Below are 57,671 nucleotides of genomic sequence, written 5' to 3'. Positions count from 1 at the left end.
TTACCCACAACTGCTCGCTGTACTTTACCAGCTTCCACCTGAGCAATAAATTCACTATAAGGAACTTGTGGCGATCGCGGGGCAAAAACACTGGGGACGATCAAGTTAAGCATCAATAGCAGAGTTAACCAAATCAGTAAACCGCCCCCAAATTGCCGTCCTTTTGGCGGTTTGACTTGCCTTTTATTGTTAGTATCAACAGGCATTTTGATGTACCCTCAAATGAGTTATGAGTTGAGAGTTATGAATTAGGAATTATTGAATTTTTATAGCAGTTACCAGGTAGCTTAGGACATACACTGCTCATAAAACCTCCACACCAAGAGACTTTCAAGCCTGTTTCCTGCTCCCTTGCTCTTTGCATGGTTTGGTCAAGGCATGTCTCTGTAGATCTATTCTAGAAAATGTAGGCAACAGCCCGAATTAGTACATACCCCACAGGAAAATACGTATTGCCGTACTTTTATATGGAAAATCAACTAGGATTTGTGATCAAATTGTTTGTGCTTTCTGCTTTGATATCACTATTGATTAAGTATGTAGCTCCAAGTTTCTCGATTCCAGCTACAGCAACCAATGGATTGATTTTTGTTTTTTTGCCAATTGTAATTCTAGCGATCGCTTTATTATGGCGATTCCAAACACAAAAACAAAATTAACTCCAAAATAAAAAATTCCACGCCACTTGCGCTTTGAGAGTTTTTGTTAGTGGTCAGTTGTCAGTGGTCAGTTGTCAGTTGTTATTCCTCCTCTGCTCCCCTGCACTTATCATTTTCGGGCTGGTCGAGTAGTTGGGGTAACATTTGGTGATGCTGGTTGATTAGCTGCTGTTAATTCCTCTGCCAACATTTTCTGATAAATCTTCGGTAATGAGCTACTTATAGAATTAGTTTCTATGCCGTATCCCAAACTTGTCCAAGTGGGGGATAGCCGCCGTAACACTTCATTTAATTTTCCTTGATTGAGCAGTTGAGAAATATTAGTTCCCCAAACTTGCGAATCATTCAACCAACGATAAACTACTAAGTCTTGATACTCTGGTTCAAAACTATAAGAAGTCCAAAGCATCAATCGTGCCGGACTTGGGTGATAGCGTGGCGCAATTTGAAACCAAGTAGTATTGATAATTTGATATCTGCCAGCCGCTGTAGAACAATTACCCGTGTTTGGCCCAGTAACGATGGTGACACATATCTCAGGATGGCGGTTGAGATCATTGACCTGCTGTCCGCCATACAACAGAGAATAGGGACGGTTGCCATTTGCTTCACTGGCTGAGATGGTTCGCATTAAAGCGCGGATGTGAGGATCACCACCTTTCATGACTAAAGGTGGCTGTTTGACGTTAAAGACAGGATCGGAATGCGATCGCAATTCTCCATATATGTACCACTGCAACAAACATATAAAGCCAAGAAGTGCGGCTATGGGGCCAATTAATTTTTCAACTCCTTTGAGTTCAAAGCCTTTCAGAGTCACACTCCTCCAAATTCACTTGCTTAATCAACAATAATTATTGACGCACTTTTTTTCAGCAAAGTTCACTACTCCAAATCTAGCAAATTATCTGTTTAAGCAATACTGCCTCGCTTTCTAGCTTCTTTGTAAGAAGTTCCCACATTTCTCAAACCAGCTTTAATCATTTGTCTTTCTAAAAGGGCAAAAAAACGTGCTTTATCACCACCACGTACTACAGCCTGATTATGGGCTTCAGCGATCGCCACAGGGTAGCCATAGCCTTTTTGTACTTGTGCCAACATTAATCCTAGTGCTTGGTCAAACATAGCTGTGTTCTCAGCTACCCAGGCGGGAATTTCGATTCTGGCAATTTCAGTACCAACATGAACGTAGCAGAAGTAAATAATTTGGTCGCCATAGAGTTCTAAAATGCGGTTATTGCTGCGCCACAGAGGGCCGCGTTGTCCCGGTTTAAGTTGAGTTACCCAAAGGGCAGTATCTCGCAAAGGTTCAAAAACTTTACAAGGTACTTTTTCTAACTGATTTGGGCAATAACTTAGACAGTCAGGTACGGGATGGGGACAAGCTAACAAACGTAGAAAGTTCATACCTTCGATGTTGCGAGAAGCGCTGAGATAGCCCATCAGGGGAATTTGAGCATCACGCATTTGCTGCCAAGCTTCCAAAATTGGAGGTAAGATGCGATCGCGGGCATCAATGGGCAACTGTTCTAAAAACCAGTAAATTAACGAACCATCCACCATTGCTAGGGTTGGTGCTTCTGTTTTGACTGCACAGGCGAGTTCTGCTAAAACTGTTGTTTCACTAGCAGTACGCCGAAAACCCATCCATTCTTCGGTTCTAATTCCCCACTGCCGAGACATATATAAATCTTCGGGGCGATAAAATACTTCTGGCAAACTATCTAATAGAGGCTGGCGATTTTGCCCGTAATGCAAAACGACTCTGCCAATATTTAATAGATAGCAATAAGCAATTTCGTGGTGGTTGGGGGCAATTTGAGAACCGTCAGTAGAAATAACAGTATGAATTTTTGGGGGAACTGGAATATCAATGCAGGTTTCTAGTGGTTCGGTGGGAGTGGCATTACCAAAAATAATGCGATCGCGCCATTTTTCTTGACGTTCAATTAAATCTTGTTGACAATCGTAAGCTTTTTTTAGATATTGTTGCGCTAATTCTAAACGCTGACGACTGGCAACAGCTTCTAAGGTAAGATGCTGGCTTAAACCTTGCATTTGCCGCGCTAATTTATTCAGATCAAGCATAGGTTTTTAAATTTTATTTATATAGTGTTTCCTAGTTTGCTGAGGTAGAAATTTCTCTGCGTAGCCTGCGGCAAGCCGTTTACGTGTCTACCTACACCTGCGTTCATCCTCTTCTATCGGCAGTTAATTATTTCTTGCTATACCTCACGAATGTGAAAATCGCTATATTAGACGAAGATTACAAATTTTACAGTTAATATTTCACGCAGAGGTTATCTTAGCGCCTCTGCATGAAATTATCTTACTTTTTTAACCCCAGTTTGAGAAATTTTTAGCAAATTGAGAAAGGGATAATAGCTGAATTTGCGGGTCATCTTGGGCGGCTTTTCTTTCTGGTTGGGTATTATAGCCCCAATCTGCCAGAAATAATTTCACATCCCCAAGGTCTGGTTGCTGTTGAACTAACTGCAATGTCTTGAGTCTGTCTTCTACAAACCATAAGCTGACTGGTTGTGCTTCTGCTAACTGAATTAATTCTCGCAAAATTTCGTATTTAGGGCGTTTCACCTCTTTACCAAAGATTGCTGATGGTGGTAAATTTACTCCTTCTCGTTGCAACAACTGCTGTACGAAACGCCCTTCTTTAGTAGTGACGATGTATAGCTTAACTGTACTGTCAACAATCACTTTTATTTTGTCTATGACACCCGAATAAAATCTATGTAAACTCAACCATTCATTCAAATCTATATTAATCCACTCATCTCGCACATGGTCTAGTTTCGCACCGATTTCTTTTGCTTGTAGATTGCTGTCTAACAAAATTTGTGGGGTAATATTTATCCATTCCTGAAGAATTTTTTCCTCAGTAATTTTATCTACCAATGCTTTGATTAAAACAGGCATTTCCCAGCCTGTTTCAATTACAGGCCGCAGGCGGTAGAATCTCAAAGCTAAATCATCTGGTGGTGTATCGTTAGCAGGCGACCAAATTTGACAGTAGGTACGCCATGCTACCTCAAAATATTCAATTAGTCCATCGCAAATTACTCCGTCAAAATCTAAAGCTAAAATTGTGGGACTACCTGCTGTCATTGTTTCGAGGGTTAAAACTGCTGTTGTCAGCTTACCTGACAAATTAAAATTATGCAGTAATTTTTGTTAGTGTTTTATAATTTATAGCTTGCTCAAAAATTATGGTTGTATTGTTACCTTTGTAGATATAGTGGCATGGCAAAGATAACGCACTATCAACAAGTTAAGGTGCGTTATGCTCAAGCGGTAACACACCCTACAATTTAATTTTATTAACATACCTAAGAGGGTGCTTGAAAACTAATCAGAGGTGAGATTTTATGCCAAACGCCTCACCATGATGCGAATCATAGCAAGATAGATAAAAGTCTCCGAGGTTTGGGCTTTGCCAATTGGGAAAGTCCCCTGGTAAATTTCGCCATGTACATCCCTGTGTCAATACATAAAAAATTGCGTTGATAACTTGCCACATCTCTACCACTCTAGGACGACCACCTGTTTTGGCTACTGGAATTAACGGTTCTAATAATTCCCACTGGGTTAAAGTCAGATTACTGGAGTATGCTTTACTCATCGCTCTCAATGGTGCTGTATGTACGTATTTACAGCTTATGCCCTGAGAGCTTTTTTTACTCAACTCCCTACTTTTCAAACATCCTCTAAGAATTTGTAATTAAAAATTAGATCATAGGTAATATATTTTAGTTAATCGATTAGAATATGCGATCGCAATATGAAACACAGGTTTTTTCTGCTGTCATTAAATATTCTCATATGCAGGGAGAATATCTAATTGAAACATCTAGTAGTATTTTTTCTCTAACTTTCCCTGAAGGTTCCTACAATCTCCAAAAAGATACTTATGATGATTGGGTTTTCATAAACAATCAACATAATTTATTAATTCCATTCATCGAAAATCATCAAGTTACTTTGATTTCTCAAAAAAAGTATAACCAACTTTGTGAGATTCCTGATCATCGGTGATGTGTTTTCTATGGGTTGACTCGATCAGATTTTTCTCACAATTTCTCTCAAGCATTGATTCAAATAACTGCTCGTTGCCTAGGCGGGCCACCCCAGTATGGAAGTTTACTATATTTAGAAAAAAATGATGAGCAATGGCTAGTAAATTCATCCTATGGTTTGTATAATCAATAGAAAATTTTGATTACTTCAGATTTATTTCTGATTCACAGTTGGTATCAAAACACCGTGTTTAGGACTAAATAATAATGCCAATAAAAATAATCCCGATACTACTAAAACGATCGCAGGGCCAGAAGGCAAATTATAAAAGTAACTGAGATACATCCCACTGATACTAGAAATTACTCCAATTACCGCACCTAAAATCATCACTTCATGCAAGCGTTTCACTAAAAGATAGGCGGTTGCTCCCGGTGTAATGAGAAGCGATAGTACGAGAATTACCCCCACAGCTTTCATGCTAGCGACAATAGTTAAAGCAATTAGCAGCATTAATCCAAAGTTTAGCCGATTAACTGGCAAACCTGCCGCTTGAGCGCCTAAAGGATCAAATGTGTAAAATAAGAGTTCTTTATATAGTAGAAAAACGACTATTAAAACAATAGCGGCGATAATAGCGGTGTCTCGCACTTCGTCAAGAGTTACGCCGAGAATGTTACCAAATAAAAAGTGATTGAGGTCGATTTTATTATCTTTTTGAATGACAGTGATTAGGGTAATTCCCAATGCAAAAAATGCCGAAAATACTATACCCATTGCTGCATCTTCTTTGATGGGCGATCGCGTCCTAATCCAGGCAATCACCATTGTACTTACAACCCCAGCGATAAATGCCCCTATATATATATTTGCTCCTAACATAAAGGCGATCGCTAGTCCTGGCAAAACTGAGTGACTAATAGCATCACCTAACAAAGCTAACCTTTGAACCATCAAGTAGCTGCCTACAACAGCACACAATAAGCCGACTAAAATGGCAATGACGAGTGATCGTTGCATAAAGCCATATTGCAACGGCTCAATTAATGCTTGGAACATAAGGATTTATTAGTAACTTCTCTAGCAGTTTTGATTTTGATCGAATACATCACTCTAGCCCCTAGTCCCTAGCCCCTAGTCTATGCCGCATCAGAATAGTACATGACTTTACCACTGTAAGCGCGATGTAGGTTCTGTTCTGTAAGGACTTGTTGCCGTGAACCTGTGGCAATTAATTCGCAATTTAATAATATTAAATCATCAAAATGAGTGATTGATTCTCCTAAGTCGTGATTGACTACCAACACGATTTTACCGGCAGCAGTCAGTTCTTGGAAGACTTCAAAAATTACTGCTTGGGTTTTCTGATCTATGCCTACTAAAGGTTCATCAAAGCAGAAAATATCTGCTTGCTGTACCAATGCACGAGCTAAAAATACCCGTTGCTGCTGTCCTCCTGAAAGTTGTCCAATGGGACGCTCAGCGTATTCAATCATACCAACACGCTCTAGGGCATTTTTTGTCAGCTGGCGACTCACTGCTGAGAAGCTACGCAACCAACCTGTTTTCTTTACCCGTCCCATCATTACTACATCCCAAACTGTGGCGGGATAAGTCCAATCTATTTGGCTGCGCTGGGGTACATAAGCAACTTTTGACCTTTGTTGCATTAAGGGTTTTCCCTGATAAAGCACTGTGCCACTATTTAGAGGAACCAAGCCTAGCATTGCCTTCATTAAAGTACTTTTACCAGCACCATTAGGGCCAAAAATTCCTGTTAACCTTCCTGGCTGGATAATGCAGTTAATGTCCCTCAAAGCCTCTTGTGTACGATAAACCACCCCTAAATGGGCAATGTTAATAGTTGCAGTGGTTTTCAGGGTGTCTTTCATAAAGTAGCTCGAATCATTGCTGTAACTGGCTTCTAAGGAAAAATCAATAGTTTTCATCGTGTTTTTTTCGAGAATAAAATTAAATAAAAATGAAAAGAATATGAGAATAATGTACCTTAAAAAATGAGAAGAATATGAAAACAAGTGTAACAAGTCTATGAGAGGAATCACTCACTCAAAAGCCAGATACTACTGCCAGACGATAGTTGGAGTGTTGTTAGGACTTTGGATAGGCGGATGTGTACAACCTACCTCTCCAGCGACAGATGATAAGCCGCGAGTGGTTGCAACTAGCACGATTATTGCTGATTTGACTCAAGAAGTTGGGGGAGATGAAATTCAGCTAACTGGAATTTTGAAACCGGGTACTGATCCCCATGTCTACGAACCCGTACCAGCAGACAGCAGAATTTTAGAAGAAGCCGAATTGATTTTATACAACGGTTACAACTTGGAACCAGGACTGATTAAGTTAATGAAAGCCTCTGGTGGTAAGGCGCGACAATTACCTGTGGGGGAAGTTGTCAAACCTTTGCGCTTAGAAAAAGCCAAAGGCGAAGTTGTGCCAGATCCTCACGTTTGGGGTAATGTAGAAAATGCGATCGCAATGGTAAATGCCATTCGGGATGCTTTAATCAAGTTATCGCCGGAAGATCAAGAACAATTTACCCAAAATGCATCACAACTTACTCAAGAATTACAGCAGTTGCATAGCTGGACGAAACAACAAATTCAAACTATCCCCTCAGATAAACGCCAACTTGTGACAACGCACGATGCATTTCAGTACTATGGAGATGCTTATGGCATAGCGATCGCAGGTACTTTAATTGGCATTAGCACCGAAGAACAACCAAGCGCTCAAACTGTGCAGCGATTGGTAGAGTCAATTAAAAAGATCGGTGTGCCTGCAATTTTTGCTGAAACTACAATTAACCCTGCTTTAATTAAAACCGTTGCCCAAGAAGCAGGTGTGAAATTAGCACCAAGTCAACTATATTCTGATTCCATTGGTGCAAAAGGTAGTGATGGAGATTCTTATATAAAAATGATTGAAGCAAACACCCGAACTATTGTAGAAGCGCTAGGCGGTAAATATACAGAGTTTCAACTAAATAAATAAATCTGGCATCATTTTAAAAATGCCAAATTAGTCTATGCCCTATGCCCTATGCCCCATGCCCTATTCCCATAAACAAAACATATAACCTCAGACGTGGAAATATTATTTTAATTACAAACTCCCTCCGAAGAAAGAACAAATTACAGCTTTAATTGTCTAAATTGAGGTATAGAAAACGCACATAATCTTAATTCCTGAAAGCACCATGAATAAAGAAGTAGAAAATCAAAATAATCAATCCGAGATTCATCAACCAGTTAGTGAAGATCGGCATTCTAGACAAGAGCCAACACCTAAAGAAAGAAATTTAACCGCCAATCCAGGAGATGTGATCGCCGAACAGCCGCAATCAGTTGAAGAGAAAGCAAAACAGGTTGCTGTAGATTCTCCAGATATTACAGGCGACCATATTACAGTACCGACTTACTTTGTGGTGGATGAACCCGACGGCGAGAAGAAAGCACTTCACCATGTGAAAGATGCTGAAGAAATTTCTGATGTAATTCGGGAAGCGCGAGTTGACGAAAATGGAAACCGAATTTGGTGGTAGGTTATTTGCTAATTAAGTAGAGGCGTGATTAATTAATTGTGTCTCTATTATTGATGCCCTCGATTCGATTACCAGGAAGTTCATTCTTTTGATCATAAATCCATTCCCGCAGCGAATTGAGGGCAGATATTTATGAAAAATATTATAGATATTGAACAATTAACTGATTGGAATACGCAGGAAATTAAAAATAAAATTTTAGAGCTAGTAGCAGGACGAGATATAGAACCTTTGAGAGATAAGGTAAAATTTTATCAAAATGAATTATCACCATATTTTGGCGAATTAAGCCGACGCAACCCCTTCCCAAATGTTGTCGAGCAATTGCCAATTGTGATTGGAGTTTGGATACCAATTTGGTCTACCATCCCATTTCAAGATATTTTGCCAGGTAGGTTACACGAGCAGTCTTACCAAATATTTCATGATAATGGCTACTATGCTAATATTGCTCGCTACGCACCAGGACAATCTACTTTTTGGAGAAGATTTACCTCAAAGTTGCCAGCTTACGATTTAATGGTGATGCAAAAGTATGCAATTGAAGATAATAATTGGTGTATTCAAAATGTGGGGCTATTCCAAGCTTTGAAAAATAGAGAAAAACCACTGACAATTGATGATGCAGACGAGTGGTTTACAGCGATCGCAAAATCTAAATTTCAGGAAATTGCAGCTGAGGTTGATTTACGGCAAGAACTCCAGTTAGAAAACATGGACAGAAGTACCGTCAAAAAATTTGAAAAAGCCTATCTAGCTACTCCTGTTTTGAAGCATTTATATATAGATCATGACTTTCGCCTAGTCAAAAGTCAACGCGAAGCTAAACAGCGACCGAGTTATACAATTACTGTCCGCAGCCGCTAAGTTAGCCCAAGTTGTAAATACTATGCATTCAAGACAACAACAAGTTAATTGCACTGATACATACAACTATTTGCTGTTTTTGCCCGATCGCCAAAAAACGCCAGAACAACTTATACCAACAATTATATTTTTACACGGTGCTGCGGAACGAGGCTTTAATTTAGAAAATGTGAAAAGGCAAGGCATTCCCCAGATTGTGGAAGAACACCCAAACTTTCCCTTCATTGTGATTTCTCCCCAATGTCTTCCAGGCCAATACTGGTCAGTACCTCCCTTGAGCATTCTTTTAGATCAGGCGATCGCTTCTTATCCCATTGATGGCGATCGCATTTACTTAACTGGTTTAAGCATGGGTGGTTATGGAACATGGCGTTGGGCTACTACTGAACCACAGCGCTTTGCCGCGATCGCGCCCGTCTGTGGTGGCGACAACCCATTAAAAGCACGGAATTTAAAAAACCTTCCTGTATGGGCATTTCACGGAGCGCAAGATCATGTTGTACCCTTAAGAGAGTCTGGAAATATGGTTTCTGTGCTGCAAGCTTGTGGTGGGAATGTGAAGTTTACAGTTTACCCAGAAGCTGATCATGATTCGTGGACGCAGACATATAATAATCCAGAGCTATACGAATGGTTTTTGCAGCATCGGCGACAACCGACTGTCGCTTAAGGCAGATGATCATCCCTAATCCCTCTCATTACTGGGGATAAATCAGTATTTTGTAAGTTTCTGGTGTAGGAGTGATCGCCTGTTCTACCGCCGCTGATAAATCTTGTAAGGGGTAGCGATCGCTAATTAACGCTTTTACATCTATGCGCCGATTAAACACAATATCAGCCGACAGATTCTGAAGGCGGTAAGACGAACTGTAACTACCCATCAAGTCAATCTCTCGGCGATAAAGAATATTAGGATTGATCGCAATTTCTAACTCATCGGGAAATTCAGCGAAAAATAGGATTTTGCCGCCTTTGCGGGTACAATCTAGTGCTTGAGTGAAAGCTTTCTCGCTAGGAACAGCCAGCAGTGTGACATCAACACCCATACCACCAGTGAGAGTATGAATTTTTACAGGTAAATCAGGATCGCGGGCATCAAAAGCCGCTTCTGCGCCGACATGCAAAGCTTTTTCAATTCTAGAGGGTAGTAAATCAGTCGCGATCGCTTTCGCTCCAAAATACTTTACCAACATCACAAACATTAACCCAATTGGCCCGGCTCCTGTCACCAAAACAGTTTGTCCAGGGGCAATTTGGGCTTTTTTGACTGCTTTGAGACAGCAATTAGTTGGTTCTACAAAACTGGCTTCTTCAAAACTTATATGATCTGGAATGGGAATTAACCCACCATTTTGCACAATATGATCGGGAACTTTGACATACTCAGCAAAACCGCCACCACTGGCGTTAAATCCTGCTGTGGTGGAGATATTTTTGTAAACATCGCACATCGAAAAATTATCATTTAGGCAGTAAGCGCAACGCATACAAGGAATGTGGTGCATCACCGCCACCCGTTGTCCGACTTGCCAACCTTTGACTTGATTACCTACCGCTGCGATCGTTCCAGCCGTTTCATGTCCAAATATCCGCGGTGGTTCATATAGGGGATAACGAATTTTTTTGATATCTGACTGACACAGTCCCACTACTCTTACCTGTACCAACACCTCACCCGGTTCCAGAGTCGGCACTGGAATCTCTTCGTAGGAAAGTTGATTAACGCCTCTAAATACCTGTGCTTTCACGTTAATTTTTTACCGTTCAACATTATTAGATGTAACACTAGCGGTCAACGTTCAGCTATAAACTTTGAAATTTTTGTGTTTTAACTTGTTCTAGGCTTTGTTCAAAAATTTGGAATGCTTCAACACCCACTAATAAAAGATATCCCTCGATTCTACTATTTTCAACTTCTAGTAGCTTACCTGTCTTCATGACATAAAACCTTTGTGGTAAATTCAGGTATCTGTTTACTTAGAAGCTCAAGTAGTTCAATAAAAGTACGGGGGCTTTTTTTATATTTTTGGGACTGCCCTCGCACGACTTGAACCATTTCTTCTGGATTTTTGTCGAATAAGCCACTGAGAAAATTATCTGGTGACTGTACTTTGATATTTAAAGGAGTTAAAGCTTTAGCGTTAAAGTCCTTAATATTGTTGGTAACAATAATATCTGCCTTGGCTATAATTGCAGCAGCAAGAACGTGACGATCTTTAGAATCATTTGTCATGGCTGCTTATAGCTGCCAAGGTACCTCTTGAACCATTGCTTCAGGAAAAGCCGCTTTTATTGTCTCTTCTATATTTTTAGCTACTTTGGCTGAAATTCTACCCTTAACAACAAGATTGCCCATTGCTTCATCTAAGATTTTCTGTGACCAATAAGGTAAGTACAGACCAGCCTCAGCAGTAGATAATAAGGTATCTCTTAGATACATTGGAAATAAAACACAGGCATCTAAGATAACACTAAACATAGCAATTTTTCTGAGTACTTACTCATCATACTCATATAAACCAGCTTCTTCACTCATCTCAATTAGCTGTTGCAAAAGTTGGCTACGCTTACTATCGCGCTGTTTCTTATATTTAACCAAATCCTCAAAACGAACGCGTCGATGTGTCCCTACCATAACGTAAGGAATTTCACCTTGTTCTAATAACTTAATCAAATAGGGGCGTGAAACATTGAGAAATTCAGCTGCTTGCTGTGTCGTCAATTCCCTTTCTTGAGGAACTATAGATATAGCTTTACCTAATGCCATTGCATGAACAGCTTGACGCAATACCTGATAAACCGAATCAGGTATAGTAATTTCTTCGCCATTTACTACTAATCTTGCTTGGGAACCTTCAAACTGGAGAATGCTTTCAAGCTGCTTGATAGATAACTTTTCCTGTTCTTGAGCCATCACTGACTCTACAGGCAAGTTTTGCCTAGATACGATAGCCATTGTGGTGAACTCTCACATGTCTTCATAATACACTAGTATACATTTAAATTTACACAAACGCAATATCCGAAACATGGCTCAAAAAATTATGGGAGAGTGCTAAAAAATGCTCACAACCGCTAATTTGATTGTGCAACCATTTGGCAGTATTGTAATCAGACTCGCTGTTGCGGGTGTAGTAGGTGTGACATTAGAATTCAATGGTTAATCAGACGTATACAGCTGATGTCTTAGTTGTCGGCGGGGGAACTGGAGGTACTGCTGCTGCAATCCAAGCAGCACGGCGAGGAGCTAAAACTATTTTGGTGAGTGAATTTTCTTGGTTGGGAGGAATGTTAACTGCTGCTGGAGTATCTGCACCTGATGGCAATGAGTTAGTTGCTTTTCAGACAGGGTTATGGGGTGCGTTTTTACAGGAATTACGACAACGACAGCCAGGAGGATTAGATAACAGTTGGGTAAGCTTTTTTAGTTATGATCCCCGCATTGGAGCAGAAATTTTTGCAGATTGGGTAAAAGAGTTGTCAAATCTGCACTGGATTTGTGGACGAGTACCTTTAGAGGTTGTGCAACAGAGAAATTGTGTGACTGGTGTTCGGTTTTTAGATTTTACCGTCAACGCTAAGATTATTCTCGATGGTACAGAATTAGGAGATTTATTAGCTCTGGGGGAAATACCTTACCGCTGGGGTTGGGAATTGCGATCGCAATGGCAAGAACTCAGCGCCCCAGATGTATTTAATTCCATCACCGATAAATATCCAGTGCAGTCGCCGACTTGGGTTGTGATTATGCAAGACTTCGGTGAAACTCTCGCACCAGAAATTCCTGCTGCTTCTAATTATGATCCTTCTAAATTTATTGGTGCTTGGGATAATTATGGTGCAGAAAAGTTTTTAAATTACGGACGTTTGCCAGGAGATCTATTTATGATCAATTGGCCTATTTGTGGTAATGACTATGGCGAAGGAGTGGGACGATTAATCGAGTCAGATACAGCCAAAGGTAAATTTTTTCAAGAAAGTCGCTGGCATAGTCAAAATTTTGCCCATTTTATCCAAAATCAGCTAGGCGATCACTATGGATTAGCAAAAGAAATTTTTCCTTGTACTGATCCTGCTTTTGCACTGCATCCCTACTACCGAGAAAGTCGCCGCTTAGTAGGACTAACTACTATCCAAGAACAGGATATTTTGCCAATGCCAGGGGGTAGGGTGGCATCTATTTACCCAGATGCGATCGCTATTGGTAACTACGCCAATGACCATCATTATCCTGGTTTCGATTTACCATTGCAACCCAAATCTATCCGTTGGGGCGGGCGTTGGACTGGGACACCGTTCACTATTCCCTACAATTGTCTAATTCCGGCTGCAACAGATGGTTTATTAGTCTGTGAAAAGAATATCTCTGTCTCTCATATTGCCAACGGCGCGACTAGATTACAACCCGTGGTGATGGGTATCGGCCAAGCTGCGGGAATGGCGGCGGCTATGTGCGTTGAGTTAAATATTCAGCCTAGAGATTTACCCGTAAGAACATTGCAAGAAGCTTTACTTCAAGACGAGCGATCGCCTGCGGCAATTATCCCTTTATTTAATTTAGATTTATCACCCAAACATCCGGAATGGCTGGATTGGCAACTGTATTATTTAAACGATCCTCAAACTTACCCACTGAGTGGCAATTATCCTGCTTCATCTTTAGATGCATGTAAAAAATCGGATTTTGACCAAGTATTAATACGGCAAAGTGACTGTTTTACAGGCATATTTCACCGTCTAAATCAGCAGGATTACAGATTCACTATCACCACCCCAGCCACCTATCAAGGGCAAACTTGGCAGCTTGTGACCTGGCGATCGCATCTAGATCAGCGTCTACAAGCCTATTTAGATGGGCAACTGCTCACTGTTTGGGGTCGCCTAAACCATTCTGGTCATTGGTTACTAGTTGAAGATACTGATATATTACTAAAGTAGTTTTATTTCAGTAAAAACCAATACTTTTTAGTAAACTTTCCGGACACATATCAAGAAACTCAGTAGCAGTAGATAAGAGAGTTCTGAAATAAACATCTGCTATGCGTGTTCCCATTTCACTTTTAGTTTCGAGTTTGGTAGTCGGTTCCTTAGCTTACAACTACCAAGAAACGGTAAACAGCTTATCTTTAGTACGACTTTCTTCTTCTGGTTCACAACAGTTGCTTTCAGCTAAACCTAAATCTAACGAGCCAGAAAGCCCAAAACCTTATCGAGGTAGTGGACGCAGAGATCTAATCCAATCTCGCGGATAAGCTTTTACTACTGAACCATTTCATTGTCACCCTCTTGTAATCACAGCTGTCTTCTGATATCTAGGACAGGACTGATACAAAGAATCTCTCAAATTTTAATTTCTCTGTTTTCTCTGCGTCCTCTGTGGTTAGTTTTTCTATGACTTCTGCGTAAGTTCTTAAGGAAACCAAATACTTCACATTGGTACACAAAAAACATCAACATTCACTCAGTCTTTCAATTCGTAGACTTTATTTACAGAGTCTGCTTTCATCCTTATCTTTGGCATTTACAGCCAATCCATTGCTTGTATCGACAGCATCACCAACTGCTACAAAACTCTACTCTCACTTCTACTTACAGGATGTCGCTACTCAAGCTATCACTTCAAATCAAGAGCATCTAAATTCAAATCCTGTTTGTAATAGTTTTATCATCCATCGAGCAGCTGACTATTCAAATTAGAAATATAGTTGATGTTCATTACGGCACTTGTTGGGTATCTTGTGCCAATTTATAGAATAAAAAACTTAAATAAAATTTTAGGTTTGATAAGTAAAATTTTGTTACTATAAATTGAATTTATAATTTAGCAGAAATTTGGCAATTTAAAAAAATCCATTAACGAGGAAAAAAGGCAAACAAAACAGTATACTCACAACTTCCTCATAAATTACAGCTAAATTTAATAAGAGAAGCAATTTATTAAATCTTCACTCTCTCAAAGAGGTGAACTTATGAAAAACAAAAATTTGATTTATGGTCTTATAGCGCTATTAAGCTATGGTGCTGTTGGAGGATTATTAATAATTAATAACACACAAGCTCAGTCTCCAAATTCACAACATAATATTCATCACCTATCTCCTCAGGTTACTCCTTCCCAACAAGGGATGATGGGTGAGGTTAATCAGCATTTCATCACAATGATGATTCCTCACCATCAGCAAGCTGTGGAGATGGCTAATCTAGCTTTAACGCGTGCGAAACATCCTGAAATCAAAAAACTAGCTCAAGTTATTAAAACAGACCAAGCCCGTGAAATTCAACAGATGCAAACTTGGTATAAAGCATGGTACGGCAAAGAAGTACCTGTAACAACCATGAATGATCAAGAAATGATGGCAATGCATCAGCGCATGAATCAACAGATGAACTCAGGCATGATGAAAATGCCGATGAACCGGAACATGAGAGGCATGAACATAGATTTGGCAGCATTGAAAAATGCACCAGATTTCGACAAAGAATTTATCCGTCAGATGATTCCTCATCATCGCATGGCTGTAATGATGTCGCAGATGGCTACAAATAAAGCTGCCAAACCAGAAATTCGTAACTTAGCTCAGTCCATTGTGAAAACTCAAACGGCTGAAATTAACCAGATGCAACAATGGTATCAAGCTTGGTATAGGACTAGTATTTGATTGGGTGAAAAAATTCAGGACAAAATGACCTATTTTTTCTTATTGCCTATCTGTAATGGAACTAGAGGACTTTTGTTAAGTCTGCGACTTACGCTGAATACCTTTGAGGAACATGGGTACAAACTTTTCCATAAACTCTTGTGGATTGCGCTGCCAAATTCTTTGGGCAACTTGAATCCTAGTAAACTGTAACTCAGGTGCTAGCAAAGTTTGCGGTAAGCGCTCCATTAGGTATTGAGGACGTTCCCAAGGTGACATAGTATTTGCCACTTCCACAAGGTTAGCAACCCGTCGCAGTTCTGCACCTAAAGTAATATCCATTCCCGATTCAAAGGCCGCCTGCTCGATTGCAGTATATTTGCGTTTGGCTTGCTCTACTTTTTGCCGATGCTCTGGACTCTTATCGGCTATTTGGGCTAACCAACGATTACCCCAACGGACATGTCCTGCTTCCTCTGGCAAAATTTTAGCGATCGTTTCCCGAATTTTGATGTTTTCTTCAGTTTGGGGCTGCTGTTTAAGCGTATAAATGTGAGCAGAAAAATACTCACAACCTCGTTTTTCGGTGATGTTAATTGCTGCTAAGGCAGAAATTACCACATCTTCCAGGTCTTTAGTTGCATCTTTTTGTTCACTATCAAGTAGGCGTTCAAATTCATCAATGTAAGATGAGCCTGGTGGCTTGCCAATGTCGGCCCCCAATTCCACCAACAAATCGGTCAGCCACATAGCATGACGAGCTTCATCGCTAATGTGGTGGGATAAATCCTGAATCAGTTCTCGTGGTTTGCCATTCAGTTGTTCAATTAGCTCAGTTAGGTCTTTACAACTGCGTTGTTCGCTGTAGCGATAGCGATTGAGAGTTATAAGATGGAGTTCGCGATCGCTCACTGTCCGCTTTAAAATATCCCTTGCACTCAAAGCATTCTGAAATTTACGCGGATAAACAACTGTCATAATTTTTGTAGAGTTTTGTTAATTTATGTTTTTTGATGGTAACTTAGTTTGCTCTAACTACAGCATTAGTGCTTAATCGCCAAAAAAACTTTCAGGCAAAAGTTACAACAATTACTTAAATTAGTTATCTTCAATATTTTTAATATAAACAAATGTAATGAATAAATTATCAATCTTGGGAATGGTGTGTCTTTCAAGACAAGACCAAACTTAAGCCAGATGCCAACAGCTAATGACTTCTTTTGTTTAAATTAGAGAGATTTTTTCTAATTTTTGACCAGTTCAAAGCAATTGAAACTCTAAAAATATAAAGTTTTGTCAAGAAATAGCCATATAAACCTCATTTTGTAACTTTGGTTACAGAATTTTTGCTATTCTGGTTAATGAAAGGGCAACTAGCTAATCAATCATATATATCTAAAAAAATTAAGGAGGACTGTAGTTATGTCTATTCAAGATAAATCTCGTGCGTTAATGGTGCGTCAACATCAACAAGTCAAAAATCGTCAACAATCAATGCTAATGCGTGCTGCACAAGAAATCGGTCTTCCTGAAGAAACATCTCATTACTGGAATCCCATTCAAGGAAAGGTAGAACCTACTACACGAATGATTTATGGAAGTAGCAACGCTGCTATGAGCTAGGTTGCAAGATTTCTCAGCTTGATTGTTTGAGTGAGAGTCCCAACTAAAAAACTCTTAAAAAAAAGCCACCCCCAAGGGTGGCTAAAAAATTTATAACACTATCGTTGATTGCTGCTTCCAGATGGAAAGCCTTTGAATAAAGATTTCAAGCTGGAAAAATGCAAGTTAAATGTGTGACAGCTTTACCTACGGCAATTAGCAATCGTAATAAAGGTAAAATTCGTAAGGATGAGGACGCAACTGCATTTGCTCAACTTCGTTAGCTAATTTGTAGTCAATCCAATTCTGGATAAAGTCTTCTGTGAATACGCCTGTTTCTGTCAAGAAAGTGTGATCACTTTCGAGATGTCCCAACGCTTTTTCTAGAGAACCCGGTGTTGAAGGCACTTTCGCCAGTTCTTCTGGAGAAAGTTCATAGATATTTTTATTTAGGGGTTCACCAGGATGGATTTTGTTTTTGATCCCATCCAAACCAGCACAAAGCATGGCAGCAAATGCTAAATAAGGGTTAGAAGTCGCATCTGGACAACGGAACTCTAACCGTTTAGCTTTGGGGTTAGTACCAGACAGAGGAATCCGCACAGAAGCAGAACGATTACCTTCGGAGTAAGCCAAGTTCACTGGTGCTTCATAACCAGGTACTAGACGCTTGTAAGAGTTGGTGGTGGGATTGGTAATTGCTAACAGTGCTGGTGCGTGCTTGAGGATACCACCAATGTAATAAAGCGCTGTCTCACTCAAACCAGCATACTTATCGCCTGCAAAGGTAGGTTTGCCATCTTTCCAAATAGACTGGTGACAGTGCATCCCAGAACCGTTATCGCCAAAAATTGGTTTTGGCATGAAGGTGACGGTTTTGCCGTATTTCTTAGCAACGTTCTTGATGACATATTTGTAGGTCATCAGCCAGTCAGCAGCTTCAATCAACTTCCCAAAGCGGAAACCTAATTCGCACTGACCGCCGGTAGCAACTTCATGGTGTTGCTTTTCAATGGGTACGCCACACTCTGCCATTGTTAGCAGCATTTCTGTACGCATATCTTGGAAGCTATCCGTTGGCGATACAGGGAAGTAGCCTTCTTTGAAGCGTGGTTTGTAACCCAAGTTGGGGCCTTCTTCTCTACCAGAATTCCAACGACCTTCTACAGAGTCTACGTAGTAGTAACCTTGGTTAGCAGTTTGGTCAAAGCGAACATCATCAAAGATAAAAAATTCAGCTTCAGGGCCAAAGAAGGCTGTGTCACCAATGCCGGTAGAAACTAGATAATCTACTGCTTTTTGGGCAATAACGCGTGGGCAACGGCTATACCATTCACCCGTGCGGGGTTCCTTAATACTACAAATTATACTTAGTGTTGGCTCTTTCATGAATGGGTCGATCCAAGCAGTGTTGGGATCAAGAACCATTGTCATGTCTGATTCTTCGATGCCTTTCCAACCCCGAATGCTGGAACCATCAAAAGGTACACCATCAGAAAATGAGCTTTCATCAATTTGGTTGTGGTAAACCGTTAGATGCTGCCAAGTTCCTGGTGTATCGATGAATTTCAGATCAATCATCTGAATTTTTTGGTCTTGAATCATCTTCAAGACTTCTTGTGGGGTTGTCATTGTTACTCCTTCTCTACCAATTTCCTAAAGTAAAATCAGAATCCGCCAAAGCATCCTCACCCTGCTGATCTGACACCCAGTTGTGACACACCTGAAATATCATAAATTCTAGATATTAGAGAATTTTGTAGTTTTTGTTACAGATGATCTGGATTACAGCTTATATTAACCTTTACCTGATCATCTACACAAAACTGGAAAGTTCATCTCAGAGGGGGGCAACTTTGACATAAAATCCTTAAATAGCGGATGATTATTTTTGTGCCGAATCTATTTTTAATAGCACAAAAATTTACTGGTGCATCAATGCAGCCAAATTAATATCAAACCATAGATAGCAACAATTGGGAGAAGAAGGAATGCGCGATGCAGTGACAAGCTTGATTAAGAATTATGACATTACTGGTCGATATTTTGACCGGAATGCGATCGACAGCCTTAAATCATATTTTGAAAGTGGCACAGCACGAATACAAGCAGCAGCAGCGATAAATTCTAATGCAGCAGCACTTGTTAAGCAAGCTGGTTTGGAATTATTTGAAGAATTACCAGAGTTAATTCGCCCTGGTGGAAATGCCTATACAACTCGTCGTTACGCGGCTTGCCTACGGGATATGGATTATTACCTACGCTACGCTACTTATGCGTTAGTTGCTGGTAATACAAATGTGTTGGATGAACGAGTATTGCAAGGACTGCGAGAAACTTACAATTCTTTAGGAGTACCTATTAGTCCAACGGTTCGCGGTATCCAAATTCTCAAGGATATGGTTAAGGAAAAAGTAGCTGCGGCGGGTGTGGCTGATACTACTTTTGTAGATGAACCTTTTGACCATTTAAGTCGTGAGTTAAGTGAGATAGATATTTAGGAAAGTTTGGGCGGGCAAAATGTCTGCCCTGTAAAAGTTAAGTGTTGCGATCGCACTTTGATTTTAGGAACAAAGTGCGTTTACTTTTTTGAAGTGGAAAGCGATCGCATTGATTTTAGCAATTATTATAATTGGCGGATGCAAATGAAAGAAACTACTCTAGGACGCTTAAAAAGTTAATTGGCTAAACAACGACTCGACACACTATTAGTAGAGCTAAATTTATGCACTTCTCGCGCTTTAGCACAAAAGCTAATTCAAGCGGGTGAAGTGATGGTTAATGACCAGATAGTTGATAAATCTGGTACAGAAGTTGATATTGCTGCTCAAATTAAAATTAAAGAGCGATCGCGGTTTGTTTCCCGTGGAGGTGAGAAACTAACCAAAGCCCTAGAATTGTTTGCCATTCCCACAATCGGACGTATTTGCTTAGATGGTGGTATTTCTACAGGTGGTTTTACAGACTGCCTACTACAAGCCGGGGCAAAATTAGTTTATGGCATTGATGTCGGTTATGGGCAAGTTGACTGGCGTTTGCGAAATGATCCGCGTGTAGTTTTGCGGGAACGTACTAACTTGCGTCATCTCTCACCTGATGAGTTGTATGGTGAGGGTGATCCTCTCCCTGATTTGGCGGTGGTGGATGTATCGTTTATTTCTTTAACTAAGGTTTTGTCTGCTTTGTGGCGATTAACTCAAGCTAACCGAGAAGTGGTGTTACTAGTAAAACCACAGTTTGAAGTCGGAAAATCTCGCGTCGGCAAAAAAGGTGTGGTGCGCGACCCTAACGACCAAGCTGATGCCATTTTCCTCGTATTGCAAGCAGCTCACGAACTAGGATGGAAATATCAAGGCTTAACTTGGTCGCCGATTACTGGCCCCGCAGGGAATATTGAGTATCTCTTATGGTTAGGAATGGAAAGTGAAACACCATCGCCTAATTTAGAGGAGATTCAAAAAATGACGCAATCAGCTGTTGCTGATTTCCGAGAGCATTAAACATCGTAAATTAAACACTCTACCGCTTCTGGATGGCGATCGCAGTAGCTTTCTAAAGCAGTTTTGCGTTGTTTTGCTTGTTTTTGATGAGCTTTTTCAGCTTGTAATTCTTCCACAATATCCCAAGCTACAGCGCAGTTAGCAGAATTTTCACCACCAATCTCACAAGTTTCGCGGGCTTCAACAATAGCATCTAAGATTGCTTGTTCGATAGTTTTGGCTCCGGAATTTACAGCAGCTTGAACTGTGTCTAAGGTTGTTGTCATGATACTTTGACCTGTGTTGACTGATATAAACATTGACTGTGAGCTTCCTTAATGACCGCAAAAAGCTCATATTTCCAGTTTAAATAGACTGACTTGAAAACTGCGGTGGTGAACACCGTCCATTAAAGGATGAAATCCGAATTATGAAGTCTAAAACCTGAGATTTTAGCCTTGATCATCTATCCTGATGCGGTCATTTTTTCAATGTTGCATACCAGACTATTAATTACTGCTATTAATAGAACAATTTGATAGAAATTTGTCAGTTGTTAGTTGTCAGTTGTCAGGTGTCAGTTGTCAGTTGTCAGGTATTTTTGATCTGGTTTAATATCTTAAGACCGCACTTTTCACTTTACTACTGACCACTGACCACTGACCACTAACCACTAACCACTAACAAAAAATCTTTCTTACAATTAGTGTAAAGTTTTTTATTTATTACTTAATTCCTAATTCTTGTTGCAGACGATACAGAATTGTATTTTGGTCAACCTGAGAGAGAATTTCTTGAATTACAGTACTAGCGCCCAATTGTCCCCAAGTGCTGCCTTTTTCGAGATAAACTTGAGTAGCTTTACCTACAGAATATGCTCCATAACCAGCAATACCAGCTTGAGCGATCGCGCTGCCGGCAAAAGCAGTAATATTGGTGGGATTCTCACCACTAGTTAAAGCAGCGGTACTTTTGCCTAAACCTAATAAGAAACTACTACCCAATTCTCCTAGCAGTAAGCCACCGCAGCTTAATAAAATCGTTTTTAAAATTTTGCTGGCTTCATAGCTAGTCATTGGTAAACCATACAACCTCGCTAGAGAGCGAATTAAAGCTAAATCAGCTACAGTTCCACCCAAAATATCTAAAAAGGCGATGGGATTTAATCCGACTGCCAAAGCTTTATATTTAGTAAATTGCCAGATAATATCTTCGGCTTCTCGTTCGCGTAAGTCGATAGTTTTTTGAGCGATCGCCTCTTCTGCATCCCGTGCTTGGATGAGTGCATTTAAAGCCAGAAGCGATCGCCCTTCCCGATTGAGAATATTTAAAATTGTCTGCTGGAGTTCATCTATTTCGATGGGCGGTGTTTCCCATTCATAACTAACACGATTATCAGGCCATTCAACTCGTACTTCCATTGGTGCTGGTTCCGCCGCCACCATGACAATTTCATCAGGTAGTAGGGGTTTGGCTTGGATATTTCCTGCACCCAATTGTTGTAAATTCTCGTAAATCGCCGCCTGATCTACATCTGGATATAAGTCTATTTTGTTAAATACTAAAATCAGGGGTTTTTGCGACTGCCGTAATTCCAACAATGCTTGATATTCAGTACGTGTAATATCACCAGAGACGACAAATAAAATTAAATCAGCTTGACGCGCCACTTCTCGTGCCATGAGCGATCGCGATTCACCCTCAATTTCATCTAATCCGGGAGTATCAATTAACTCTACCAGTACCTTACCACCTGGTTGCCACCGCACCGAACGCGGCCATTGGGTGACACCATTTAGAGGCCCAGTTTGCAGAATTTTGTCTCCTAATAAAGCATTTAATACTGCTGATTTGCCACGACTCACCAAACCAAAAGCAGCAATTTTAATTACATTCGAGTCTAGCTTGCTGAGTGTCGAGCTTAATGCTTCTAATTCTGGTTTTACCAAGCCTGCTAATTCTGGATTGGATGATAAATGTCCTGATTTACGAAGATATCCATACCAAGACAGCGCTTGCCTTAGACTAGCACGGGCACGGTTTAGGTGAGTTTCTTGTAGATTACGATAAACCGACATAATATCAATACTTTTAGTGATTATATTTTAATACTTTGAACTAGTATAAAATCCTTATCTTACAAGCATTCTAGCTAATTTCAAGTATAGGCTACTCATTTTTCTCCCTGCTGATATGCGAATAATAAGATCCCCGACTTCTTTGAAAAGTTGGGGATCTGAGCCTCTAGTGTTAAGCCTCTGTATCAAAAATCCTCTACTTGAGGGGATTCTATAAACATGTGATGGGCGATTAATTATCCAGCAAACTCAGTACTTCTTCTAGATGCAACTTAGCTTTATATACGTTCCATAGCTTTTCTTGGTCATATCTATCTGGGTAGCCCATCCCTCTACCTTCCAGAGATATTCTAATCAGCGGAACATGGGTATCAAGCCCCGTCTTCCTAAGACGTTCTTGATTGGTCGGGGTACAAGCTCCGTCCAATCCTTCTCCCTGCTAAGCGCTCCCTGCTCCCCTGCCTCTTTTGACTAAAAGCGATAAGTCTGAAGTTTCACAAAGTGGCGCATCTAATATCGTTGGTTATGATGACTTTTTAAAAGAATTAAAAACACGAATTTCTAGCGCTCAATTACGGGCAGCGGTTGCTGTCAACAAATAGTTAGTATTGCTCTACTGGCAAATTGGGCGAGATATTCTCAATCGTCAACAACAACCTGACTTTTCCCGTTAAGGCATCATGTAAAAATAAGTTGTACAAATTCAACTGGGATAAGCTGTTAGCTTTACTTCCCAATCAAAAGTGTTCAAGTTATTTTTGCGTGGCTCCTAAGTCTCTTTTGCAAGCAGCCAACCCTCACAAAGGTCGTGTAACTTTAACCAACCTCGCCACAGTACCTGGATACCGATAGGTGTTTGACTTCGATGTTCTAAGTAGCCACCTTTCTGGAGCAACGGCTTCAACGGCCCAGCTAACTGTGAGTACTTTGGGAAGTTTAGGGGACTTAACGTGTTTTCTCATAAATCATTTAGGATTGCTATGCTATGTCAGTTACCAACCGCGATAACTGATAACTGATAACTGATTTAATACCAGAGGTGTTCGGTGTGGGATCAAAAGTGGAGTATGATTCCAGCACTGATAAATTGCTTATCAGCTTCTTTCTTATATAAATTTAAAATTGGTATAGCTTTGACAACTGAACTAAAACAACCGACATCTCAAAAATACGCTTTATCACTACATACCACTACTCCCGAATTGGGCTTAGCAATTAGTAATTTTGCTGGCGAAACTCGCACCGATGTTTGGAATTTGGGGCGTGAAGTATCTAGTTATATACATCAATATCTGATTGAATTTATTAAACCCCAAACTTGGGCAGACTTGGCATTTATTGCAGTCGCTAAAGGGCCTGGAGGATTTACAGGAACTCGCATTGGTGTTGTCCTTGCCCGCACTTTAGGACAACAGTTAGATATTCCTGTATTTGCTATTTCTACTTTAGCCGCAGTGGCTTGGTCAAAATATATATCGGAGATTTCCTCAACCCCTGTTGTTAATCAACATAACAGGAATCAAGCGATCGCTGTAGAAATGCCAGCACAACGGGGTAAAATTTTTGCTGCTATTTATCAGCTTATGCCAGATACTTGTGGACTAACAGCCTTATTGCCAGATACAGTATTCACACCAGAAGCATGGCAGAAAACTTTAGCTAACTGGAATACCGATTATCAGCTAGTTGAGGCTAAATCTGGGCTAGCAGCAACAGTGACAAGCATTTTAGAATTAGCTTATCTAGAATGGCAACAAGGCAAGTGTCCTAATTGGTCAGAAGCTTTGCCGTATTATGGGCAGCATCCGGTAGAACTTTAACTGATAGGAGGCGCTCTATGTCTGAGATTTGAGCTAGAACTGCTAACCACCAATTCCCAAACGCCCAGCCAAACCAGGGGTCAAGGGTAAGAGGGTGCTAATCATCAAAAATAACGCCAAAAGACCTAAACCGGCTCTAGCATCATCGGGTTCGCTGATTTCATTCAAGCTGGGTCGTTCTAAATCCCGTTGTAAGAATACAATCACGACTAACCAGTACAAGGCAAGAGCATTCCCAAAAGATACTAACGCCAACAAAATTAAAGTGATGATTGTTGCTCTTTCTGCTGTTTTGCGCCCATAAATTGCCTGAACAATGCGGCCGCCATCTAGTTGTCCAGCCGGCATCAAATTCAAGGCGGTGATTACCAAACCCAGCCAACCAATCACTACCAAGGGATGAACATCTACCAATGGCGACTGTAAAGCCGAACCAAGCACAACTCGCGCTAAACTGCCTACAAGAATCGAGCCTTGGAAAAACTGATTGGGCAATTGAAATAAACTGCCTGGATGGGAAAGCAGCAAGCCAGTGATTAGCATTAATAGAGAAACAATTCCACCAAAGGCTGGCCCTGCTAAAGCAATATCAAATAGTACCTTGCGATTAGGTAACAAAGACTCAAAGCGAGTAATTGCACCAAAAGACCCAATTTGGACAGCAGGCAAAAAGAAAGGCCAGCTTAGACGAACTTTGTGGCGACGAGCAAGTAACCAATGCCCGATTTCATGGGCAATCAAAACTGCCAATAGCCCAGCACCTATAGGTAAGGCATCTGTATATCGTTCTGGATTAGCTAATATATCAAAATTTAGCAGTAACCCCCCAGTTTCAAGGCTGGTAGCGATCGTTGCCACCAAAAGGATAGCAGCAAAGGCTTTTTGCGATAACGATGTTGGACGTGGGTCATTGCTACTAGGTAGGACAATTACCACGGGTCTTTTATCTGTGTTTTCTACCAAAAATAGGCGATATTTATCACCCATTTGTTCTTTTAAACTCTCAGTTAAGCGATTGTGAACCTCTTCTGGTTCTCCCCGGAGATTACCTTTAAAAATGGCTCCTTCTTGGTAGGCGATCGTTTCTGTGGCAAAAAATGTATCAATCCCAAAAATGCCTTTAATGGCGTTTAAGTCTTCTTCTGGAATGGTTAAGACATCGGCTTTTAGTGCCTCATTGATCGCTGGAGTATTGTTATTTGTTTCCGGGGCGGAATCAGCAGCTAACCTTTCTGTTGCTCGCTGCTTAAGTATGGCATCCTGCCCAGCTGAGCGTAGCTGTCTTCCCAAATATATGTACAATCCAGCGGAAACCACTACCAAAAATAAGATACCCGCGATGTTGATGTAAATTCTTGCTGCAAACAAACCAAAGAACAACAGCCAGGGAGTCATTAACACCACAGACTGCAACCAGGCTAAGATTCCCAGTTTACCAAAAGGTCTGGCGCGATAAAAGCCCCAACCTACAATACCCAAAGCTACTAGTAAAATTGTCCCAATTATGGGAGCTTCTGACGAAGAAAACATTTCCAAACCCTTTGCTGTGAAAAACCAAGCCTGAATTAGTTAGGTGTTATAGATACATTTATTAATCTATAACGAGGTTTGTAGTCTGTCTCAACTTAATTATTGCATTCTATCTATTGTGCGATACTGAATCGCTTCGGCCAGATGGTTAGCTTTTAGGTGATCATCACCAGCTAAATCTGCAATAGTCCGCGCTACTTTGAGAATGCGATCGCTTGCCCTGGCTGATAAACCTAATTTTTTAATTGCCGCTTCTAATAAAATTCGACTAGCATCATTTAGCTTACACCACCTCTGGAGATGACGGCTTTGGATTTGGGCATTACAACGCAGATTTGATTCTCCTTGAAAGCGGACAATGGCGCGATCGCGAGCTTGTAGTACTCTTTCTCTTACTGACAGGGATGTTTCTCCTGTCGGTTGTTGGGTAATTTCTTCTGGTTTTAAGCGATTCACCGCTACTTGCAAATCAATTCGATCCATTAAAGGGCCAGAAAGCTTAGCCCAATATTGTTCACGTTGCCTTGGTGAACAAGTACACTGCTGGATGGTATCGCCATAGTAACCACAAGGACAGGGATTGGTACTCGCCACCAATGTAAATTGCGCCGGAAACATCACTGATTGTCTGGTGCGGGAAATGGTCACGCAGCCATCTTCTAGAGGCTGACGCAGAAATTCCAACACATCACGTTTAAATTCTGTAAGTTCATCCAAAAAAAGAATACCCCGGTGTGATAGAGAAATCTCTCCCGGACGAGGAAAGCTACCACCGCCAACCAAAGAAGGCCCAGATGCTGAATGATGGGGGCTGCGGAAAGGGCGATCGCGTACTAATGAACCACGATTTTTTAATAAACCTGCTACTGAATGAATCCGAGTCACTTCTAAAGCCTCAGCAAATTCTAACGGCGGCAGAATCCCTGGTAAGCGTCGTGCTAGCATGGTTTTTCCACTACCAGGCGGCCCAACAAAAATTAAATTGTGTCCACCAGCAGCAGCAATTTCTAAAGCACGCCGAGCATGAGCTTGTCCTTTCACATCCTGCAAATCGGCACCAGGATAGAATGTTTGTGGTAACTTTTCTAACTCGTTGAGTTGTACAGATTTGTAAAGTCCGGGATTATTTAATAAATCAACCACCTCACCCAGATTTTTGCAGCCGTAAACAGCTAATCCTTTTACCACTGCTGCTTCTTGGGCATTATCAGCAGGGAGAATTAAACCAGCAATTCCCATCTCTTGAGCCGTTGCAGCAATGGGTAAAACACCTGCTACAGGCCTTAAACTACCGTCTAAAGAAACTTCGCCTAAAAACAGATAATCTCCGAGCAAATTAGCACTCACTTGTTCAGAAGCTGCTAAAATTCCGACACTAATAGGCAAATCAAAACAAGGCCCTTCCTTGCGTAAATCTGCCGGAGTTAAGTTAATCACAATTTTCCTCATCGGAAAGGCAAAACCAGCATTCTTCAAAGTTGCTTTCACCCTTTCTTTTGATTCTTGAATTGCTGCATCTGGTAGTCCCAAGATCACAATTCCTGGTAATCCTCCTGACACATCGACTTCCACGCCTACTTTAACGGCATCGATGCCCACAATTGATGCACTCCAGACTCTAGCAAGCATTGGCTAAATATTTATTCTATAAAGGTAAACCTTTAGAATCTCTAGCAGATGAAGAGGTAAATCGGCATGGGTGAAACCACAGAGACGATTTTGAAGAACAATCAATTATGTTTATATAATGTAATTAATTGTAACAAACAACTGAATAAATTATTTTGTCAGCAAGCAATCAGGACTATGTGATAGTTTACAATATATATTTTGGAAATATTTTTCCTATTCGTTGGCTATTGAGAATTTTAGCGACGTTGTAACTTTTTATGATTCTTGATTTCTAGACAAATAATAATTATATTGATAACTCTGTGTATATATAAAACCCATACAGTTTTGCTAACTGTACTATGTAACCTTTGTCAGGCAAGACTTTGATTTTTTAAGAAAATTAGTGATACTAGCAAAGAGGATATTGTGTTTAAAGACCCAATAAGACAAAAAATTAAACGCCTGCAATTAGGAAATAGACCGAGAGTTTTAGATATTTTTGCAGGGTGTGGTGGTCTTTCACTTGGGTTTCAAAATGCTGGATTTGAGATTTTAGGAGCCATAGAATGTGATCCTCTTGCATCTGAATCTCATGCTGTTAACTTCTGCAAGAATATATCGGAAGAACTCCGTAAAGTTCATGCCATTGCTCGTGATATTACTGTTACAGAACCAGATCAACTTGTTAGCGAGTTGCAAATAAGTTCTGAGGTAGAAACTGCAATCGATGTAATAATTGGTGGCCCACCTTGTCAAGCTTTTGCCAGAGTTGGACGATCAAAGTTAAGAGAAATAGCTGATCATCCTGAAGCCTTCCGGCAAGACCCAAGAGCAAATTTATATTTAAGATATCTAAATTATGTTAAATCGTTGAATATATTGAGTGAAAAACTGGAGCAGTTAAAGATAGCTGGTATAAAAGTGGAGTTTAACAGTGTAGAATTTTATGATTTGAAGAAAAAGATTGTCCCTCCTTATGATCCATTTAAATTTCCCAATAAATGGCGAAAAATAGAAGCAGATAAACCCGCCAGAACGTTAATGGCTCATCTTGGTAAAGATACCTATTCTCATATTCATTACGACAGTATACAGGCTAGAACTATCTCAGTACGAGAAGCAGCGCGTCTACAGTCATTTCCAGATGGATTTACCTTTGTTGGTACTATGAACTCAGCTTTTAGGCAGATTGGTAATGCTGTTCCTCCCCTACTGGCAAAGGCTATTGCAAATCAAATGTTTGAGCAAATACAAACGGCTATTTTATGCAAAGAAAGCTTGCTGTTAAAAGACTTACTGCCTCAGACCTAACATTTTTTGAATGGCATTTTAAGAATCGTCCTGCGGGAAAACAAAAAGCGATAAACTTGAATGCAGATATTTTCATTAAGAGGCTATATCCTACTTTACTTGATTATGTACAAACTCAAACAGGAAGTAAAATACCCCTTGATCTTTCAATTTATGGGCCGGGTCTTGAGGGTGAATATAATCTTCAACGAAAGATAGTTAGGGGCAATACATATAAAAACTGGCGGCTGAATGGTGAATTTGTCACAAATCCTGATGAAAGCCCTGAAAGATTTAATATTCTAGAACCTGGTGATTTTATAATTTTTGATTTTAATGGGATTAGCGTTCCTGTTAGTGCAAAAGCTATATTTGTTGCAGGGAAGCACTTAACAGATGCTTCACTTCATGTTGCCATTGATTCCTTTTTAGGAAACTCTAAAATGGAGAGCTTAACACCTATAGATATCAGGAAAATTATTAATGAAAATTTTGTTATTTCAGAACATCCAATCAATGAACTTGTTTTAGATGATGCTTTAGAAGATTTCGTTCAAGGTGGCAACCAAGGACTTCAAAAGCTGTTATTAAGACCACCAAATAGAAAATTATCGCCTATCGACCTGAAGAAAGCAAAAGAAACTGCTCAAGCAAACGGACGACGATGCGAAGAATTTGTGAACGAATATCTTGCTACTCAAAAAACATTAGGAAATATTCTTGATTACATCTGGCAATCTAATGAAAATCCTGTGTCAGTGTATGACTTTTCATTAGATTTACCTGACGGTAGCAGAGTTTTAATTGACGTTAAATCTACTGGTAGAGATTTCACACAACTATTTCACGTGTCTCTTGGCGAACTACGTTGTATGGCTAATGCAGAACGATATGATATATATAGAGTTTTTAGTATGGATCATGATGCTGCAAAATTGAGAATTGCAAAGAACGTTAAAGACTTTGCCTTAGAAATTTTAGAAGTCTTTAAAAAATTACCAAAAGGAATCTATTCTGACTCAGTGTCTGTAGAACCTTCTTTTTTATTTTTTGATGGAGAAATTAATATTCAAATTGATGAGATGGATGAAGACTAACAGCCTACGAATATTTAGTACCCAAATTTTTGGTATATCGCTTCTACTCGTAATTCAATACTGGCATAGCTTTCCAAAAATTACCCATGACTAAAAACTTTGGTTGTTTCTTCTACGTTTAATGCGTTTGGGCTGTTGAAAATAACGAATTACGCGACTCATTAAGTTAGAAGAACGCTTTTTTTTATTAGTCGTACTACTTCGACTATTAGGAATGTTTTCATCTAAAGGTATAGCATTTTTGGTAGGAGTTATTCCACTGCCATATTTTCTAGCATAAACTTGGGTAAATTCGGCACCAAAAAAGAGAATTTGGGCAGCATAGTTAACCCAAGCGAGGATAACTACCAACGAACCAGCCGCGCCATAAGTTGAGCCAAAAGTTGCATTACCTAGATACTGTCCTAATACAAATCTACCGATAGTAAACAAAAAGGAAGTAATAACAGCACCAATAAAAACATCATTCCAAGTAATTTTTACGTCTGGAAGAACTTTGAAAATCAACCCAAATAAAGCTGTGGTAATAGCAAAAGAGAGGACAAAGTTAAGTATCTGCCAGATAAAATCTGCGCCTGGTAGCAAATTACTAAAGTAAGTTACCACCGCTGATAAACCGGCACTAACTACTAGAGACACCAGCAGTAAAAAGCCAATACCCAGAATCATCGTAAATGATAAAAAGCGGGTGCGAATCATGTTAATGATTCCTTGTCCGGGTTTTGGCTTCACCTCCCAAATTGTATTTAGAGAATCTTGTAATTCGGAAAATAGACCAGTAGCACCTATAAGCAGAAGGACAACACTAATAATTGAAGCGATAGTTCCTGTTTGTGGTTGACTAGCATTTTGGATAGTTGTTTCAATAAATTTGGCACCATCTGGGCCGACTAAACCTTGAATTTGACTAACAATTTCACCCCTAGCGGCTTCTTCGCCAAATACTGCTCCGGCGATCGCAATTACAATAATCAGCAGAGGTGCAATAGAAAAAATCGTGTAATAAGCTAATGCAGCCGCTAAGCGTGAGGCTTTATCTTCACTCCATTCTTTAAATGTTTCTGGAAATAGCTGCCAAAATGCCTTTAACTTCATTCAGTTTAGTCTCCTTATAGTTAGGAAGGTTGTATCCTTCTGCTATATTTGATACTGATTTCCTAGTAATGCACATCTTCCTAAAGGTGTTTGTGCCGTATTCTGGAGACAGAATTTATATATCCGTGAAAGAATGGAGATAGGTTGCTGAAACGTCGATACAAGGGTTCCAGGTTCCCCCAGACATTAATACTCATTGGAGTGCGATCGCTCTCCAAACAAAGCCAAATCAGTAATTTTGGTTGGTGATGTATGCGAGCGATCGCAGTAATTAAACTCCCATTATATTAAAGGCGGAAGCTGCTACAGGTTGCGCGAAACACCCAAACTTGACAGCAGAAGTTGCTACAGGGAAAACGGAAGCTGCTACAGGCTGTGCGAAACACCCAAACGTGAAAGCAGAAGCTGCTGCAAGGAAGACGGAAGTTGCTACAGGAAAAATAAACAGAAAAATTTTTTGGTATACGAAGGATTTTAGCCCCTTGCTTTCTCTGTTTTGTTGAGGGTTTTGGATTTGAGCGATCGCCTAGAAAGTTTCCCGAAAGTGCGATCGCATTTGCTACATCACTAAGGACTTTTCAAACATCCTCGGAGGCCGTAATTCACTTTTTGACTAAAACATAAGCATTAGCATATTCAGGTAGTTGCTGAATATGCTGTTTAAAATCTTTTTGACTCCGAAAAATACCTGCCAAAAAATCCAATTGATAAAGATTGGGTAAAAAAGCTCCGCCTGTATCTGCAATAACTCCCATTTGCAGATGTTTACGTCCATTTTTGGTATGTTCAATCACAATCACTTTACCTAAACCAATGTTGAGGACATCTCCAGCAAAAGTCACACCTGGTTTAATAGAAATTTTTGCATCTATTGTGTGTCCATATCCTTTAATTGCGTCAACTTGCCTAAAATACCAATAACGCTTTTGGGTTGTGGCTTTTAATCCTCGAACGTAAGAGATACCATTATTCTTATCTACATTAAAAAATGCTTTAGAACCATCTGTAAAATTAATCAGTACTGTTCCCTGCATTAATGCTTCTTCTAAACCATTACGAGTTAAATAAGCTAAGGGTTTCACCTTACCAAATTCTTTTCCTCCTGGCTCATAAATACCTGATAAAACATCTTGCTTTGTATATCTGGTGTAAAATGTATCGGTATTCGAGTTTTCTTTTAGGCTATAAATTGGTGTGTTAAAAGTAGAAGTTTTTGTCCGAGAACCTGGATGAGTAAACACAGCATATTTTGTAATTCTTAATCGTTGTTGCTTTTTATTTTGGGGGTTATGGGCAGACCATTTAATAACTCGAAAATTGGCATTAATAAAATTAGGATCTTGTAACCGAGTTGTTCGTTTATTCGCAATATCTTCGTTTAAGGTAGTAATCATAAAATCCAAAGTTTTGAGCATATCTGGTATGCTCACACCTTGAGTTCCTAATATTCCTTTACGAAAAATATCTGGATCTTCTGAGGCGTGGTCTTGGAAATATTTTCTGGTATTGATTAGAACAGTTAATAAATCTGTTTGATTAAAATTTACCTGAGATTTTGGCAATTTGACTGGAGTGAAAATCTTATTACCATTAATACTAAATTTATATTTTTTCCACTCATCAATGACTGGATAGGTGACAGGTACTGATGCCGGAGGTTTTCTCGATATAACTATATTAGGTTTATTGATAGCCTGATTAGATGTTTCTGGAACAACCGCAGGATTTTCAAAAGTTGCGGCAAGTGTAGTGTTAGCAGCAAAAGCAGAATTTTCTTTTAATGCAGTCTTTTGTTGAGCTAGCTGTTGACTTGTTGATTGTTTATAAACATAGCTACCAGCTAAACTAATAAATAATAAAGTAATAATACTTACTATACAGCGGAATTTCTGATTGAATTTGATACTCATAAAATGCCAGATAGATCTCTAATAATAAATAATAATTTTACCTGCTCAATATCTGAACGATATTAACTTGACAACGCGCCAACCGTGTATACAATTGGGGCATAATACATCATTCAGTTTTAAGTAGCAAACTAGTCTAACAGTGCATTATACCTCCTACACCTTTAATTACTTCCGTACTATTGGGTTTTGCGTTGAGTCAGCACGGTAAAAACTGATACCTATAATAGTAATAAAAGCAGTAGCCAAGTCTGGAATTAAAAAGTATTTTTCTTGTTTACCCAGCAATATCAACACTCAGTAGTAGCAAATTTCGGAAACTTTTTTGCTAAATTCTGCTCAAGATTCATGAAACATATTTGTTTTGAGTTTTGCTACCAATGTGTAAATTTTGTCCAAATAGAATCAAATGTTACTGTAGCTACTTGCACTTGGCAGTTTAATCATCAGTAATCTAAAAAACATCTTAAAAAAAATGTTAAGTATCCCTGTTAACTTATCTTTACCTAGTGAACCTCGCCTGGTGACTGCCTTACCTGGACATCGCGCTCAAGCAATTATAGAACGCGATCGCGCTGTAACTTCTCCTTCTTATACCCGTGACTATCCCCTAGTCGTAGCTCGCGGTGAAGGCTGTATGGTGGAAGATGTCGATGGCAACGTGTTCCTCGATATGACCGCAGGAATTGCTGTCACCGCCACCGGACACGCCCACCCAGAAGTCGTCAAGGCGATTCAAGAACAATCGGCGCGTCTGTTGCACATGTCGGGGACTGATTTTTATTATGAGCCGATGGTGGAACTGGCGGAACAATTAGCGATGCGTGCGCCTTTTCCTATTAGTGGAACTGCGTTTCCAGCAAAAGTATTTTTCACCAATTCCGGGGCAGAGTCTAACGAAGGAGCTATTAAACTAGCACGATATTACACCAAGCGATCGCTAATTGTGGCATTCTTAGGAGCATTCCACGGACGCACTTACGGGGCTATGTCTCTCACTGGTTCTAAGGCAGTGCAACGAGCAAATTTTGGCCCTTTAGTTCCCGGTGTGACTCATATTCCCTACGGTACTCACGCTAGCCTGGATTACCTAGAAAAACAGCTATTTGCGACAATATTACCACCAGATGAAGTAGCAGCGATCGCAGTAGAAGCAATTCAAGGAGAAGGGGGTTACATCGTCCCCGAAGATGGTTTTTTACAAAGAATTCGGGATATATGCGATCGCTATGGCATATTGATGATTGTCGATGAAGTACAAGCCGGCATGGGGCGTACTGGCCGCTTATTTGCAATTAACCACTGGGGTGTAATGCCTGATATTATTACCACCGCCAAAGGTATTGCTAGCGGTTTACCTCTAGGGGCAATTCTAGCTAGACCTGAGTTAATGACTTGGCCTCCTGGTTCCCACGCCACCACATTTGGCGGTAATCCCGTAGCTTGTGCGGCTGGTATTGCCACTTTGCGACTTTTAGAAAGTGGCTTGATGGCAAACGCTACTCAGATGGGAGAATTATTACAAGCTGGTTTGACTAAGTTGCATGATAGATTCCCTCAAATGTCGCTGCCTAGAGGTAAAGGTTTAATGGTGGCGGTAGATTTATTAGATGAAGAGGGTAACTTTGATCCTACACTGCGCGATCGCATTATCCAAGAAGCTTTCTTACGGGGTCTATTATTACTTGGTTGCGGTAAGGCAGCAATTCGTTTTTGTCCGCCTCTGGTAATTAACACTGCCCAAATCCAAATTGCTGTAGATATTCTCTCAGAAATATTACATTCCTCACATATTTAAGCCTAGCCACAACGATTTTTAGAGGAATCGACTTATGAAACCAGAAATTGCTCTTGATCTGTGGGATTTACTTTGGCAAAAATATAGTGCTAGGGTCAGTCATGCCCGCACTTATCAAAAAATGATCACTACAGCGGGTGGGACTGTTGCTAATGACCATATTGCCTTTCGGTCTTTGCGTCTGTTGGTTGATAGTTGCCCAAATCAGGTAAATTTAGGGATTGATTACCTAGGACAAATAGCTGAAGCTTTGGGTTATGTCGCGGCTGGAGAGTATTTTTTTAATGAAACTCATCTTTATGCCCGTCATTATCGTCATCCCCAACAAGAAGAATTCGACTTACCTAAGCTGTTTATTAGCGAATTAATTGTAGATGAATTGCCTGCTAATATTGCCCAACTAATTTATCAAACAGTAGCTTCAATTCAATACGAAATTCCAACTTTCTCACAAACTGAAGATAATTATCAAATTATTGCTCAACAACTCCAGAAAATCTTCACCCGTCCTTGGCAACCTCCCCGGCGTTCTGTTGTACAAGAGGTGAATCAAGTTAGTCAATATGGTGCTTGGGTATTGTTGCATGGTTATGCTGTTAACCACTTTACCGGTTATGTCAATTGCCAGAACACAGCAGTGTATCCAGATATAGATAGTACTGCTCTTGGTTTAGCTAATTTTGGTGTACCGATGAAGGCAGAAATAGAAGGCAATATTACCTGTGGGTTGCGGCAAACTGCAACTCAAGCAGTTACAGAATTAGTAACAGTAATTGATGATATTAATGGTGTAGAAATTCAAATTCCTTGGACTTATGCCTATTATGAAATTGCCCAGCGTTACATGGTAGAAGTTGAACCTGGAAAAACAAAGCTTTTTGATGCTTTTTTAGGAAATAACGCTCAACAATTATTTGAAATGACTCGGTTGTAAATTAATTAGGTTTAATTAAGATGTAGTTAAATCATAATTTACTCCTAAATGCCCACGAATTTCATTTACTGGTACATCCCAAAGTTGATCCCATTTTTGAGCGATAAACTTCCCCGGAGTCTGAGAACCTAAACGATATCCGCGAGCTATTTCTGTCATTAAATTTTGGAATTTAGCTGGTTGATAAAGACTAGTCATCACCATCCCAAAGCTTACAAGCATCACACTAATGGGAATCGGGGTTTGAGCCAAAACAAAAGCTTGGAGACCAATTTCACCAATCCCATCAGTATCAAATCCAGTGACTACATGATAAATATCATGAGTAGACCGCCAAAGCATTTTGAGATAAGAAATGTCATCAACAACAGGCACTTTTTTATAAAAATAAGGATCGAAACCTCTAGCTTTCATCTCGTTGGCGTAGACATTGCCTAATGTTCCCTCTGGGAGTTTGGCTAAATCATCTAAATTAAAAGGTGCTGGTAGCCAGCGTTCTGCAAACAAGGCGTTCACTTCAGGAATTTTTTTCAACTTATCAACAGCTAACTGCGCCATTTCTGTTTGGTCAAGTGCATCCTCGAAGTCAAAAACTGGGTCAGTGTTACCATTTCTGGGTTTCAAAGCCCTATCTGCTAAAAATTGAATGTAGGCAAGAAGTCCTTTGTCATTATTGTAAGTGATGACATTGGTCATACTAATTTCCTCGTATGATGAAGGTCGGTACAAATTCTTCAACTTTAGCTATAAAAATTGACGCATTGATATTAATGCGAGAATATACACTTCCAATATTTAGAACTATTGATTTATATTTTCATTTATCTGTAGAAGTATTTATTGACGTTGGGTAACAAGGGACAGGAGATAGTTAAATTTTTCTATTCGCAGCCGAAATAATACTGATTAGACAATTAAACAGTCAGAGGTTAAGACTAATTTTCCTGTATCTTTTAGGACTTACGCACACTCTACGAATTCTTGGCGTTCTTGGCGTCTTGGCGGTTCGATAAATTAAGATTTTTGGTGATTTTTGCGTAAGTCCTGTCTTTAATTGAATCAGCGATCGCTTTTAGCAGAACGGCGAGGTGTGGATGTTCGTCCACCAGACTTTTTAACACCTGCAACGGTTCGCGCTGCTGATTTTTTAGTAGTAGAGTGAGTAGGACGTTTGTCACCTCTAGATTTGGGTTTGTTTCCATTTGGGACTGGTTCAGGCTTGGTCTGATCGGCTCCAAAGCCAGGAATTACTCCTAATGGCAACCGTTGTTCAATCAGTTTTTCGATATCTGCCAACAACGGGTATTCATCAACAGATACCAGCGATATGGCTTCACCTGATGCCCCAGCACGACCAGTGCGACCAATGCGATGAACATAATCCTCAGGTACATTGGGCAAATCGAAGTTGACTACATGGGGCAATTCACTAATATCTAGACCCCGTGCCGCAATGTCGGTAGCTACTAATACCTGTAGGCTGCCGTTTTTAAACTTTTCCAGAGCATGGGTACGGGCAGACTGACTCTTATTTCCGTGAATAGCCAGGGCTTGGATGCGATTATCGATTAATTGCTTAACCAGACGGTCAGCACCATACTTAGTACGAGTAAACACTAATACTTGATACCAATTGTCTTGTCGAATCAAGTGAGCTAGTAAGTGGCGTTTCTTGTCACGGTCTACCTTATAGACTTTCTGTGCCACTGTGTCAGCAGTAACGTTGCGGCGTGCCACCTCAATCATTGTTGGGCGATTGAGTAAACCGGCGGCTAGTGCCTTAATTTTGTCCGAAAAGGTGGCGAAAAATAGTAAATTCTGCCGCTGTTTAGGCAGAAGCGAGAGAATGCGGCGGATATCACGAATAAAGCCCATGTCTAGCATTCTATCTGCTTCATCTAGCACCAAAATCTCAACGTGTGACAGGTTAACTGTGCCCTGCTGTACATGGTCTAACAGTCGCCCTGGGGTACTCACTAGAATATCTACGCCACCCTTCAAAAGCCGTTTTTGCGGATTAATGCTGACCCCACCGAACATCACCATCGAGTTCAGCGGCAAGTACTTGCCATACTCACGCACGCTTTCTTCTACCTGTGCAGCGAGTTCGCGAGTCGGGGTGAGAATCAGCGCCCGAATTGGGGGACATCCATAAGACGCGCCTTTAACGTTCTTGTCGGACGACAAACGATGCAGCAAGGGCAAGGTGAAACTCGCAGTTTTTCCAGTGCCAGTTTGGGCACCAGCTAACAAATCACCACCCAATAATACGGCAGGAATCGCCTGCATCTGAATTGGAGTGGGTTTAGTATACCCTCGCTCGGTGACAGCACGGATAATCTCATTTGACAAGCCGAGAGTAGAAAATGACATAAAACTCCAGAAATAACATCGGCCTGTCGCCAGTGGCGGCATCAGTCTTAGGCGGACGGATGGTTTGAAGGGCTAAAATTAAGCAGTAAGCGCCAAGACTGAGAGCGAATGCCGCGACTCCTCATCCTAGCAGAATGTAGTTCGTTATGTGATGATGTCTCTAAACTTTGGGTATTAGTTTTATGTGGTAGGGTGCGTTAGGACTAATGTCCATAACGCACCGCAAATTTAGGATGGTGCTAAGAGTGCGGCATAACACAATACGCTTGGGATAAGTTTTTATTCTCCCCCCCTGCTTCCCCTGCATCCCCTGCCTGTCTCAACGGAGCAATTTCTTAACTGAACCGTATTGCGGCATAACACGCTTTATTAGACTTGCGACGCTACTACAACACAAGATGGGTGATTAAATCCCGTGACTTTTGCCGATTACCCAATTCCGCCGGAAAAACCTCGCCAAAGCAGACTCTTCTAGCGATAAATAAATTGGTCGTCCGTGGGGACAGGTGCGGGGGTTACGAGTGCGTTGCCAATTATCTAAAAGTGTTTGCATTTCTTGTAGATTCATTGGTGTACCGTTGCGAATAGCACTACGACAAGCGACAGCTACTTGAGCCGTTTGTAAGTCGCCTCCCCAACTGAGTTCTAAAATTGCTTCGGCACAGTCGTCTCGCTGCTGTAGCATTGCGGGTAAGGTTCGGACTGCCCAAAGTTGTTCGCCAAAGGTTTCAATGTCTAAACCTATACGTTGCAGTTGGGAGACTTGCGCTGGCGACAACTGATAAAGAATAGTTGGTGGTTCAACGGGGACAAGTTGCCACTCATCGCACAATTGCTCATATAAAACTCGTTCATGGGCAATGTGCTGTTCTACTAACCACATCCCACCTGGATGTTCTACAACAATATAAGTGTTGCTAACTTGAGCAACAGCTTTCAATGAGTTAAGAGTTTGGTTATCTTCGTTGGGAGTTTGAGGGTTAAAGTTGTAGCCGCCTTTGCTTTCTGCGGCTTTGAGTAATTTACTAACTCTGGTTGTATGAACAGATTCTTTAATGTTAGTAGGAGAAATCTTCAGTGCTTGGTCAATTGCTTGGGTAATTTGTTCTTGCCAATAACAGATTTCGTTGAGGTAAATTTCTGTTTTGGCTGGATTGCGATTCCAGTTAATTTGATCGGGGGAAATAGCAAGATGTAAGATGCAAATTGGATAGCGATCGCGTGGTAATGTTTTGTGAAATGCTGATAAAATCGCTTGTTCTATTTCCGGTGAGTTTACCATCCGCCCATTAATAGCTGCTCGTACCCAATCTGGACGATGGCGATGGCAACGGTCAGGTAATCCTATGACTAAGTTTAGTACAGAATTTGGCGGGTGAGGTAGTTCTAATTTCACCTCTTCCAAATCACCCTGTCGTACCTGATTGAGAATCTGCGGTAGTAGTTGTCCCGTTGTCCCAGCCGGACATATAGTGAACCACTGGCGATCATTTTGCCAAACTTGCCAAGTGACTTGAGGATGACAAAGGGCAATTTGGTGAATTGTCGCCTGCACAGCTTTCATTTGCTGTGCTGTTGTCGGTAATCCCTGGCGACGAGATGAGCAATTACCAAATAAATTAGATACTGCAACAACTGTACCAGGAGCGATCGCAGTAGCTTCTACTTGCATCGCTTTCCCACCATTGCCATAGACAACCCGCCATCCTGACTTTCCTGGTGGACGACTCAAAATCTCCACCTCAGCTAGAGTTGTCAAACTGTGCAACGCTTCGCCACGAAACCCTAAACTGTTAATTTTCCACAAATCGTCACTAGAACGGATTTTACTCGTACTATGGGCTGTGGCTGCTTGTTGCAAGTCTTCTAGGTTCATGCCACAACCATTATCTGCGACACGGATTCGCCATTGCTGCGGCCACAAATAAACTACAATCCTCGTCGCACCAGCATCTAGGGAATTTTCCACCAATTCCCGCACCACCGATGCGAAAGAGTCGATTACCTCTCCAGCTGTAATCAGATATACGACTTCTGTTGGTAAAGCTTGAATAATAGATGCCATAAATTATAGTTTTTGACACTCTCACCACTAAGGCCTCGCCTGTCGTGGGAGATTCTTGCTTCATCGAGTTTGTCTAGTTTTAAGTCATTTGTGTCTTAAAACCCCGTCCAGATTTCCCTCCACAAGCATCTGTTTAATTTTCACTGATTGCCCGGCAGCAAACAACACAATACTTACTTTTATGCGTCGATTTCTCATTCATGAACTATGCCGCCCCTGTTTTCAGGTATTTGCTTTTGGTCGGTCATTTCATGTGGCGAGAACCACCAATTTTGTCCTAATAGGAACATCTGGGTGCGTTAGCTTGTTAATTTTACTACAAATTGTCTCCCTGAAGTCGAGTTTTATTGGAACTCCAAAAAATAATGCCCATGAGGGGTCAACCCTAATTATTGCCCCAAACTCCGTGTGCATGAATTGAGTGAGTCTTGATAGTTGAGGATGTTTGCTTGCTTTTTATCCTTGTGAGTCTCGGTCAAGAAAGCCTGTCACCAATCAGTGTAAGTAAAACTGCTGGCGAGAATAGTGTGTAGTTTACCACTATAGAGCTAACAGAAAAATGCCCAAAGCCCTATGGCGCGAGTGAGATTATGGACTTTGGTTTAGAGAGCGATTGACCTAGCTGTTGTAAAAGTTTGGGGTGCGGAGGGTTCGTTAAGAGTGCATTCACGGTCGGTTAAGATGTCTCAGTTGTACTTTCCAAGGTAGCAGTTATTCGGAAGAGCGTATTTCCGATGCTATGTAATACTAGGTATGGCAATTTTGAAAAACGGATACATCTACCCTATGAATACATCTGAATTTGACAAGTATAAAGTAGACCACCTGTTTTTGCTGATTGGTGAAAATCCTCTACCCAACTATGTTGCAGCAAAGCTGTTGTTGAATGATGGTGGAACTGCATATTTAGTACACACAGCGGATACAGTAGAACAGGCAAAGCGGCTGCAAAATATTCTCAAAAGTGAGTCAAATGGTTCTAAAGATGTAGAATTGCGATCGCTCAATGATTATGAGTCTGATGCTTATTACATCCAAACAGAAATTAGAGGAAAGTTAGAAAGCATTAAAAGCGGAAAAATAGGTCTAAATTATACAGGCGGGACAAAGGCGATGTCCACACACGCCTACCGAACATTGTTTTACGAAGAAGTTAAAGATAAAACATACAAACAGCGTGAAGGTATTACTTTTAGCTATCTCGACCCCCGCAGATTAGAGATGTGCATTGATAAAGAAGATAATGAACGTGTTCGTATTAAAGTTACGCCAGAAATACTGCAAGTAGACATAAAAACGGTATTTGAGTTGCATGGTTGGAAATGGGGTTCTGAACCTATTCAGGAGCCAGAACAAGCTAAAGCCGCGCAAGCATTTGCTGATTTTCACACCAAGGAAGATAGCTTACACAAATGGAAAAGTTGGTGCTACCAGGTTCTACGCCCAGTAACAAAAGATAAAAGAGACAACTGGCTAGAAAAACAAGAGCTTGAAAAAGTTCCTCCTTTAAGCTTAGAGACTATCAAATCAGATCCTCAAATAAATAATGCCTTAATGGAACTAGGATTAACAAGTGAAGAACTATCACTCCAAGCTTTAAAAGAACAAGGATTTAAAAATATTAAGCAAGTCTGTAAATGGCTTGATGGTGAATGGTTAGAACACTACGTTTTGTACAAGATTAAAGAAATTTCTGAAAAATTCTTGATTCATGATAGCGCAACTTCATTTTGGATGAGTAGTGATAATAATCCAAAACAAAATAAGTTTCAATTTGATGTAGCTTTCATGAGAGGTTATCAACTATTTGCCATTTCCTGCACTACAGATGCAACGAAGACACTTTGCAAGTCTAAACTATTTGAGGCATATATCAGAGCGCAACAGTTAGGTGGTTCAGAGGCGCGAGTTGCTTTAGTGTGTTGCGCTAATACCAAGGATATAGTTGCTTTAAGAACTGAAATTACTAATGTTTTTAGCTTAGAGCCTGATGCAACAAGTAAAGATAACAAAATCGCTGTGTTTGGACGCGAACATTTAATAAATCTATCTGAAGAAATTGCTGAGTGGATTACTCAAGTTGACCGGGAGACAAAATGACACAATTTACTGTAACTGTAGTTGATACAACAGGTAAACAGAATTATATCTTCAGCAGCAACCGTCTCCGTGAAAACATTGGAGCCTCATTCTTATTATCTCAAGCTACAAAAGAATGGGTTGAAGAAACATTAGTAAAATTAGAAGTTCCGAAAAAATGCCAAGAAGAAGCAATAGAAACCAGTGAACTTAATGCAGAACTAATATACGCGGCTGGTGGTAATGCACTTATTGTATTTAAATCACGCGAAACTGCTGTTAGGTTTACTCATATATTGAGTAAGCGAGTTTTGGAAGAAGCAGCAGGAGTTAACCTTTTAGTTGCTCATGCAGACTTTGATTGGCAAAGAGAAAATTTACATTTAATAGTTGAAAGCCTGAAAAAAAATGACATAGAACGTCAAAAATACGAGAGAATTCCTTCTGTTCCGTTATTGGGATTAGGTGTAACTGCTAGTTGTAACTCAACTCAGCTTCCTGCTGTAGATAGAAGTGATGAGTACGTCAATTATGGCGGTGAAGAAGAAACAGATAGCTATTTGATTTCTACAGAAACCAAGCAAAAATTACAAGCAGTTAAGGAAGCTAATCAAAAGCTACAAAAGTTTTTTGCAGAAGTAGTTGACCAAAATATTTATCAGTTTCCCTATCGAACTGACCATTTAGGCCGTTCTAAAGGTGAATCCAGCTATGCTGCTATTGTTCATGCTGATGGTAATGGTATGGGAAAGCGTTTTCAAAAGTGTGGTAAGGATGCACAAAATAATCGAGATTATATTCACAGAATGCGAAAGTTTTCTAAAAGTGTTGACCAAGCTGGTATTAATGCACTAAAAGCTGTCGCAAGTATTTTAACTAAATCAATTCAAGAAGGAAAAGTTGTTGGTAAAATTGGAGAATTTAATTTAAATGCTAAATATTACCTTCCTTTCCGTCCTTTAGTTTATGGTGGTGATGATATTACCTTTGTTTGTGAAGGAAGATTAGGTTTAGAGTTAGCTGCATTATTTCTGAAAAAATTTGAGGAACAGACTGTAGCTGATGGTAAACCTTTAACGGCTTGTGCAGGTGTTTGTATAGTCAAAACTCATTATCCTTTTGCACGAGCTTATGAGATGAGTGAAGATTTATGTAAAGAAGCTAAGAAATTTGTTAAAGACGAGCGCAAAAAATATGGAGTAGATTATTTTTCTGCTATTGATTGGCATTTAGCAGCAAGTGGTTTAATTGGTTCAGTGTCTGAAATTCGCAAACGTGAATATCAAATCCCGACTAATGATAAACCTTGGAATTTAGCAATGCGTCCTGTACGTTTGCAAAACAATAACAGTGAGTGGCGCACTTGGGAAGGTTTCACTCAAGTGGTTAAAGAATTTAAGGAAGGAAAAGACTGGAAAGAACGACAAAATAAAGTAATGGCTTTGCGAGAAGTTTTACGCAAAGGCTCTATTGATGCTACTAAAGAATTTTTGCTTGCGTATAAATTGCCGCAGCTACCGTTATTTACTGAGTCTAGTGGTCAAAGAGAACAACTGTCTACAGATGGTTGGTTAAGCGGAGAATGTGGTTATTTTGATGCTATTGAAGCTATGGATTTTTATATTGGATTGGGGGATTAGGTGATTATTTATCAACTAAAAATTACATTATTAAGTGATACCACTTTCGGCAGAGGGGATGGTGTTGCAGGTTTAATCGATCAAGAAGTTGAGCATGATTCCTGTGGATTTCCTTACTTACGCGGACGCACACTTAAGGGTTTGTTGCGTGAAGAATGCGACAACTTAATTGCAGTTCTACATGATAGTCGCCCATATTGGGAAAATCTCGCTTGCACTCTTTTTGGTACACCCGGTAGCACTGTGGGAACAATAGCAGCAATGCACGTAGGAGATGCTTGCTTACCAGATGATTTACGGGAAGCTATTGCTTGGCAAATTCAAGATGAGTCATTGAAAAGAGAGGAAGTTCTAGAATCTCTTACTACTATCCGTCGCCAAACTGCGATTGATTCCCAAACTGGTACAGCAGACGAAGGAAGTTTATGTTCTTTTAGAGTAGTTATACGCCAGCTTGAATTCAAAGCTGATTTAATATTTGAAGGTCAACCTAGTGATGAAATGCTGTCAATTTTAGCAGTGGGTGTACTAGCACTTCGGCGTGTAGGAAGTGGACGCAATCGAGGTCGAGGATATGTGCGATGTACGCTGCATAATCATGCAGGTAAAGAAGTTACACGAGATTATGTAAGCTTGTTTGGTCAAATTCAGGAGAAAGTTGCATGAAGATAATTACTTTTTCATTGCATACTCAACAACCACTGCTTGCTACTTCATTTCAAGGCGATCCAAATAGTGATGTATCTTATAGTTTTATTCCCGGTAGCATGATTCGGGGTGCAATAATTGGTCGGTACATGAAGCAGCATCAATTATCAGAGCTTGATTTGAGCAATGATACAGTCAAACACCTATTTTTTGATGCTAAAAGCACGCGCTATCTAAACGCCTATTTGCTAAGTCAGGACGGGAACCGGACACTACCTGTACCCCGTTCTTGGTTTAAGGATAAGGATGCAGAAGTAACAGATGATTCAACGATATGGGTTTATGATTTCAGTCTTGATAGAGGGGATGATCTAGAAAACTCCAAGTTTGTGGGTGAATACTTTTGCACAGAAGAAGGTAGCTGTGTCAGATTCTATAAAGAAAAACGACGGATTAATATTCACAATCAACGCGATCGCAAACAAGGACGATCTACTCAAATTAAACGCGACCCTCAAACCAAGCAACTCAAAGGTGAAGGGGAAATTTTTCGCTACGAAGCTATTGATGCTGGACAAACGTTTCAAGCTGTCATTCTCTGTAAAGAAGCAGATGCAGCTTTTCTGAAAAAATTACTCCACAAATCACAAGACCTTTGGTTAGGTGGTTCTCAAAGTGCAGGTTACGGGCATACAAAAATTTCTGAGATCAATTGTCACGACGCTTGGGATGAAGTAAGTATTCCAATTGAAGACCGTATTGATAGAGAGAGTTTTACAATTACACTGCTAAGTGACATGGTTTTACGTGATGAATGGGGGCAATATGCCGTAATTCCTCCGTCAGCACAACATCAAGTCCCAGTACCATTAATAGAAGAACTAAAAAAAATTTTAGGTGTAGAACTACAGTCAAAAAGAAGTTTTACTAGTAGCACTTTAGTAGGTGGATTTAATCGTAAATGGGGACTTCCTTTACCTCAAGTTCCAGCATTTACAGCAGGAAGCGTATTTGTTTTTGAGAATATTTCTTTAACCTCAGAGCAAATTCAACAACTGGAAACTCAAGGTATTGGAGAACGAAGAGTAGAAGGTTTTGGCAGAGTTGTTGTGAATTGGTTAGAAGAAAACCATTTTCAGGTATATCCAAAACCAACTAAATCAACTAGTCAGCCGACATTAAAACAAGAAACATCACGTACTTTAGCAGCACACATGGCCGAGAGACTACTACACAAAAAACTAGAACAATTATTGCAAAAACAAATTGGACGTTTAGCAATCCAAGGTAACATTAGTAACAGCCAATTGTCACGCTTGCAATTAGTAGCAAGACAGGCACTAGCAACTGGCAACTGTGATTTAGTATTGTCACTTTTAGATAATTTACCAGCTAATGCTAAGGGTCAATTTGAAAAAGCCAAAATAGGTACAGGCAAAGATTCTCTGAAGCAAAAACTTGATGAATGGCTGCGTACCCCTATGTCTTGGATTAGCAATCCACAGGATTTAACAGTCAAGATTGCTGACATAGAGCGAAGTATTACAGATGAATTTGCAATTAACAACAAGCTGGTTGAAAAATATACCCTGCGTCTAATTATGGCTGTGGCTAAAAAAGCAATGAAGGAGGAAATTTGATGAATAGCGATCGCCTCAAAAATCGTAATCAACGCCATATAATCGAACGCATTATAGTCAAAGGCACTTTGGTTTTAAATACTCCTACTTGTTTAGGAAGCGGTGATGTTGATGGTGATACTGATTTAGTTTTGTTGCGAGACAGTAGAGAAGATAAAGCTTTACTGATGGGTTCATCTATCGCCGGAGCGCTACGAAACTATTTGCGAGAATATCAAAATGGTTATAGTGCTATAGAAGAATCTTTATTATTTGGCGGTCTGCGTAGTGATGAAGAGGGTGAGCAAAGTCCTCTAATAATAAATGATGCACTCAGCAGAGAAAATATCAAAGCAGAACTGAGAGATGGTGTCAAAATTAATAGCATTACTAGAACAGCCGAACCAGGCGCAAAATATGACCTAGAGTTATTAGAAGCAGGAACAAAGTTTGACCTGTATTTTGAATTGTTGATTGATGCAGATAAGAATAAGGAGCAATTAGTTAGAGAATTAGCAATTGTTCTTAAAGGTTTAAAAGATGGTGAAATTAATATTGGCATAAAAAAGCGGCGGGGATTTGGTCGCTGTCATGTAGAAAAATGGCAAGTTTGGGAACTTGATATGACCAACCCTAATCAACGTTTTCAATGGTTAACTCTAGATCGTGATTGGGCGCAATCCTACACAAAATCACCCAATATAAGTAAATCAATTGAAACAGCACTCCAAGTCCAACTGGATGCAAAAGATAAACGCGATCGCCTAACCATCCAAGCCACATTCATCCTCGCAAGTCCCTTACTGATTCGTTCAGGTCAAGCTTCCAGCGATAAAGCTCCTGATGTTGTTCATTTGAAATCTAGACGCAACGAGGAACTGAAACCAATTTTATCTGGTACAGCTTTAACAGGAGCATTGCGTCACCGTGCAGAAAGAATTATTAACACTTTGACACAAGGTAAGAAACAACTGATCACCGAACAAATAGTTAATGAGATATTTGGTTTTGTAAAGGATAAAAAACAAAAATTAGAATCAACTAATAATGAGCAGGCAAAAAAAGCAAAGGCTAGCCGCTTAACTGTAGATGAAAGTATTATCGAAGGTGCTACTAAAGACAATGATTTAGTCCAAAATCGTATCGCCATTGACCGCTTTACAGGTGGTGCATTACATGGAGCATTGTTTCAAGAACAGCCAGTATTTGGAAGTGAAAATACAAAAGTAGAACTAAAACTAGAGTTACGCCAGCCAAAAGGCTACGAAATAGGTTTACTACTGCTGTTACTTAAAGATTTATGGACTGGGGATTTACCTGTAGGTGGTACTAGCAGTATTGGACGGGGAAGATTGCATGGTAAAGACACAACTATTACTTTGCATAATTCCCAGGAAAAGACAACGTGGACTATTTCTCAACTTGCAAAAGATGAACCTTTAGTTGTGAATGATATTGAGTCTTTAGATAAATTTGTTACTGCATTAAACGAGGAGTTAGCAGCTTGAATAAACCATCATGCGAACATTTAGAGGTTCCAAGGAATTTAGACTTACAAAAATGGCTAGGACAACAAGCCAAAAAGAATCAATTAAATTACTTGCTAGGACACGCTGAAGACGGAGTAATTTGGGGTAAATTTCTTCAAGATGGAAGTTTAATAACATCGGATAGCGTATTTTCTCAATTTGCAAAACTACGTTCTTGCACTTTACAACAATGTCGCGCTTTTGGTGAAAATGCAGAAGTTATGCTTTGGCAAAGCGATGAAGGTTTCAAAGCTCGTCTTATCAAAGATGAACATCTGAAAAGAGAAGATTATATTCCCGAAGATCAAATTTTATTGGGAACGCAAGCAGAAAAAGTCCGTGATTATTTTACTTTAGTATCTGACGGTTCACAAGGATTACGTCACGCTGTACCTTTAGTTGATATTGAATTTGATAAAAATTCTGGCAAAACATATCGTCCGTTACGTTTGAGCGTTCGCCACTATATAGATTGTGAACAAGAAACAGGTTTAGCTCATATTTATCTCAGTCGTTTAGTTAAGCTTACTACAGAAAAGGAATTAGCTCATGCTGCCAAGACATATTCATGATGTTCCAGAACCAAAAAATAATAAACCTAAAGCTCTCGCTCCCTATAACTTTGTTGAATTACCGAATAAAATTGTTGAGGTTAAATCTGAATCTTTACCTCAGTATAATTCTTATTATTCTCAATCTGAGAATAGATATACAGGTAGGATTGAATGTACGCTCATAACCAAGTCACCTTTATATATTCGTTGTGGGTTAACTAGAGAAGAATTTGAATGCGGTGCAGAAACAAAAGATTTACCTGATTTTTTCTATACACAGCCAGAAGCTAGGAATGAAAAACCAGTTATTCCTGGTAGTAGCTTACGTGGAATGACTAGAAGCCTTATAGAAATTATCAGCTTTAGTAAAATTACAAAAGTTACAAATAAAAAGCCTTTTTATCGTTCTTTGGGAGACAAAGCACTTCAAGAGATTTATGCATCTAATTTAATTGAACAGTCAGAAGAAATACATCCGAGAAATCCAGGTATTCAAATTCCTTGCTACCGTTCTAAAGTTCGTGCTGGATTTATACGAAAAATAAATAATAAGGATTATGTAATAGAGGAATTCGGCTACGGACGTATTGATAGAAACGACCTTCCTTGTATTCCTAATCAGCCACGTCAATCGCTCTATATTGGTAAAAAACCAGGAAGTAATCCAAATTGGAAATATCAGCACCAACATATATATGTTGATATTGATGCTGAAGAAAAAAATTACTTTTTCCCACGCCAAGTAACTACAGATACAAAAACTGGCAAGCAAAAAGAACGTCATCCCGATATTTACCTGCGATACCGTCATGTTAACTCAGCAAGTTTACAAGCATGTTCTAACATGAAGCCAGCAACATTAGTCATTACAGGAGATATGCAATATAAACATCTAGAGTTTGTTTTTTTGCACGATAAAATTGGAGAATATCAAGTAGCGGATGAAATTATACAACGTTTTCATGATGATGATCAAATAACAAAATGGCAGGAAGATAGCTTTCCCAAGGATAAACCTACTAAAAATTCTCGCCCAAAAGATGGATATCTTCAAAATGGAGAACCTGTATTTTTTCTACTAAACGAAGATGGAGAAACTATCCGTTTTTTGGGTAGAGCGCAAATGTTTCGCTTGCCTTATGATTTATCTCCTTATGACTTAGTACCAGAGAATTTACGCAACTCTTCTATAACCGATATTACTGAAGCAATATTTGGCTATGTAGATGGGAAAGAACGAGAAAATGCTCGTGCAGGGAGAGTCTTCTTTAATGATGCTATTTGTACCCAACCTGTAAATGTTTGGTATCAAGGAGATTTTGAGAAAACCTTAATCCCTAAAATATTAGGTAGTCCAAAACTCACAACTTTTCAACACTATTTAGTTCAAACTAGCACCGATAGAAAACAACTTAAGCATTATTCTCCTCAACCGGATGATGAAAAAACCGTTATTCGAGGACATAAACTTTACTGGCACAAAGGAAGTAATCCTGATATTAAACTGCCGCCAAACCCGAATGAACCTTCAGATACTCAAACTACTCAAATTAAACCAATAAAATCGGATGTTCATTTTACGTTTACCATCAACTTTGAAAACTTGAGCGATGTAGAGCTAGGCGTATTGTTGTGGGTATTAAGTATTTCAAGCGGTAAAGCACAAGCTTTTGGCATTGGCAAACAAGGTGAAGAGTACTGCCTTTCTCTAGGTATGGGTAAACCTTTAGGGATGGGTGCAGTTAAAATTGAGCATAAGCTTTATTTGAGCGATCGCACTACACGCTACCAAAAATTATTTGATGGAAATCACTGGAATGAAGCCGAAACATCAGCCAGCGACGAACAGCAGATTAGTTTCATCAAGGCTTTTGAGGAATATGTAATTGATAATATCAGCAACGAAGATAAACCAAAAGAAGGAGAACTAAACAGCCTAAAAGATTTACCACGTATTGAAATGCTTTTGGCAATGCTGCGTTGGAATTCTCCATTAAAAGCAGAAGATACTCGATATATGACTATTAAGCCTACTAACGAGTATAAAGAGCGTCCTGTTTTGCCAACTCCATTGCAGATAATGAATATCACAGATAATCGTAAATTACCAACTTCCTCAGCTTCATCACCTGAAAATATCTCAACAAAAAAGTTTGAAAAACCAATAATAAAACCTCAGAACAATAATAGAGATTCTAGACCCAACAATAATCGATATAACTCAGGGGATGGAAATAGTTCTCATCCTGCTATACAAAGACCTAAACCACCCAAAAAATGAACATCTCCCACCTCTTCCACCTCCTCACCACCATCTGACAAGTGTAGGTTTTTTATTTAGGCATGAGTGGGCACTCTCAAACAGAGTTTTAAACGTGGTTCAAATAACGAAATTACCTTCTTGGGTGGGTAATCAGAAATTAAAATTTGAATTCTCAACCAACGAAAAAACCCTATTTTATCCACAGCGCGATCGCCAAAGTGGAGGAGTATGCAAAACGCGCTCCTTTACTGCAAGCAGCAATCAAAGAGAATTTATCACTTACAGAAATCCCACATTGGCATTAAATCCGGGGTCAATGTCGATTCGCCAATATTCGCTTTGGCAAAGTTCCTCAAGTACTGATGCAGGTAAATCTGTAATTTTCATGTTATCACAACCCAAATTCTCAAACGAAGGCTTGATTTTCACGAATGCCCAAGGCAAACTCATTGCTAAAGTGTCTAACCTGCTGTTTCATGAACTAATAACTAATGATTATTCCCCCAAATTCTTGGGGGATTGTTTTAAACTAGTCGCAAATTATTAACTTATTAGACTGAAAACTCAATCGAATAGGGATTTTTGATAGATTGCTGATTAAGGTATAAGCAAGAAAAGCTGATGAGTACTAATTTAGTAGCTGATGTTCATGATCTAAAGTCTCGTTTGGAATGGGGTCAACCAGCTTTTACAATTATTGACGTGCGCGATCGCCATACTTACAATGACGGTCATATCACTGGGGCAATACCTATCTCCTTAGAAGACTTGGTACAGCGAGCCAAATCTGCCTTGCATACGAAACGCCATATCTATATTTATGGCGATAACGACGAACAATCAACCCATGCTGCACAATTATTGCGCGAAGCTGGGTTTACTGATGTCGCTGAAATTGAAGGTGGTTTTACCGCCTGGAAAACAGCTGGTGGTGCTACAGAAGGTGTTGCTGCTTAATTAAATTCAACTTGTTGATGTTAATTTTGAGGGTTTGTAGTAAGCACTTTAGTACTTAGAAAAAGCAGGACTGAAGTCCTTACTACGAACTTACTTTTCCATCAATTTAATCCCTCATTGCCAAAACTTTAGGAGATTCAGGCTTCAGCAAACCACTTAAAAGGGATGCAGGGGGTTGAGCGTAAGGCCAAGCAAAGGCGTGACGAAAAGCTGCATTTTGACAAGCTTGCAATTGCCCAAAACTAATAATGTCGTAAGTCAAAAGATTTTCATACTCAAAAGGTAAACGCACATTGTGCAAACCGGCGTTATCGGTACAAATAGCGATATCTACCCCAGCATCAAAACACTGGTCAAAAACTAATTTCAGTTGACGGATATCTTCTAAAGTGCCTGTTTTGAGGTAAGTTGTGGGACAAACTTCTAAGCATTGGCCACGTCTTGCTACATCTGCTAGCAACTCTGGATATAACAGAGGAATTTGGATGCCGTGACCGATTCGCATCAGATAAGGTAACAATTGCGGGTAGCAACCAGCGGTAGTTTCGTACAGATGTCCTGTAGTGTTAACGCCTAGTGATCGCGCATAATCATACAAGCTAATCCATTCGTCTAGTCGTTCTTCATAATAGCGATCGCCGCCTGCTACATCTATCCCACAAACGTACTGTTTATTCTGCACTGCCAAATCAATAATCGCCCGATTTACCTCTAATGGTAGACGGGTGTGCATACAGAGAATTTGGCTAGTCACAATGGGATATTCTGGCAAATGACTAGCTTTGCCTACAACTTCCACAATTTCTGCCATCTTGTCAATTCGCTCAGGTTGACTCAGATGCTCAGGTGTCCGTAAATAAGGAGTGTAGCGCAGTTCTAGATATGCCAAATTTTCAAAAATATAAGCGCCCCGTAGCAAACGATAGATAAAGTAAGGCAACGTCTCTACAGTTTGTACACTTTCTACTAGGGTATGTAATTCTAAATACTCATCTAATGTATTACGGGGACGGGTGTAAAAATCTTCAAACTCTGAATATTCAGCAAAACGAGCAATTAAATCTGTCGCATGGCGCTCAAAGTACCGCCACAATACACGGGGAACGACTGATCCCCCCAGGTGTCTATGTAATTCAGCATATAAAGCCATAATGGTGTGTTTTTATAAAAATTTTACTAATTGTAACAAAAGTCATAAATAAAAAAATTCATAATTTGCCCTCATCTTTGGGTATCAAAAGCATAAATTGTCTAAAATTTAGTCAAATAAAGCAAAAATTGACGAAAGAAGCAAATTGACACTTATTTACAGCAAAAATCATCAAAGTGAATAAAGTTTCAAACTTTATATATAAAGCCTTCGATTATAAATAGTTTCTAATTGAAGATTTTAATGACAAAGACACAGGCAATTAAGACCTTTGCGCAAAACATTAGAAATTCTTCGCCCATTCTCTCACGCCTTTCTCATCGCCCTTCTTCCCTGGTTGCGATTTTCTTCAATCAACCTTGGTAATTCTCTTATGGGTAAACGAAGAAAAACCAAACTTGTTTCAGATTCCACATATTCATCATTTAGGTATGGCGATCGCACGCACCTCTATGATTTGGCATGATCATTCGTGGATATCAATTATTACTTAAATTCTTGACAAGTTTCGCAAAGTATGTTGATAATAGATATTTGTGGAAACTTTACCTCTATAATATAAACGCTTGGCTAACGTCATTGTCATAGGTGCCCAATGGGGCGATGAAGGAAAAGGTAAAATAACTGACTTACTCAGCCGCTCCGCAGATGTAGTGGTACGTTATCAAGGGGGTGTCAATGCTGGGCACACCATAGTAGTGAAAGGTCAGACCTTTAAACTGCACTTGATTCCCTCTGGTATTTTATACCCAGAAACTGAGTGCATTATCGGTTGTGGAACAGTTATCGATCCACAGGTTTTGATAACAGAACTTGACCAATTAGAAACATTAAATATTTCTACTGCCAAACTGTTAATATCTGAGACAGCCCATGTCACGATGCCCTACCATCGATTAATTGATCTGGCATCGGAAGAACGACGGGGAAGTTATAAAATCGGCACAACTGGGCGAGGAATTGGCCCAACTTATGCTGACAAATCAGAACGTACAGGCATCCGAGTTTTAGACTTGATGAACTTTGATGCACTACGCGATCAGTTAGAGTGGACTATTAATTATAAAAACGTCATTCTAGAAAAGCTTTATAACTTACCACCCCTAGATCCGCAAGAGGTAATAGAAGAGTATCTGGGGTATGCTGAACGTCTACGACCTTATGTAGTTGACACTTCGCTGAAAATCTATGATGCGATTCAGCGGCGACGCAATATCTTATTTGAAGGCGCGCAAGGCACGCTTTTAGACCTAGATCACGGAACTTATCCTTATGTTACCTCCTCAAACCCCGTAGCCGGGGGTGCTTGCGTTGGTACAGGGGTAGGCCCGACAATGATAGATCGAGTAATCGGTGTGTCGAAAGCCTATACAACGCGTGTAGGAGAGGGGCCTTTTCCCACCGAACTAGACGGAGAGATTGGAGAGTTGCTGTGCGATCGCGGTGCTGAATTCGGTACAACCACCGGACGCAAGCGCCGTTGCGGTTGGTTTGATGCTGTTATTGGTCGTTATGCCGTCAGAATTAACGGTATGGACTGTATGGCAATTACCAAACTGGACGTTCTTGACGAACTAGAAGAAATCAAAGTTTGTGTCGCTTATGAAATAGACGGCGATCGCAGCGAACACTTTCCTACCAGTTCCCGTCAATTTGCCCGGTGTCGCCCCATCTACAAAACCTTCCCAGGATGGCAGGTATGCACAAGTGAATGCCGCACCCTAGAAGACTTGCCACAGCAAGCATTGGACTATCTGAAATTCTTAGCAGAATTAATGGAAGTCCCGATTGCGATCGTTTCCTTAGGAGCAAGCCGCGATCAAACCATAATTGTAGAAGACCCCATCCACGGGCCAAAACGTGCTTTGTTGCACCCTGATGGCACACCAGCCTCCTTGCTGAGTGCTTAGTCATTGCTCAGTGCTAGGTTTTAAAACTCCTTGCGGGAAGTCCGTAGTTAGTTCATTAAACAATAGCCTTAAATAAAAAAGCAACTGACAACTGACAACTAACAACTGACAACTAACAACTAACAACTGACAACTAACAACTGACAACTAACAACTGACAACTAATAACTGATATGGCTATTACAGTCGAATGTCAAAAGCGACCAGAAGGCAGTAAGCCCAAAGCTTTGCGCCGTTCTGGAGAAATACCCGCAAATTTATATGGTCACAAGGGTACAGAGTCAATCTCTTTGACCATTAATGCTAAAACTGTTGAACGTTTGCTCAAAAGAGCTTCAGTCAACAATACCTTGATTGACTTAAAAGTTACCGACGTACCTTGGCAAGGCAAAGCTCTGTTACGGGAGCTTCAAATCCATCCAGCAAAAGGTACGCCTTACCACCTCAGCTTTTTTGCTGTTGCCGGTCATGGTGACACCAACGTAGAAGTACGGCTGCGTTTTGTGGGAGAAGCTATTGGTGTTAAACAAGAAGGCGGTTTGTTAGATACCGTCATCAACGAATTGCAAGTAAGTTGTTCACCTGAGAATATCCCAGAAGCAATTGAAGTTGATGTCTCTAATTTGAAGGTTGGTGACAGTTTGCATATAAATGAGTTGTCATTACCTGAAGGTGTGACAGTTTTAGGGGGAACAGACCAACTGGTTGTCAATGTTTTACCACCGCGAGTCTCAGAGGCTGACGACGAAACAGCATCCGCACAGAGCGAGAGCGAAACAGCCTCTTAAACTACAGAAAGTATGTGATAATTTTTGATGATACCAGGAGAAAACTCCTGGTTTTTTTGTATTTGAACCGCTGAGGAAAAAGATGACAGAAGCGACCCTTCCAGCTTTAATTGAGCAAATGTTGCAGCCTGGATTTTATCCCCATGCGGTAACAGAACCCATTCAACTGGTACAAACTCACATTTCTTATGTGCTGTTGACTGGAGATTATGCCTATAAAATCAAAAAGCCTGCAAATTTTGGTTTTTTAGACTTTTCTACCTTAGAGAAGCGACAACATTTTTGTCAGGAAGAGTTGCGCCTGAATCAGCGGGGAGCAGCCGAATTGTATTTGGAAGTTTTACCTGCAACTCAAATAGGGGAGCAATACCATCTCGGTGGAACTGGTGAGCCTGTAGAATACGTGCTGAAGATGCGTCAGTTTCCTCAAGAGTCACTTTTTAGCAACCTTTTTGAACAAGGTAAGTTAAATGAGACACACCTAGAGGAGTTGGGGCGGGTAGTGGCTCAATATCATGCTAAAACCACAACTAATGACTACATTAGGAGTTTTGGCGAAGTTTTTCAAGTTCGAGCTGCATTTGACGAAAATTATGAGCAAACCGAAAAATATATTGGTGGGCCTCAGACACAGGTGCAGTTTGACGAAACAAAAGCATACACCGAGCGTTTTTTTGCTGAAAGACAAGAGCTATTTCAAAGCAGAATGCAAAACGACTATATTCGTGAATGCCATGGAGACTTGCACCTGCGAAATATAGCTCTGTGGCAAGATCAAATTCTGCTGTTCGATTGCATTGAATTTAATGAGCCGTTTCGCTTTGTCGATGTGATGTTCGACATTGCCTATGCTGTGATGGATCTCGAAGCACAGCAACGAAAAGACTTGAGTAATGCGTATTTGAATACTTATATAGAGCAGACTGGTGATTGGGAAGGATTACAAGTATTACCCATATATTTAAACCGTCAGTCTTATGTCAGGGCAAAAGTAACTTCCTTTTTATTAGATGACCCTGGTGTACCAACGACGGTCAAAGAAGAAGCAGCAAAAACCGCAGCTAAATACTACAAACTGGCTTGGGAATACACTAAACCCAAACAAGGACAACTGATTTTAATGTCGGGATTGTCAGGTTCTGGGAAAAGTACAACAGCAAAATATTTAGCTCGTCAACTGGCAGCAATTCACATTCGCTCCGATGCAGTGCGAAAACATCTAGGAGGAATTCCCTTATCTGAACGTGGTGGAGATGATTTATACACAGCCGAAATGACCCAGAAAACCTATGCACGGTTGTTAGAATTGGGGACTATACTAGCTAATCAAGGTTTTTCAGTAATTTTAGATGCTAAATATGACCGACAACAGCTACGGCAAGAAGTGATTGAGCAAGCCGAAAAGTACCAAATTCCTCTAAAAATCATCTACTGCACAGCACCTGTAGAAGTTATAAAAGAGCGCCTTGTCAATCGTACTGGCGATATTGCTGATGCTACTGTCGATTTATTAGCATCACAAATACAGCAAGCTGAACCCTCCACTGATTCCGAAAAACCATACACTCAGGTTTGGGACACAACTCAACCACAAGAATCACAATTAAACAAAATAATTCGCCAATAGCTGTTTTTACCTTATGGCACCAAAAAACAATGACTTTCTGAGTATTTCTCCTAGCTTTCTTACTCAGCTGATATTTGGGGCATTTTTAATCTTAATATTGTCGATGACAGGTTCTCCTCTATCCTTGAGTATATTTCTAGGCATTATTGGTGGTTTCACTTTAGGCTGGATCACAAATGCCAGCAGAAATAGTCCCCAACCTCCATCTGTTGCTTCATCTGATGGCATTGACGCAGCATTAAAGTACTGGTTATTTTTCTTGCTGGGCTTTGTGTTTTTGGGATATCCTGCGCCCATGAGTATTTTGCTGGGTGCAATAGCTGCTATGGGCGGGGGCTGGATTATTGCTTGGTGGGGAAGTAAAGAAGAAACTAGAACTCAGCTACCAGTTGAAACTGTAGAAGAAGCCGCAGATGAACAAATTAGCGATAGGGTCACTAAACAGCAAAAAAGAAGACCTG

53 protein-coding genes and 1 pseudogene (2 of these 54 cut by a window edge) are annotated in these 57,671 nt (G+C 40.1%); 29 read left to right on the top strand and 25 right to left on the bottom strand.

Going from position 1 to position 57,671, the window contains the following annotated elements; translation table 11 throughout:
* Positions 1–206, bottom strand: the start of a protein-coding gene (ftsH, locus tag I8751_RS02710) for an ATP-dependent zinc metalloprotease FtsH (RefSeq protein WP_214437621.1). The gene continues 1,732 nt to the left of window position 1, outside the view; 206 of the gene's 1,938 nt are visible here — the first part of the coding sequence; it begins with the start codon at positions 204–206; the stop codon falls past the left edge of the window.
* A 261-nt stretch (positions 207–467) separates the two neighbouring features.
* Between ftsH and I8751_RS02705 the strand changes: the two genes are divergently transcribed.
* On the top strand, positions 468–659 hold the full coding sequence (locus I8751_RS02705; RefSeq protein ID WP_214437620.1) for a hypothetical protein: 192 nt from the start codon (positions 468–470) through the stop codon (positions 657–659).
* A 109-nt stretch (positions 660–768) separates the two neighbouring features.
* Here I8751_RS02705 and I8751_RS02700 read toward each other — a convergent pair whose 3' ends face one another.
* The 6 genes and pseudogenes from I8751_RS02700 to I8751_RS02675 form a co-directional block, all read right to left on the bottom strand.
* The gene (locus I8751_RS02700; RefSeq protein ID WP_318780282.1) at positions 769–1,479 is read right to left on the bottom strand and encodes a glycoside hydrolase family 24 protein; all 711 of its coding nucleotides are present in this window, start codon (positions 1,477–1,479) and stop codon (positions 769–771) included.
* Positions 1,480–1,571: 92 nt separating this feature from the next.
* Positions 1,572–2,747, bottom strand: a complete 1,176-nt coding sequence (locus I8751_RS02695; RefSeq protein ID WP_214437619.1) for a DNA double-strand break repair nuclease NurA — start codon at positions 2,745–2,747, stop codon at positions 1,572–1,574.
* Positions 2,748–2,996: 249 nt separating this feature from the next.
* A complete protein-coding gene (locus I8751_RS02690) occupies positions 2,997–3,782 on the bottom strand; it encodes an HAD family hydrolase (RefSeq protein WP_214437691.1) in 786 nt (261 codons plus the stop codon).
* A 322-nt stretch (positions 3,783–4,104) separates the two neighbouring features.
* Positions 4,105–4,296, bottom strand: a pseudogene (locus I8751_RS02685) (transposase); the annotation flags it as partial.
* A 608-nt stretch (positions 4,297–4,904) separates the two neighbouring features.
* Positions 4,905–5,750, bottom strand: a complete 846-nt coding sequence (locus I8751_RS02680) for a metal ABC transporter permease (protein ID WP_214437618.1) — start codon at positions 5,748–5,750, stop codon at positions 4,905–4,907.
* Positions 5,751–5,830: 80 nt separating this feature from the next.
* A complete protein-coding gene (locus tag I8751_RS02675; RefSeq protein WP_214437617.1) occupies positions 5,831–6,640 on the bottom strand; it encodes a metal ABC transporter ATP-binding protein in 810 nt (269 codons plus the stop codon).
* A gap of 100 nt (positions 6,641–6,740) precedes the next feature.
* Here I8751_RS02675 and I8751_RS02670 point away from each other — a divergent pair, with 100 nt between their 5' ends.
* From I8751_RS02670 to I8751_RS02655, 4 genes are all read left to right on the top strand, one after another.
* Entirely contained in the window at positions 6,741–7,706 is a 966-nt protein-coding gene (locus I8751_RS02670; RefSeq protein ID WP_214437616.1) for a metal ABC transporter substrate-binding protein, read from the top strand.
* Between the two features lie 205 nt (positions 7,707–7,911).
* Positions 7,912–8,256, top strand: coding sequence for a hypothetical protein (locus tag I8751_RS02665; RefSeq protein WP_214437615.1), 345 nt, complete (start codon positions 7,912–7,914; stop codon positions 8,254–8,256).
* Between the two features lie 132 nt (positions 8,257–8,388).
* A complete protein-coding gene (locus tag I8751_RS02660; RefSeq protein WP_214437614.1) occupies positions 8,389–9,123 on the top strand; it encodes a hypothetical protein in 735 nt (244 codons plus the stop codon).
* A gap of 22 nt (positions 9,124–9,145) precedes the next feature.
* On the top strand, positions 9,146–9,793 hold the full coding sequence (locus I8751_RS02655) for a carboxylesterase family protein (protein WP_214437613.1): 648 nt from the start codon (positions 9,146–9,148) through the stop codon (positions 9,791–9,793).
* A gap of 28 nt (positions 9,794–9,821) precedes the next feature.
* Here the strand turns inward: I8751_RS02655 and I8751_RS02650 are convergent, their stop codons facing one another.
* From I8751_RS02650 to I8751_RS02640, 4 genes are all read right to left on the bottom strand, one after another.
* On the bottom strand, positions 9,822–10,871 hold the full coding sequence (locus tag I8751_RS02650; RefSeq protein ID WP_214437612.1) for a zinc-dependent dehydrogenase: 1,050 nt from the start codon (positions 10,869–10,871) through the stop codon (positions 9,822–9,824).
* Positions 10,872–11,047: 176 nt separating this feature from the next.
* Positions 11,048–11,356, bottom strand: coding sequence for a hypothetical protein (locus I8751_RS29420; protein ID WP_225893912.1), 309 nt, complete (start codon positions 11,354–11,356; stop codon positions 11,048–11,050).
* A gap of 6 nt (positions 11,357–11,362) precedes the next feature.
* The gene (locus I8751_RS29415; RefSeq protein WP_225893911.1) at positions 11,363–11,602 is read right to left on the bottom strand and encodes a PIN domain-containing protein; all 240 of its coding nucleotides are present in this window, start codon (positions 11,600–11,602) and stop codon (positions 11,363–11,365) included.
* An 18-nt stretch (positions 11,603–11,620) separates the two neighbouring features.
* Positions 11,621–12,079 (bottom strand): excisionase family DNA-binding protein, encoded by a 459-nt coding sequence (locus tag I8751_RS02640; protein ID WP_214437611.1) that lies wholly within the window; start codon positions 12,077–12,079, stop codon positions 11,621–11,623.
* Positions 12,080–12,279: 200 nt separating this feature from the next.
* Here I8751_RS02640 and I8751_RS02635 point away from each other — a divergent pair, with 200 nt between their 5' ends.
* The 3 genes from I8751_RS02635 to I8751_RS02625 all read left to right on the top strand — a co-directional run bounded on the left by I8751_RS02635 (position 12,280) and on the right by I8751_RS02625 (position 15,782).
* Positions 12,280–14,061 (top strand): FAD-dependent oxidoreductase, encoded by a 1,782-nt coding sequence (locus I8751_RS02635; RefSeq protein WP_214437610.1) that lies wholly within the window; start codon positions 12,280–12,282, stop codon positions 14,059–14,061.
* Between the two features lie 101 nt (positions 14,062–14,162).
* On the top strand, positions 14,163–14,375 hold the full coding sequence (gene patX / locus I8751_RS02630; protein ID WP_214437609.1) for a heterocyst-inhibiting protein PatX: 213 nt from the start codon (positions 14,163–14,165) through the stop codon (positions 14,373–14,375).
* 717 nt (positions 14,376–15,092) lie between these two features.
* Positions 15,093–15,782: a DUF305 domain-containing protein gene (locus I8751_RS02625; protein ID WP_214437608.1), complete on the top strand. Its 690-nt coding sequence runs from the start codon at positions 15,093–15,095 to the stop codon at positions 15,780–15,782.
* Positions 15,783–15,857: 75 nt separating this feature from the next.
* On the opposite strand, the gene I8751_RS02620 is transcribed toward I8751_RS02625, so the two are convergent.
* Positions 15,858–16,739 (bottom strand): ferritin-like domain-containing protein, encoded by an 882-nt coding sequence (locus I8751_RS02620; protein WP_214437607.1) that lies wholly within the window; start codon positions 16,737–16,739, stop codon positions 15,858–15,860.
* 444 nt (positions 16,740–17,183) lie between these two features.
* Between I8751_RS02620 and I8751_RS02615 the strand changes: the two genes are divergently transcribed.
* Complete coding sequence (locus I8751_RS02615) at positions 17,184–17,384, top strand: hypothetical protein (RefSeq protein ID WP_214437606.1); 201 nt, start codon at positions 17,184–17,186, stop codon at positions 17,382–17,384.
* 195 nt (positions 17,385–17,579) lie between these two features.
* On the opposite strand, the gene glnA is transcribed toward I8751_RS02615, so the two are convergent.
* Positions 17,580–18,995, bottom strand: coding sequence for a type I glutamate--ammonia ligase (gene glnA, locus I8751_RS02610; protein ID WP_214437605.1), 1,416 nt, complete (start codon positions 18,993–18,995; stop codon positions 17,580–17,582).
* Positions 18,996–19,354: 359 nt separating this feature from the next.
* Between glnA and apcB the strand changes: the two genes are divergently transcribed.
* Both apcB and I8751_RS02600 read left to right on the top strand, forming a co-directional pair.
* Positions 19,355–19,864 (top strand): allophycocyanin subunit beta, encoded by a 510-nt coding sequence (gene apcB, locus I8751_RS02605; RefSeq protein WP_214437604.1) that lies wholly within the window; start codon positions 19,355–19,357, stop codon positions 19,862–19,864.
* Positions 19,865–20,044: 180 nt separating this feature from the next.
* The gene (locus I8751_RS02600) at positions 20,045–20,863 is read left to right on the top strand and encodes a TlyA family RNA methyltransferase (protein ID WP_214437603.1); all 819 of its coding nucleotides are present in this window, start codon (positions 20,045–20,047) and stop codon (positions 20,861–20,863) included.
* Here I8751_RS02600 and I8751_RS02595 read toward each other — a convergent pair.
* The 3 genes from I8751_RS02595 to I8751_RS02585 all read right to left on the bottom strand — a co-directional run bounded on the left by I8751_RS02595 (position 20,860) and on the right by I8751_RS02585 (position 23,347).
* Positions 20,860–21,129, bottom strand: a complete 270-nt coding sequence (locus I8751_RS02595) for a Calvin cycle protein CP12 (protein WP_214437602.1) — start codon at positions 21,127–21,129, stop codon at positions 20,860–20,862. The two genes, I8751_RS02600 and I8751_RS02595, sit on opposite strands and share 4 nt — an antisense overlap.
* A gap of 438 nt (positions 21,130–21,567) precedes the next feature.
* Positions 21,568–22,920, bottom strand: coding sequence for a GTP-binding protein (locus tag I8751_RS02590; protein ID WP_214437601.1), 1,353 nt, complete (start codon positions 22,918–22,920; stop codon positions 21,568–21,570).
* A 232-nt stretch (positions 22,921–23,152) separates the two neighbouring features.
* Positions 23,153–23,347: a hypothetical protein gene (locus I8751_RS02585; RefSeq protein ID WP_214437600.1), complete on the bottom strand. Its 195-nt coding sequence runs from the start codon at positions 23,345–23,347 to the stop codon at positions 23,153–23,155.
* A 706-nt stretch (positions 23,348–24,053) separates the two neighbouring features.
* On the opposite strand from I8751_RS02585, the gene tsaB reads away from it, so the two are divergent.
* Positions 24,054–24,740: a tRNA (adenosine(37)-N6)-threonylcarbamoyltransferase complex dimerization subunit type 1 TsaB gene (gene tsaB / locus I8751_RS02580; RefSeq protein ID WP_214437690.1), complete on the top strand. Its 687-nt coding sequence runs from the start codon at positions 24,054–24,056 to the stop codon at positions 24,738–24,740.
* Positions 24,741–24,782: 42 nt separating this feature from the next.
* Here the strand turns inward: tsaB and I8751_RS02575 are convergent, their stop codons facing one another.
* Both I8751_RS02575 and I8751_RS02570 read right to left on the bottom strand, forming a co-directional pair.
* On the bottom strand, positions 24,783–26,270 hold the full coding sequence (locus I8751_RS02575) for a site-2 protease family protein (protein WP_214437599.1): 1,488 nt from the start codon (positions 26,268–26,270) through the stop codon (positions 24,783–24,785).
* Between the two features lie 99 nt (positions 26,271–26,369).
* Positions 26,370–27,899, bottom strand: coding sequence for a YifB family Mg chelatase-like AAA ATPase (locus I8751_RS02570; RefSeq protein ID WP_214437598.1), 1,530 nt, complete (start codon positions 27,897–27,899; stop codon positions 26,370–26,372).
* A 411-nt stretch (positions 27,900–28,310) separates the two neighbouring features.
* Here I8751_RS02570 and I8751_RS02565 point away from each other — a divergent pair, with 411 nt between their 5' ends.
* Together I8751_RS02565 and I8751_RS02560 are read left to right on the top strand one after the other, a co-directional pair.
* Positions 28,311–29,195 carry a DNA cytosine methyltransferase gene (locus tag I8751_RS02565; RefSeq protein ID WP_318780281.1) on the top strand — a complete coding sequence of 295 codons (885 nt, stop codon included), beginning with the start codon at positions 28,311–28,313 and terminating at the stop codon, positions 29,193–29,195.
* A complete protein-coding gene (locus I8751_RS02560; protein ID WP_214437597.1) occupies positions 29,150–30,271 on the top strand; it encodes a protein NO VEIN domain-containing protein in 1,122 nt (373 codons plus the stop codon). The genes I8751_RS02565 and I8751_RS02560 overlap by 46 nt, the downstream gene beginning before the upstream one ends.
* Positions 30,272–30,361: 90 nt before the next feature.
* On the opposite strand, the gene I8751_RS02555 is transcribed toward I8751_RS02560, so the two are convergent.
* Positions 30,362–31,366: a YihY/virulence factor BrkB family protein gene (locus tag I8751_RS02555; protein ID WP_214437596.1), complete on the bottom strand. Its 1,005-nt coding sequence runs from the start codon at positions 31,364–31,366 to the stop codon at positions 30,362–30,364.
* Positions 31,367–31,695: 329 nt separating this feature from the next.
* On the opposite strand from I8751_RS02555, the gene I8751_RS02550 reads away from it, so the two are divergent.
* Entirely contained in the window at positions 31,696–31,869 is a 174-nt protein-coding gene (locus I8751_RS02550) for a hypothetical protein (RefSeq protein WP_225893910.1), read from the top strand.
* A gap of 99 nt (positions 31,870–31,968) precedes the next feature.
* Here I8751_RS02550 and I8751_RS02545 read toward each other — a convergent pair whose 3' ends face one another.
* On the bottom strand, positions 31,969–33,276 hold the full coding sequence (locus I8751_RS02545) for a hypothetical protein (RefSeq protein WP_214437595.1): 1,308 nt from the start codon (positions 33,274–33,276) through the stop codon (positions 31,969–31,971).
* Between the two features lie 475 nt (positions 33,277–33,751).
* On the opposite strand from I8751_RS02545, the gene I8751_RS02540 reads away from it, so the two are divergent.
* The gene (locus tag I8751_RS02540; RefSeq protein ID WP_214437594.1) at positions 33,752–35,074 is read left to right on the top strand and encodes an acetyl ornithine aminotransferase family protein; all 1,323 of its coding nucleotides are present in this window, start codon (positions 33,752–33,754) and stop codon (positions 35,072–35,074) included.
* Between the two features lie 34 nt (positions 35,075–35,108).
* The gene (locus I8751_RS02535) at positions 35,109–36,008 is read left to right on the top strand and encodes a DUF1338 domain-containing protein (RefSeq protein ID WP_214437593.1); all 900 of its coding nucleotides are present in this window, start codon (positions 35,109–35,111) and stop codon (positions 36,006–36,008) included.
* A gap of 15 nt (positions 36,009–36,023) precedes the next feature.
* Here the strand turns inward: I8751_RS02535 and I8751_RS02530 are convergent, their stop codons facing one another.
* The 3 genes from I8751_RS02530 to mutL form a co-directional block, all read right to left on the bottom strand.
* Positions 36,024–36,704 (bottom strand): Coq4 family protein, encoded by a 681-nt coding sequence (locus I8751_RS02530; protein WP_214437592.1) that lies wholly within the window; start codon positions 36,702–36,704, stop codon positions 36,024–36,026.
* 363 nt (positions 36,705–37,067) lie between these two features.
* Complete coding sequence (locus I8751_RS02525) at positions 37,068–38,381, bottom strand: DEAD/DEAH box helicase (RefSeq protein ID WP_214437591.1); 1,314 nt, start codon at positions 38,379–38,381, stop codon at positions 37,068–37,070.
* 406 nt (positions 38,382–38,787) lie between these two features.
* On the bottom strand, positions 38,788–40,446 hold the full coding sequence (mutL, locus tag I8751_RS02520; RefSeq protein WP_214437590.1) for a DNA mismatch repair endonuclease MutL: 1,659 nt from the start codon (positions 40,444–40,446) through the stop codon (positions 38,788–38,790).
* A 786-nt stretch (positions 40,447–41,232) separates the two neighbouring features.
* On the opposite strand from mutL, the gene I8751_RS02515 reads away from it, so the two are divergent.
* Genes I8751_RS02515 through I8751_RS02485 form a run of 7 tightly spaced genes read left to right on the top strand, consistent with a single transcriptional unit; the run spans position 41,233 to position 50,796 of the window.
* Positions 41,233–42,546, top strand: a complete 1,314-nt coding sequence (locus I8751_RS02515; RefSeq protein ID WP_214437589.1) for a Card1-like endonuclease domain-containing protein — start codon at positions 41,233–41,235, stop codon at positions 42,544–42,546.
* A complete protein-coding gene (locus tag I8751_RS02510; protein WP_214437588.1) occupies positions 42,543–44,165 on the top strand; it encodes a Cas10/Cmr2 second palm domain-containing protein in 1,623 nt (540 codons plus the stop codon). Before I8751_RS02515 ends, I8751_RS02510 begins: the two co-directional genes overlap by 4 nt.
* Complete coding sequence (locus I8751_RS02505) at positions 44,166–44,831, top strand: RAMP superfamily CRISPR-associated protein (RefSeq protein WP_214437587.1); 666 nt, start codon at positions 44,166–44,168, stop codon at positions 44,829–44,831.
* Positions 44,828–46,453, top strand: a complete 1,626-nt coding sequence (locus tag I8751_RS02500; RefSeq protein ID WP_214437586.1) for an RAMP superfamily CRISPR-associated protein — start codon at positions 44,828–44,830, stop codon at positions 46,451–46,453. Before I8751_RS02505 ends, I8751_RS02500 begins: the two co-directional genes overlap by 4 nt.
* Complete coding sequence (locus I8751_RS02495; protein WP_214437585.1) at positions 46,453–47,940, top strand: RAMP superfamily CRISPR-associated protein; 1,488 nt, start codon at positions 46,453–46,455, stop codon at positions 47,938–47,940. Before I8751_RS02500 ends, I8751_RS02495 begins: the two co-directional genes overlap by 1 nt.
* Positions 47,937–48,533, top strand: a complete 597-nt coding sequence (gene csx19 / locus I8751_RS02490; protein WP_214437584.1) for a type III-D CRISPR-associated protein Csx19 — start codon at positions 47,937–47,939, stop codon at positions 48,531–48,533. Before I8751_RS02495 ends, csx19 begins: the two co-directional genes overlap by 4 nt.
* The gene (locus I8751_RS02485; protein ID WP_214437583.1) at positions 48,511–50,796 is read left to right on the top strand and encodes a TIGR03986 family type III CRISPR-associated RAMP protein; all 2,286 of its coding nucleotides are present in this window, start codon (positions 48,511–48,513) and stop codon (positions 50,794–50,796) included. The genes csx19 and I8751_RS02485 overlap by 23 nt, the downstream gene beginning before the upstream one ends.
* 261 nt (positions 50,797–51,057) lie before the next feature.
* On the opposite strand, the gene I8751_RS02480 is transcribed toward I8751_RS02485, so the two are convergent.
* Positions 51,058–51,228, bottom strand: coding sequence for a hypothetical protein (locus I8751_RS02480; protein ID WP_214437582.1), 171 nt, complete (start codon positions 51,226–51,228; stop codon positions 51,058–51,060).
* Positions 51,229–51,399: 171 nt separating this feature from the next.
* Between I8751_RS02480 and I8751_RS02475 the strand changes: the two genes are divergently transcribed.
* Positions 51,400–51,735, top strand: coding sequence for a rhodanese-like domain-containing protein (locus I8751_RS02475; RefSeq protein WP_214437581.1), 336 nt, complete (start codon positions 51,400–51,402; stop codon positions 51,733–51,735).
* A gap of 106 nt (positions 51,736–51,841) precedes the next feature.
* On the opposite strand, the gene I8751_RS02470 is transcribed toward I8751_RS02475, so the two are convergent.
* Positions 51,842–52,885, bottom strand: a complete 1,044-nt coding sequence (locus I8751_RS02470) for an adenosine deaminase (protein WP_214437580.1) — start codon at positions 52,883–52,885, stop codon at positions 51,842–51,844.
* Between the two features lie 566 nt (positions 52,886–53,451).
* Between I8751_RS02470 and I8751_RS02465 the strand changes: the two genes are divergently transcribed.
* The 4 genes from I8751_RS02465 to I8751_RS02450 all read left to right on the top strand — a co-directional run.
* The gene (locus I8751_RS02465) at positions 53,452–54,795 is read left to right on the top strand and encodes an adenylosuccinate synthase (protein ID WP_214437579.1); all 1,344 of its coding nucleotides are present in this window, start codon (positions 53,452–53,454) and stop codon (positions 54,793–54,795) included.
* 173 nt (positions 54,796–54,968) lie between these two features.
* Positions 54,969–55,583: a 50S ribosomal protein L25/general stress protein Ctc gene (locus I8751_RS02460; protein ID WP_214437578.1), complete on the top strand. Its 615-nt coding sequence runs from the start codon at positions 54,969–54,971 to the stop codon at positions 55,581–55,583.
* Between the two features lie 82 nt (positions 55,584–55,665).
* A complete protein-coding gene (locus tag I8751_RS02455) occupies positions 55,666–57,210 on the top strand; it encodes a bifunctional aminoglycoside phosphotransferase/ATP-binding protein (RefSeq protein ID WP_214437577.1) in 1,545 nt (514 codons plus the stop codon).
* A 13-nt stretch (positions 57,211–57,223) separates the two neighbouring features.
* Positions 57,224–57,671 carry the 5' portion of a hypothetical protein gene (locus tag I8751_RS02450; RefSeq protein ID WP_214437576.1) on the top strand. It continues 56 nt past the right edge of the window, so the window shows 448 of its 504 coding nt (coding positions 1–448); it begins with the start codon at positions 57,224–57,226; the stop codon falls past the right edge of the window.

The sequence above is a fragment of the Atlanticothrix silvestris CENA357 genome, from assembly GCF_016056295.1.
GTDB lineage: Bacteria > Cyanobacteriota > Cyanobacteriia > Cyanobacteriales > Nostocaceae > Atlanticothrix > Atlanticothrix silvestris.
The sequence above is the reverse complement of the archived record's forward strand: the minus strand, read 5'-3'. Positions and strand labels throughout refer to the sequence as shown.

What these genes read in the sequence shown, in the direction of transcription:
- I8751_RS02705 (WP_214437620.1), top strand. Translation starts at nt 468, where the DNA reads ATGGAAAATCAACTAGGATTTGTGATCAAATTGTTTGTGCTTTCTGCT.
- I8751_RS02695 (WP_214437619.1), bottom strand. Translation starts at nt 2,747, where the DNA reads ATGCTTGATCTGAATAAATTAGCGCGGCAAATGCAAGGTTTAAGCCAG.
- I8751_RS02690 (WP_214437691.1), bottom strand. Translation starts at nt 3,782, where the DNA reads ATGACAGCAGGTAGTCCCACAATTTTAGCTTTAGATTTTGACGGAGTA.
- I8751_RS02680 (WP_214437618.1), bottom strand. Translation starts at nt 5,750, where the DNA reads ATGTTCCAAGCATTAATTGAGCCGTTGCAATATGGCTTTATGCAACGA.
- I8751_RS02675 (WP_214437617.1), bottom strand. Translation starts at nt 6,640, where the DNA reads ATGAAAACTATTGATTTTTCCTTAGAAGCCAGTTACAGCAATGATTCG.
- I8751_RS02670 (WP_214437616.1), top strand. Translation starts at nt 6,741, where the DNA reads ATGAGAGGAATCACTCACTCAAAAGCCAGATACTACTGCCAGACGATA.
- I8751_RS02665 (WP_214437615.1), top strand. Translation starts at nt 7,912, where the DNA reads ATGAATAAAGAAGTAGAAAATCAAAATAATCAATCCGAGATTCATCAA.
- I8751_RS02660 (WP_214437614.1), top strand. Translation starts at nt 8,389, where the DNA reads ATGAAAAATATTATAGATATTGAACAATTAACTGATTGGAATACGCAG.
- I8751_RS02655 (WP_214437613.1), top strand. Translation starts at nt 9,146, where the DNA reads ATGCATTCAAGACAACAACAAGTTAATTGCACTGATACATACAACTAT.
- I8751_RS29420 (WP_225893912.1), bottom strand. Translation starts at nt 11,356, where the DNA reads ATGACAAATGATTCTAAAGATCGTCACGTTCTTGCTGCTGCAATTATA.
- I8751_RS29415 (WP_225893911.1), bottom strand. Translation starts at nt 11,602, where the DNA reads ATGTTTAGTGTTATCTTAGATGCCTGTGTTTTATTTCCAATGTATCTA.
- I8751_RS02640 (WP_214437611.1), bottom strand. Translation starts at nt 12,079, where the DNA reads ATGGCTATCGTATCTAGGCAAAACTTGCCTGTAGAGTCAGTGATGGCT.
- I8751_RS02635 (WP_214437610.1), top strand. Translation starts at nt 12,280, where the DNA reads ATGGTTAATCAGACGTATACAGCTGATGTCTTAGTTGTCGGCGGGGGA.
- patX (WP_214437609.1), top strand. Translation starts at nt 14,163, where the DNA reads ATGCGTGTTCCCATTTCACTTTTAGTTTCGAGTTTGGTAGTCGGTTCC.
- I8751_RS02625 (WP_214437608.1), top strand. Translation starts at nt 15,093, where the DNA reads ATGAAAAACAAAAATTTGATTTATGGTCTTATAGCGCTATTAAGCTAT.
- I8751_RS02620 (WP_214437607.1), bottom strand. Translation starts at nt 16,739, where the DNA reads ATGACAGTTGTTTATCCGCGTAAATTTCAGAATGCTTTGAGTGCAAGG.
- I8751_RS02615 (WP_214437606.1), top strand. Translation starts at nt 17,184, where the DNA reads ATGTCTATTCAAGATAAATCTCGTGCGTTAATGGTGCGTCAACATCAA.
- glnA (WP_214437605.1), bottom strand. Translation starts at nt 18,995, where the DNA reads ATGACAACCCCACAAGAAGTCTTGAAGATGATTCAAGACCAAAAAATT.
- apcB (WP_214437604.1), top strand. Translation starts at nt 19,355, where the DNA reads ATGCGCGATGCAGTGACAAGCTTGATTAAGAATTATGACATTACTGGT.
- I8751_RS02595 (WP_214437602.1), bottom strand. Translation starts at nt 21,129, where the DNA reads ATGACAACAACCTTAGACACAGTTCAAGCTGCTGTAAATTCCGGAGCC.
- I8751_RS02590 (WP_214437601.1), bottom strand. Translation starts at nt 22,920, where the DNA reads ATGTCGGTTTATCGTAATCTACAAGAAACTCACCTAAACCGTGCCCGT.
- I8751_RS02575 (WP_214437599.1), bottom strand. Translation starts at nt 26,270, where the DNA reads ATGTTTTCTTCGTCAGAAGCTCCCATAATTGGGACAATTTTACTAGTA.
- I8751_RS02570 (WP_214437598.1), bottom strand. Translation starts at nt 27,899, where the DNA reads ATGCTTGCTAGAGTCTGGAGTGCATCAATTGTGGGCATCGATGCCGTT.
- I8751_RS02560 (WP_214437597.1), top strand. Translation starts at nt 29,150, where the DNA reads ATGCAAAGAAAGCTTGCTGTTAAAAGACTTACTGCCTCAGACCTAACA.
- I8751_RS02555 (WP_214437596.1), bottom strand. Translation starts at nt 31,366, where the DNA reads ATGAAGTTAAAGGCATTTTGGCAGCTATTTCCAGAAACATTTAAAGAA.
- I8751_RS02545 (WP_214437595.1), bottom strand. Translation starts at nt 33,276, where the DNA reads ATGAGTATCAAATTCAATCAGAAATTCCGCTGTATAGTAAGTATTATT.
- I8751_RS02540 (WP_214437594.1), top strand. Translation starts at nt 33,752, where the DNA reads ATGTTAAGTATCCCTGTTAACTTATCTTTACCTAGTGAACCTCGCCTG.
- I8751_RS02535 (WP_214437593.1), top strand. Translation starts at nt 35,109, where the DNA reads ATGAAACCAGAAATTGCTCTTGATCTGTGGGATTTACTTTGGCAAAAA.
- I8751_RS02530 (WP_214437592.1), bottom strand. Translation starts at nt 36,704, where the DNA reads ATGACCAATGTCATCACTTACAATAATGACAAAGGACTTCTTGCCTAC.
- I8751_RS02525 (WP_214437591.1), bottom strand. Translation starts at nt 38,381, where the DNA reads ATGTCATTTTCTACTCTCGGCTTGTCAAATGAGATTATCCGTGCTGTC.
- mutL (WP_214437590.1), bottom strand. Translation starts at nt 40,446, where the DNA reads ATGGCATCTATTATTCAAGCTTTACCAACAGAAGTCGTATATCTGATT.
- I8751_RS02515 (WP_214437589.1), top strand. Translation starts at nt 41,233, where the DNA reads ATGAATACATCTGAATTTGACAAGTATAAAGTAGACCACCTGTTTTTG.
- I8751_RS02510 (WP_214437588.1), top strand. Translation starts at nt 42,543, where the DNA reads ATGACACAATTTACTGTAACTGTAGTTGATACAACAGGTAAACAGAAT.
- I8751_RS02500 (WP_214437586.1), top strand. Translation starts at nt 44,828, where the DNA reads ATGAAGATAATTACTTTTTCATTGCATACTCAACAACCACTGCTTGCT.
- I8751_RS02495 (WP_214437585.1), top strand. Translation starts at nt 46,453, where the DNA reads ATGAATAGCGATCGCCTCAAAAATCGTAATCAACGCCATATAATCGAA.
- I8751_RS02485 (WP_214437583.1), top strand. Translation starts at nt 48,511, where the DNA reads ATGCTGCCAAGACATATTCATGATGTTCCAGAACCAAAAAATAATAAA.
- I8751_RS02480 (WP_214437582.1), bottom strand. Translation starts at nt 51,228, where the DNA reads ATGAGTTTGCCTTGGGCATTCGTGAAAATCAAGCCTTCGTTTGAGAAT.
- I8751_RS02475 (WP_214437581.1), top strand. Translation starts at nt 51,400, where the DNA reads ATGAGTACTAATTTAGTAGCTGATGTTCATGATCTAAAGTCTCGTTTG.
- I8751_RS02470 (WP_214437580.1), bottom strand. Translation starts at nt 52,885, where the DNA reads ATGGCTTTATATGCTGAATTACATAGACACCTGGGGGGATCAGTCGTT.
- I8751_RS02460 (WP_214437578.1), top strand. Translation starts at nt 54,969, where the DNA reads ATGGCTATTACAGTCGAATGTCAAAAGCGACCAGAAGGCAGTAAGCCC.
- I8751_RS02455 (WP_214437577.1), top strand. Translation starts at nt 55,666, where the DNA reads ATGACAGAAGCGACCCTTCCAGCTTTAATTGAGCAAATGTTGCAGCCT.